Origin of the sequence: Luteimonas arsenica (genome assembly GCF_004352825.1) — a bacterium.
In the GTDB taxonomy this organism is placed as follows: Bacteria; Pseudomonadota; Gammaproteobacteria; order Xanthomonadales; family Xanthomonadaceae; genus Luteimonas; species Luteimonas arsenica.
This window is the reverse complement of record NZ_SJRW01000001.1, coordinates 510,167-566,861: the sequence shown is the minus strand read 5'-3', so window position 1 is coordinate 566,861 and position 56,695 is coordinate 510,167. Positions and strand designations below refer to the sequence as shown.

Below are 56,695 nucleotides of genomic sequence, written 5' to 3'. Positions count from 1 at the left end.
TGCGCGGCAGTTGCACCACCGCGCTCATGCCTCACCCCCGGCGGCGGCTGCGCCGGCGACCGAAGCCCCGGAAGCGGCCGTGGCGGCCTCCGCGCGCGCCAACGCATCGGCGATATCCGCCTGCAGATCCTCACCACATTCGATGCCCACCGACAGGCGCAGCAGGCCGTCGGGGATCCCGGCGCGCTCGCGCGCTTCGGGAGTCATCGCGGCGTGGGTCATGGTCGCCGGATGCGCGACCAGGCTCTCCACGCCGCCCAGCGATTCGGCCAGGGTGAAGAAGCGCAGGCCGTCGACGAAGGCGCGCACCGCCTCCACGCCGCCGCGCAGCTCCACGCTCAGCATCGCGCCGAACCCCGTCTGCTGGCGCACGGCCACCGCGTGACCCGGGTGGGATTCCAGACCCGGCCAGTAGACACGCGCCACCGCCGGGTGCGCGTCGAGCCGGCGGGCGACCGCTTCCGCGTTCTCCTGGTGCACGCGCACGCGGGCGTCGAGCGTGCGCAGCCCGCGCAGGGTGAGGAAGCTGTCGAAGGGCGCACCGGTGATGCCCAGCGCGTTCGCCCACCAGGTGAAGCGCTCGTGCAGCTCCGCCGTGGCCGCCACCACCGCGCCGCCGACGACGTCGCTGTGGCCGTTGATGTACTTGGTGGTGGAATGCAGCACGACGTCGGCGCCGAAGGCGATCGGCTGCTGCAGCGCCGGCGACAGGAAGGTGTTGTCGACCGCGACCAGCGCGCCCGCGCGATGCGCGGCCTCGATCACGAAGCGCAGGTCGGTGATCCGCAGCAGCGGGTTGGAGGGCGTCTCGACCAGCACCAGCTTCGGCGACGTCGCCAGCGCCTCGGCCAGCGCGCGCGGGTCGGTCAGGTCGGCGGTGACCAGTTCGAAGTGGCCCTTGCGCGCCAGGGCGTCGAACAGGCGCCAGCTGCCGCCGTAGGCATCGTGCGGCACCACCAGGCGGTCGCCCGGCTCCAGCAGCGCGTGCAGCAGCAGGGTGATCGCGGCCATGCCGCTGGAGGTCACCACGCCGCCGGTGCCGCCCTCGAGTCCCGCCAGCGCCTCACCCAGCAGGTCGCGGGTGGGATTGCCGCTGCGGGTGTAGTCGTACTCGCGCTTGCCGCCAAGGCCTTCGAAGCTGAAGTTCGACGACAGCACCAGCGGCGGCACCACGGCGCCGAAGGCTTCGTCGCGATCGATGCCGGCGCGCACCGCGCGGGTCGCCGGGCTCTGTCCGTTCGCCAGCGCACTCATGCCGCCACCTCCGCGTCCAGCGCATCCCGGAGGATCCGGTCGAAGCGACCGTCGTCCTTCAGGAAGGCATCGTGGCCGTGCGGCGAGCGCAGCACGCGCAGCCGGGCGGACCCGGAAAGGCCTTCGACCAGGGCCACCGCGTCGGACAGCGGCACCAGCGGGTCGCCTTCCACCGCGACCACGGTGGCCGGAACGCGCACTTCGGCGGGCTCGACGCGGTGCAGATCCAGCGACTCCGACAGCCGCTGCCAGGCCACCACCGGCGTCTTCGCCACGAAGCGGGCACCCGCGGCATCCAGATAGTCCTCGGCGGCGACGCGGACGCGGCCGTTGACGACCTCCGCCGGCGCATCGAAGCGCTCCGCGAAACCGTCGCCGCTGCGGTAGCCGAGCATCGCGAACTGCCGCGCCAGCGACAGGCCCTGGTCCTCGGCGCACTGCAGTTCGCCCAGCGCCACCGCGCGACGCTGCAGCGCGCGCCAGGCCGAGGCCCAGGGATGCGCGCGGTGCGTCGCGCTGACAACCACCACCCGCTCCAGGCGCGCGCCGTGCCGCGCGGCGAACTGCAGCGCGACCGACCCGCCGTAGGAGTAGCCGACGAAGGCCCGCAGCTTCGCGATGCCGAGCGCATCGAGCAGCACCGCCGCGGCATCGGCCTGGTCGGCCGTATCGATCACCGCGTCCAGGCTGCCGTCGGCACCGACGTGGTCAAAGGCCAGCAGGCGCAGCCGCGACGGATCCAGCGCCTTGCCGGCGCCGACCACCGCCCCGGCCCAGCCGCGTTCCGGATGCATTTCGCTGGCGGCGAGATGGCGGTCGGCGGAAATGCCGCCGGACACCAGCACCACCGGTGCGCCTTCGGGCCCGGAGAGTTCGTAGGCCAGGCGCAGCCGGCGCGCACCGGCGTACCGCATCGGCAGCACCACGTCGACGTGGCCGCGCTGGACGACAGGGTTGGCGGCATCGGTGCTCCCGAGGACACCTGCGGCAGGCACGGTGATGGCAGGCACATGCGCGGCTGCGGATTGCGTGACGCAGGTGGCCTGCAGGTCGGTGGCGAGGGCGGTGCGGTCTTCGAGGCTCATGGCGATATCCGGAGGGGGACAAGGCCATCGACGCCCACGGGGCATGCCGGAGTGGTGGTATCGCCGCTCCCGCGGCGATACGCGACGGACCGCCGCATGGGCGATCCGCAACCATCTTCCGGTGGACTCACAGGTCCCCGCAGGACTTGGCACAGCGAACGGGGCTTGCGCCCCATCCAGTTGCCCCGGCGTCGTCGGGCCTGTCCCTCGGCCGGTCTCGATGGATGTCGCGCAGCCTGGCAGGCCGGAATCAGAATGTCAATCGCTTTATCTGCATGAAGCGATGGATAAAATTCCCGCCCTCGCACCCTGCGATCCACTCCCGCCGGCCGGGTTAACGCATAATTCACGCATGTCGAAATCCATTCTTGCGCCGGTCCTGGCGCTCGTGCTCGCCGGCTGCGCGAGCACCTCACCGCCGCTCACCTCCCCACAGGCTCCCGCCGCCAGTCCCCGGACCCTGGTCACCGAGACCTTCGTCTCGCCCGACATGCGCGGCGAGGAACTCGATTCGATCGCCACTTGGGTGGACGCGGACGGCGCAACCCTGCTGCTGGCCACCGGCAAGTCGACCCACCGGCTCGCCCTGTTCGACGGCGACAGCGGCGAGCCGCTGCGCACCGTCGGCGCGCGCGGCAAGATCCCGGGCGAGTTCAACCGGCCCAACGGCCTGGCCGTGTTCGGCAACGTGCTGTTCGTGGTCGAGCGCGACAACCACCGCGTGCAACTGCTGACCCTTCCCGACCTGCAGCCGCTGGCCCTGTTCGGCGCCGACGAACTGCGCAGCCCCTACGGCATCTGGGTGCACGAAACCGCCCCCCGCGAACTGGAAGCCTTCGTCACCGACAGCTTCATGTACGGCGAGCGCTACGACGTGGTGCCACCGGCCGATGAGCTGTCGCAGCGCGTGCGCCGCTACCGCCTGCGCTTCGACGACCAGGGCCACCTCGATGCCGCCTACCAGGGCTCATTCGGCGAGACCGAAGGCCCGGCGCGCCTGAACATGGTCGAGTCGATCGCCGGCGATCCCGCCCACGACCGCCTGCTCGTCGCCGAGGAAGACCGCACCAGCCCGTCGAACCTGCACGTCTACGACTTCAAGGGCGACTGGACCGGCCGCAGCCTGCCCGAAGGCACCTTCACCGGCGAGGCCGAGGGCGTGGTGCTCTGGTCCTGCGGCGCCACCGGCGGCTACTGGCTGGCGGTCGACCAGCAGGCACCGCTGACCTGGTTCCACCTCTTCGATCGCACCAGTCTGGCACCGGTCGGCAGCTTCCACGGCGAAGTCACCGCCAACACCGACGGCATCGCCCTCCATGCCGCGGCCACGCCACGCTTCCCGGGTGGCGTGCTGTACGCCGTACACGACGATCGCGCGGTGTCGGCCTTCGACCTGCGCGAAGTCGTCCGGGTGCTGGACCTGGATCCCGCCTGCGTGCAGTGACCATGCACCACCGGGCCGCCGCCATGGTGTTGCTGGCGTGGCTGGCGGTCGCCGGCGCGGCGGCCGCGGCCGAAGGCGGCCCTGTTCGCGAAGCGCCGGCGCCGCTGGCCCGCCTTGAAATCCTCGACCATGGCCAAGGCCCCGAAGCCTGGGCCGAGAACCTGCTGTCGGGCCCCGTCGAAGTCGTACTGCGCGCCCGCGATGGCGCGCCCCGCGCGCAGCCAGCGCTGCCCGCGCGCGCCACGGTGACTTCGCGCGGCCGCGTGCTGGTGGCGCGGCTGGAACGCGCCGACGCCGCGGTGGTGCTCGAGGTTGTCCCCGGCCACCCGGGCGCGCGCCCGCGCGACGTCGAATACGCCTGGCCGCTGGCCACCCGCGGGCTGAGCATCGCCCAGGGCTGGGGCGGCGCCGCCAGCCACCGCAACGACGAGAACCGCCACGCGGTGGATTTCGCCGTCGAGGAAGGCACGCCCGTGCTGGCCGCCCGCGACGGCGTGGTGATGCAGGCCGAAGCCCGCTTCGCCGGTGGCGGCCTGGGCCCGACCGACGCCATCGACCGCGCCAACTTCGTCCGCATCCTCCACGACGACGGCACCATGGCGCTCTACGCCCACCTCGCGCCCGGCGGCGTCCACATCCGCCCCGGCGACCGCGTGCGCCGCGGCCAGCACATCGCCACCTCCGGCAACACCGGCTACAGCGGCGGCCCGCACCTGCACTTCGCCGTCCAGGCCAACCGCGGCCTGCGCCTGGCCTCGATCCCCTTCAAGATGTTCGGCCCGGGCGGGATCCTTCGCTTCAGCGAAGCTGCGGAGGGGGTGGAATAGGAGCAACAGCTTTGCCACGGATTTACGCGGATGGGCGCGGATTTACACGGATCAGGCGGAAAGGGCAGAAAAAGCGAAGGGCTTTTCAGCCACGGATTTGCGCGGATTGCGCGGATCTGGCCGAGGCCAGTGCCATCACCGCGCTCCGCACCCGCTTTTTTCTTCAGGTGGGCTTTCGGCACCAATCTTGCCTCGGCCAGATCCGCGCAATCCGCGCAAATCCGTGGCAAAAGAGCTTTTTCTCCTGCTTCTGCCCTATCCGCGCAAATCCGTGTCATCCGCGTCATCCGTGGTAAAACGCCCGCCTCCACGCCCGCCGCAGCCCCACGGCCCCCGTATAATTCCCGGCTTCCCAGTAGAGTCCCGGCGCCAGCGCGGCGGGTATCGCCATGCCTGACGTTGCCGCCGAAGCCCGCCGCCGCCGTACGTTCGCGATCATTTCGCATCCCGACGCCGGCAAGACCACGCTCACCGAGAAGCTGCTGCTGTTCGGCGGGGCGATCCAGATGGCCGGCTCGGTCAAGGGCCGCAAGGCCGCGCGGCATGCCACGTCCGACTGGATGAAGCTGGAGCAGGAGCGCGGCATCTCGGTGACCAGCTCGGTGATGCAGTTCCCCTACGAGGGGCGCATCGTCAACCTGCTCGACACCCCCGGCCACGCCGACTTCGGCGAGGACACCTATCGCGTGCTGACCGCGGTGGACTCGGCGCTGATGGTCATCGACGTCGCCAAGGGCGTCGAGGAGCGCACGATCAAGCTGATGGAGGTGTGCCGCATGCGCGACACGCCGATCATGACCTTCATCAACAAGCTCGACCGCGAGGGCAAGGACCCGATCGAGCTGCTGGACGAAGTGGAGACCGTGCTCGGCATCCAGTGCGCGCCGGTGACCTGGCCGATCGGCATGGGCAAGCGCCTGAAGGGCGTGGTGCACCTGGTGACCGGCGAAGTGCACCTGTACGAACAGGGCCGCAACTTCACCCGCCAGGACTCGACCATCTTCGCCTCGATCGACGACCCGCAGCTGGAAGCGCGCATCGGTGCCGACATGCTGGCCGACCTGCGCGACGAACTGGAGCTGGTGCAGGGCGCCAGCCACGCCTTCGACGTCGACGAATACCTGGCCGGTCGGCAGACGCCGGTGTTCTTCGGCTCGGCGGTCAACAACTTCGGCGTGCAGCCCCTGCTCGACTTCTTCGTGCGCCACGCGCCCTCGCCGCAGCCGCGCGAGACCACCGGCCGCGAGGTCGCCGCCGACGAAGCCCGGCTCACCGGCTTCGTGTTCAAGATCCAGGCAAACATGGATCCGCAGCACCGCGACCGCGTCGCCTTCATGCGCGTGTGCTCGGGCCGCTTCGAGGCCGGGATGAAGGCCTTCCACGTGCGCAGCGGCAAGGACATGAAGCTCGCCAACGCCCTGACCTTCATGGCCAGCGACCGCGAGATCGCGGCCGAGGCGTACCCGGGCGACGTGATCGGCATCCACAACCACGGCACCATCTCCATCGGCGACACCTTCACCGAGGGCGAGGCGCTGTCGTTCACCGGCATCCCCAACTTCGCGCCGGAACTCTTCCGCCGCGCGCGCCTGCGCGACCCGCTCAAGCTCAAGCAGCTGCAGAAGGGCCTGGCGCAGCTGAGCGAAGAAGGCGCCACCCAGTTCTTCCGCCCGCTGATGTCCAACGACCTGATCCTGGGCGCGGTTGGCGTGCTGCAGTTCGACGTCGCCGCCTACCGCCTCAAGGAGGAATACGGCGTGGACGCGATCTTCGAGCCCGTCGGCGTCGTGACCACGCGCTGGATCCGCTGCGACAGCGAAAGGAAGCTCGAAGAGTTCCGCGAAAAGAATGCGCCCAACCTCGGCCTCGACGCCGCCGGCGAACTCGTCTACCTCGCCCCCAGCCGCGTCAACCTCCAGCTCGCCCAGGAACGCTGGCCCGACGTCCGCTTCGACGCCACCCGGGAGCATGCGCACGTTCGGGTGGGCTGAGGCGGAAGCTTTTTGGCCACGGATCTGCGCGGATTACGCGGATCTGGCCGAGGCAAGACTGGTGCCGAAAGCCCACCTGAAAGAGAAAGCAGGTGCGGAGCGCGGTGACTGCACTGGCCTCGGCCAGATCCGCGTAATCCGCGCAGATCCGTGGCTGAAAAGCCCTTCGCTTTTTCTGCTCTTTCCGCTTGATCCGTGTAGATCCGCGCCCATCCGCGTAAATCCGTGGCAAAAGCCTTTCCGCAGCCCCCAACCTGCGATACCCCTGCGTATGGCATGATCGGGGGCGATTCCTTCCCCCCGGGATTCCGCCGTGTCCGCGATGAGCCTGCGCGAGAAGCGCGAGGAGCTGGCCAGTGCGTTGACGCACGGCCTGGGTGCGACCGCGGCGCTGGCCGGCGGGGCGGTGCTGATCACGCTGGCCGCGATCTTCGGCAATGGCTGGCAGCTGGGCGCGGCGATCGTGTTCGGGGTTTCGCTGCTGCTGCTCTATCTCGCTTCGACGCTCTACCACGCCTTCCAGCATCCGGTGCTCAAGGGGCGGCTGAAAGTCTTCGACCACTGCGCGATCTACCTGCTGATCGCCGGCACCTACACGCCCTTCACCCTGATCGGGCTGCGCGGGCCGTGGGGTTGGGGCCTGTTCGCCGCGATCTGGACGCTCGCACTGGCCGGCGTGGTCTTCAAGCTGTTCTACACCGGGCGCTTCAAGCGCCTGTCCACGCTGATCTACGTGGCGATGGGCTGGCTGGTGCTGGTGGCGATCAAGCCGGTGCTGGCCGTGCTCGACGCCTGGACCTTCGGCTGGCTGCTTGCCGGCGGCGTGTTGTACACGCTCGGCACGATCTTCTACCACCGCGAATCGATCCCCTATTCGCACGCGATCTGGCACCTGTTCTGCATCGCCGGCAGCGTCTGCCACTACGTCGCGGTCATGGCCCAGGTCACGCTGCCCGCCTGAAAGCCCCCCGCCCCATTCACTCCCGTTTTACCGGCTTCGCGGGATGGTGGTCGTCCATCCCCATCGGACCTGCCGTACATGCCGACGGACAATCCGCCGCCCCACAGGCCACGAAGCCGTGCGCTTGCCGCGGTCCGTGCCCATCCCGGCCGCACCGCAGCCGCGCTGATCGCGGTCGCGCTCCTGGTCGTGGCGCTGCTGTGGGACTGGAACTGGTTCAAGGGTCCGGTCGAACGCATCGTCTCCGCGCGCACCGGCCGCAGCTTCGACATCGCCGGTGACCTCCACGTCGCCCCCGGCCGCACCACGATCATCCGCGCCGACGGGCTGGTGCTCGGCAATGCCGCCTGGTCGGACACGCCGGAGATGGCGCGCGCGGACTCGCTTGAACTGCACGTGCGCCTGCTGCCGCTGCTGGCCGGCCGCATCCACGTGCCGGAGTTGCGCCTGTCGAAGCCCGACCTGCTGCTCGAAACCGGCGATGCCGGCGGCAACTGGCAGTTCGAAGGCATGTCCGGCGATGGTGACGGCCCGCGCATCGACCACTTGCAGGTGGACGAGGGCCGGTTGCGCTTCGTCGATGCCGAAGGCGGGACCGACGTCGACCTCGCCGTGGCCAGCCGCGACGACGCAGACAACACCAGTACGCGCCCGCTCACCCTGCGCGGCAACGGCCACTGGCGCGGCGAGGCCTTCAGGCTCGCCGGCGCGGTCGCCTCGCCGCTGGAGCTGCGCGACAGCGACACGCCCTATGCGATCGACCTGCGCGCCTCGGCCGGCGACACCCGCGCGCGTGCACGCGGCGCGATCACCCGGCTGCTCGGCCTGGACGCGTTCGATGTGCGCATGGCGCTGTCGGGCAAGGATCTCGAAGACCTCTATCCACTGGTCGGCATCGCGCTGCCGCCGACCCCGCCCTACGAACTCGACGGCCGCTTCATCCGCGACGGGAACATCTGGCGCTACGAGGGTTTCGAAGGCAAGGTCGGCGACAGCGACCTCGGCGGCACCGCCAAGGTCACCACCGGCGGCGAGCGCCTGCTGTTCGAGGGCGACCTCCATTCGGACCTGCTCGACTTCGACGACCTTGCCGGCTTCGTCGGCGCCGCGCCCGATTCCGGCCCGGACGAAACCGGCAACGCCGAGCTCGAGGCCCTGGCGGCGAAGCGCGCTGCCGAAGGCCGCCTGCTCCCGGACACGCCCTACGAACTGCAGCGCCTGCGCAGCATGGATGCCGACGTGCGCTGGAAAGCGCGGCGCATCGAGGCCCCGGGCTGGCCGATCGAGGACATGGACGTGCGCTTCCTGCTCGAAGCCGGCCTGCTGCGCCTGGACCCGCTGGACTTCGGCGTCGCCGGCGGCCGCGTGCGCTCGACCATCAGCATGGACGCGCGCCAGGACACCATCCGCACCGATGCCGCGATCCGCGCGCGCAGGCTCGACCTGCCACGCCTGTTCCCCGACGCCGAGCTCACCGCGAACGCCGTGGGGCGCATCGGCGGCGACATCGACATCAGCGCCACCGGCAACTCGATCGCGCGCATGGCCGCCACCGCCGACGGCGAGGCCGCCCTGGGCATGGGCCGCGGCGAGATCAGCAACCTGCTGCTCGAGCTTGCCGGCCTCGACATCTTCGAAGCGCTCAAATTCCTGCTCGGCAAAGACCAGAAGGTCGCGATCCGCTGCGCCTTCGCCGACTTCGCGATTCAGGACGGGGTGATGACCTCGCGCGCGCTGGCCTTCGACACCGCCGACACGATCATCGTCGGCGAAGGCACGGTCGACCTCGGCGAGGAACAGCTGGACCTGCTGCTCAAGCCACGACCGAAGGACCGCAGCATCCTCGCCCTGCGTTCGCCGCTGGTGGTCGACGGCAGCTTTCGCGACCCCGGCTTCCGCCCCGACATGGCCCGCTTGGGCCTGCGCGGCGCGATCGCCCTGGGCCTGGCCAGCATCGCGCCGCCGGCGGCCCTGCTTGCGACCCTTGAACTCGGCCCCGGCGAGGACAGCGACTGCGGCGGCCAATACGCGAAGTGAAGCAGGCCCTCAGGACGTGATGTAGCGCTGCAGCTGCTCCAGTTCGATCTGCTGCTCCTCGATCACCGCCTTCACCAGGTCGCCGATCGAGACCACGCCCGCCACCCGGCCGTCCACGACCACCGGCAGGTGGCGGATGCGCCTTTCTGTCATCAGGTGCATGCAGGCAGGCGCGACCTCGTCGAGCCCCACGGTCACCGCATCCGCGGTCATGATGTCGCGCACCGGCGTGTCCTTCGACGAGCGCCCTTCGAGCACGATCTTCCGCGCGTAATCGCGTTCGGAAACGATGCCGGCCAGGCGCCCCCCGGGTTCGAGCACCACGAGTGCCCCGACCCCCTTCTCGGCCATCAGCCGGATGGCATCGATCACCGCCGCATCCGGGCTGATCGCGAAGACCTCAGGCCCCTTCGACTCCAGCAGCTGCCTCACCGTGCGCATCACAACCTCGCTCGATCGTGGGTGGCATGGCCGAGCATACCCCTTCGGCCGGCGACCAGGTGTCGACCAGGTACAGCGGACGCTGCTTCGACTCCTCGTAGATCCGCCCGAGGTACTCGCCGATCAGCCCCAGCGCCACCAGCTGCACGCCGCCCAGGAACAGGATCACCGACATCATCGTCGGCCAGCCTGCGACCGGGTCACCCCAGAACAACGCCTTCACGATGATCCAGAGGCCATAGGCGAAGGCGACCAGCGCGGTGGCCACGCCGAGGTACGTGGCCAGGCGCAGCGGCGCGGTCGAGAAGCTGGTGATGCCTTCCAGCGCGAAGTTCCACAGCCGCCAGGCGTTGAATTTGCTGTGGCCCGCAAGCCGCGGTTCGCGCCGGTAGGGCACGGCGACGCGGTTGAAGCCGATCCAGCCGAACAGGCCCTTCATGAAACGGTGGCGCTCGCGCAGCTCGCGCAGCGCCGACAGCGCGCGCGGGGACAGCAGCCGGAAATCGCCGGTATCCGCAGGCACCGGGGTTTTCGAAAGGCGCTGGATCACGCGATAGAAGGCATGTGCCGAAGCGCGCTTGAACCAGCCCTCGCCCTCGCGCGCCAGGCGCGTCCCGTGGACGTCGTCATGGCCCTCGCGCCAGCGCGCGACGAACTCCGGGATCAGCTCCGGCGGATCCTGGCCGTCAGCATCCAGGATCAGCGCGGCGCCGGAGACCACCCGGTCCAGGCCCGCGGTCAGCGCCGCCTCCTTGCCGAAGTTGCGCGACAGGCGCAGCAGCGACACCCGCGGGTCGGCGGCGGCCAGCTGCTGCAGCACCGCCCAGGTGCCGTCAGTGCTGCCGTCGTCGACGTAGAGCACGCCACAGGCCAGGCCGTCGCCGGCCTCCAGGCCGTCGAGCACGCCGGACAGGCGGGGATGCAGTTCGGGCAGCGACTGGGCCTCGTTGAAGGCTGCCACCACCACGGTCAGGCGTTCGCGCGTCATGCCGCCATCCTAGCCTGCGCCGGGCTCACTCCAGCGTCTCCAGCCAGCCTTTGCCGCCGAGGTTGCGCATGTTGCGCTCGATCCACTGCGCGCGACGCTGCACATACGGCCCCGGGCGGTGGGCGCTGTAGCGTCGCGGGCTCGGCAGCACCGCGGCCAGCCGCGCGCTCTCGTTGTTCGACAGCGCACTGGCGTCCTTGCCCCAGTAGCTGCGTGCCGCCGCCTGCGCGCCGTAGATGCCGTCGCCGAACTCGGCCACGTTCACATAGACCTCGAGGATCCGCTGCTTCGGCCACAGGGTTTCGATCAACAGCGTGTACCAGGCCTCGGCGCCCTTGCGCACCCAGCTGCGCCCGCCCCAGAGGAACAGGTTCTTCGCCAGCTGCTGGCTGATCGTGCTGGCGCCGCGGGTGCGGCCGCCGCGGGCGTTGTGCTCGCGCGCGCGCTCGATGGCATCCAGGTCGAAGCCGCGGTGGCTGGCGAAGTTCTGGTCTTCGGCCGCGACCGCCGCCAGCGGCAGCGAGGGCGCGATGTGGTCCAGGTCGCGCCAGTCGTAGGCGATGCGGAAGCCGGTGTCGCCCGCGCGCAGGGCCTCGAACTGGCGGATCGCCATGAACGAGGAGAACGGCGGATCGATGAAGCGCAGCGCCAGCACCTGCAGCACGCTCAGCATCGCCAGCAGCAGCGGCAGCTTCCACAGCCAGTGCCATCGGCTGCGGCGGCGCCGGGGCACCGCGGGCGGCGACGCCCCCGCATCCTTGTTCCTGCCCCGTGCCATCCCCATCTCCGGTACTCGCCCCCACGGGCCGACGTGGCGATTATCCAGCCCGCGCCCGCCACCACAACGCACACCGGATCCCGCATGACCGACGCCAGCCACAGCCAGGACCACCTGACCCGCTTCCTGTTGCCGCGCGCCGGCGTGCGCGGGGTGCACGTGCGCCTGGGCGAAACCTGGCGGCACATCGCCGCCAGCGACGATTACCCGCCGGGAGTACGCCAGTTGCTCGGCGAGGCCACGGTGGCCTCGGCACTGTTCACCGGTCACGTCAAGGTGGACGGCCGCCTGTCGGTGCAGCTCAAGGGCGAAGGCACGCTGCGCACCCTCTTCGCCGAATGCACGGCCACCGGCACCCTCCGCGGCATAGCGCGCATCGCAGAAGGCGGCGGCGACGTCGCCGGACCAGGCGAACTGGGCGACGGCGCCCTGCTCGCCATCACCATCGAGAACCCCGGCATCGGTGGCCGTGACGCCCACCGCTACCAGGGCATCGTGCCGCTGGATGCGCCCGGCCTGTCGCAGGCCTTCGAGGCTTATTTCTCGCAGTCCGAGCAGTTGCCCACGCGGATCCTGCTGGCCGCCGGCGACCACTGCGCCACCGGTCTGATGCTGCAGAAGCTCCCCGCCGACGACGGAGACGACGACGGCTGGGACCGCGCCAGCGCGCTGTTCTCTACCCTGGGCAGCGAAGAACTGCTGGCCACCCCCGGCAGCGAACTGCTGCACCGGCTGTTCCACGAAGAATCGCCCGAACGGGTCGGCGGACGACCGCTGGCCTTCGCCTGCTCCTGCTCGCGCGCCCGGGTCGAGGCGATGCTGGCCTCCCTGGGCCGGGACGAGGCCGAGGCCGCCCTGCAGGACGGCACGGCCACGGTCCGCTGCGAGTTCTGCGGCCAGGCCTACGTCTTCGACAGTGCCGACGTGCACGCCCTGTTCACGGGGGCCGGGAGCCCAATGGCCGCCCCGCCGGGACTGCAGTGACGGCGGCATGGGGATTGTTAAAGAAACATAAACCGACTAGAGTTCCACCCACTACCGGGTTGAACTTCCGCCGGCCACACGGGGTCTATCGACGGGCCATGAAGCCGCGTCTCGCACAGTTGTCGCTGTCCCTGCTCCTCGCCTTCGGCGTGGCGACGGGTGCGCACGCGCAGACGCTGCCCGGCAAGCGCGACCAGGCCGTGTTGCCGGTATGGAACCAGTCCAGTGGCAAGATCGAGGCCCTGCTCCTGCTGGAGCCTGCCAGCCCCGGCGCCACGCACGGCTTCGACGGCAACGCCCTCGACGCCGCCTTCGGCATCGATGCCGGCAACTCGCTGGGCGTGTTCTGCGACCGGAAGAGTGGCCTGGCCAGCGCACTGGGCAACCTCGCCAACAACTGCATGCTCGCCAGCTTTGCCGACCAGGCCGGTTCCCGCGCCAGCGGCAGCGCGGCCTTCAAGACGGGCAGCAACACCCGACTCGGCCTGAGCGCGGGCAGTGGCAGCGGGACCCTTCCCGCCTGGCTGGCCAACCCGGGCAACCGTGGCACCGCCGCCACGGTCGACGTCAACGACCTGACCGTCTTCGCCCAGCACAACATCGGCCGCGAAGGCATGGTGTCGATCGCCGGCACCGTGGCCAAGGCCACCCTGGTGACCCCCGCCGAGGCCACCAACCTGGGCATCGGCGACACCTGGACCTCGCGCAGCCTGGCCGTTGGCGGCGGCTACGGCCGCTTCAGCGCCAACATCGTCGGCCACGTCGTCGAAACCCCGGGGCAGCCGAAGTGGGAAGGCCTGGGCCTGGGCCTGACCTGGCGCACCCCCTGGAGCGGCCAGCTCACCGTGGGCGCCGACAATCTCGTCACCAAGGGGCGGAATCCGTTCGCCCCCAGCATCAACGGCCGTGACGACGAAGGGACCGTACCGTACATCCGGTACGAGCAGGACCTCTAAGTCCTTGATTCCCGCAGGCTTCCGTGACGGAAGCCGCAATTGTTAACAACACTTTAATTTTTCGTCCGGCAGGGCTACTATCGGCGACGGCCTTGCCGGGCTTGGCGTCTGCCTTGACTCCACCGGTGGGGTTCCCATGGGATTTACCCAAGACTCACTTGGAGAGAGAGATGACCCTTAAGACCACCAAGCTCCGCGACGCGATCACCTTCGCGCTCGTGTCCGGTGCGACCGTGCTGGCCGGTACCGGCGTCGCGTTCGCGCAGGACAGCTCGGAACAGCAGGCCACCACCCTCGATCGCATCGAGGTGACCGGCTCGCGCATCAAGCGTGCCGAAGTCGAAGGCCCGAACCCGATCACCGTCATCAGCCGTGCCGACATGGACGCTGCCGGCGAGATCTCGGTCGCCGACTTCCTGCGCAACAACGTCTACAACTCGTTCGGTTCGACCCGCGAGTCCTCGGGCTCGGCCACCGGTTCGCAGGCCACCATCAGCCTGCGCGGCCTCGGTTCGTCCTACACCCTGGTGCTGCTGGACGGCCGTCGCATGACGACCTCGGGCGCGCTGGACGGCGCCGCCGCCAACATCAACATGATCCCGACCTCGGCGGTCGAGCGCATCGAGATCCTGCGTGAAGGCGCGGGCGCGGTGTACGGCTCCGACGCGATCGGCGGCGTGGTCAACATCATCCTGCGCAAGGACTACGAAGGCCTGACCGTCATGGCCGGCGTGGAGAGCCCGAAGATCGGTCCGAACGGCAACATCGGCAGCGTGGCGGGCGGCATCAGCTCCGACCGCGGCAACATCACCTTCGTCCTGGACCACCAGGAACGCGAGATGATGTACAACCGCGACATCAAGGGCATCGTCACCGGTGCCGGCCTGGCCTGGGGCCTCAGCGCCTTCAACTCGGCAGCCAACCTGCTGACGGCCGACGGCCTGATCGGTGCCCCGAACTGCGGCTCGTTCGAGAACAGCTACGTCACCGGCACCGGCGCGAACCCGACCTGCGGCTTCGACCACGGCGCGACCTCGGCCAACGAGTCGTCGATGAACCGCAACTCGCTGCTGCTGAACGGCAACTACGACATCACCGATAACACCTCGATGTTCTTCCGCGCACTGGCGTCGAACACCGAGAGCCTGGGCGTGTACGCCTCGGCGCCGGTCGACACCTTCCCGACCATCGCCGCGGACAACCCGTACAACTTCGCCGGCGTCCCCGGCACGCTGTACTACCGCTTCACCCCCCTCGGCACCCGTGACGCGCTCCGTGCGGACCATTTCCGCGAGTACAACGTCGGCCTGCGCGGCATCACCGAGTGGTTCGGCGGTGCCGACTGGCAGCTGTCGACCAGCCACGGTGAGTCCAACCAGTCGTCGGTGAACTACAACTACGGCATCGGCAGCACCCTGCAGGCGCTGATCGACTCCGGCGAGTACAACCCCTTCGATCCCACCCACCCGAGCGTCGCCGCCGCAGCGGGCATGGTCGGTCACACCGTGTACGTGGAGTCCAAGCAGCGCACCTTCACCGTCGACGGCAACATCGGCTTCGACCTGTTCGACATCGGCGACCGTCCGGTGGGCTTCGTGACCGGCTTCGAATACCGTGACGACCGCTTCGAGCAGCTGTACGACGCCCAGAGCGCCGCCGGCAACGTGTTCGGTTCCGCGGGCGCCCCGGGTGGCGGTGAGCGTGCGTACTACGCCGCCTACTTCGAGTCGCTGTTCCCGATCCTCGATACCTTCAGCGTGACGCTGGCTGGCCGTTACGACAGCTACAACGACGTCGGCAGCAAGTTCTCGCCGCGCGTCTCGCTGGAGTTCCGTCCGGTCGACAGCCTGCTGGTCCGTGGTTCGTGGGGTAAGGGCTTCAAGGCCCCGAGCATGGCCGACCTGTACGGCGCTGCGTCCACGACCAACCTGAACAGCCCGCCGGTGCCGTCCGCCGGCCTGGCCGGTGGTGACGCCCTGGCGTGTGCCGCGCTGACCACGGCCCGTGCCAACCTCGGCAACCCCGCGTACAACCCGTACCCGGTCGATCCCTGCGCCACCAATGGCCAGTACCAGTGGCTGGTGACCTCGAACCCGAACCTGGCACCCGAAGAGTCGAAGAACTGGGGCCTGGGCGTGGTGTGGAGCCCGACCGACGCCATGTCGTTCGCGCTCGATTACTACGACATCGAGCTCGAGAACGTGATCTCGAACGTGCCGCGCGCGCTGGCCTTCCAGTTCGGCAACGAGGGCCGCCAGAACTATGGCGTGACCCGTACTGCGGACTTCCTGGCGGCCGACGGCGTGACCATGCTGCCGGGCACCCCCCAGCAGATCCTGCTGCCGATCGACAACGGCGCGCTGCAGACGGTCCGCGGCATCGACCTCGAGGGCAACCTCCGCCTGGAGACGGCCGGCATGGGTACGTTCAACACCCGTCTCGCCATCTCGCACATGCTCGAGTACGACTTCACCCCGATCCTCGCCCCGACCCAGGAGCAGATCGGCGATCCGGGCCAGCCCGAGAACCGTGCTCAGCTCTCGCTGGGCTGGGAGTCGGGTGACTGGTCGGCCGTCGCCATCGGCAACTACATCGGCGACAGCGGTGAGGGCGTCGAGCGGCTGCCGTCGTGGACGACCTGGGACCTCCAGGGCAGCGTGAGCCTGCCGTGGAACGCCAAGGTGGCCCTGGGTGTCCGTAACGTGGGCAACAAGATGCCTCCGTTCAACGACAACCTGTACGGCTTCCCGTACTACGACAACACGCTGTACAACATCTGGGGTCGCACCCCGTACATCCGCTACGAGCAGAACTTCTGATCCAGCGGTTATTGCGTAACATTGGACGGCCCGCATCTGCGGGCCGTCTTTTTTGGAGCCGCCGATGGAGCAGCGGGATCCCCCCTGGGCACCTCACCCCGACCGTGCCCTCGAAGCCCGGCTTGTCCAGGCCGATCCGGCGACGCTTCTGCCGCTGCTTGCCGATCCCCTGTTGCGCCGCGACGCCTATGTCCAACTGCGGGTGCTTGATCGCCTGCGGACCGCCGGATCGACCGACCCCCGACTGACCGGAGCCTGGCTGCAGGCCATGCTGCTCGGCAACCGGCCACAGCGCGCATGGCGCGTCACCGGCGCTTGGCCGGTCGACGCCCGCACACCCGCCGATGCACAGCTGCTGGCCGCCCAGGTGGCACGGGCCGTCGGCCACGGCGACGAGGCCCGTGCGCGCTTCCGGGAGCTGCTGTGCCGCCACCCGTACTGGGTCGACGCATTGCAGAAGTACACCGAGTTCGAACACATCACCGCCGTTCCGGGCGAGACACGCCAGGCGCTGGAACGCATCCTTGCCACCGGCGCCACGGACTACGATCGCGAAAAGGCAGGTTTCGCGCTGTCCCGCGTCGTCGCCACGGACGACCCCCAGCGCGCGTTCGCGCTGGCCGCCGCATCGCAGGCCATGAAGCGCCGCCGCCTCGGCCCCTGGGACGGCGGCGCGCTCTCGGCGCGCCTCGCCGCCGACCTTGCCCTGGCATCGCTTCCCGATCACGGCGACCCCGCTCGCGAAGTGTTCATCGTCGGCCTGCCGCGCAGCGGGACCACCCTGCTCGCCAGCCTGCTGGGCGCGCATCCGTCGATCGCCAACGTCGGCGAACAGGGCCTCCTGCCCGCACTGGCCCACGGCGCGTTCCGCCCTTCCGCGACCGGAACGGGCGACGGCGACGCTGGCGCGCGCGACTGGTACCGGGCCGCGGTCGCGGACCTCGCGGACGGAGCGCCCGTGGTGGTCGACAAGCTGCCGGCCAACGCCGAGCATGCCGGCCTCGCGCTCGCGCGCTTCCCCGATGCACTGGTGGTCCACCTGGTGCGCGACCTCGACGATTGCGCAACCTCGATCCACATGCACGACTTCGAGTCGGGAAGCGAATACGCCTCCGACGGCAGCGACCTCGGCCGCTATGCCGCGGCGATCCGGGGCCATCTCCACCAGCTGCGCGAGCGTGCCGGAGCGCGGGTGCTGCACCTCCGTTTCGAGGACCTGGCGCGCGCGCCCGAAGCCACGTTGCGGCCGCTGCTGGCGCGCCTCGGGCTCGACTGGCATCCGTCAATCCCCGATTTCTGGCGCCACGACGTGCAGACGGCGACCTACAGCGAGGGCCAGGTCCGAGAACCCGTGCACACCCGGTCGATCGGCAGCGCCCGCCGGTTCCTGCCCGCGTCGGCCGCATTCCTCGCCGCGGTGCGCGATGGCGCGGACCGGTGATGGCATCATCACCTCTCCATCGATCCACAGCCGCGGAATCCATGACCCAGAACGATGAAGTCCAGGCCACCGTGCATCCGCTGTACGCGGTCCCGCTGCTGCAGGCACAGATGCCCGACGCCGAAGCACTGAATGCCGGCCTCCGCGAACTGTTCCTGCGCATGGAGGCGGAAGGCGAACGACACCGCGACATCCAGGCGCGCGACACCCAGTACCGGATCTTCGAGAGCAACTTCTACCTGCACAAGCGGCAGGAAGCGCCCGTGCGGACACTGTTCGACCACATCGACAGCCTGCTCGCCAACTTCATCCGCGGCATCAGCGGCTTCGACGACGCGCGGATGGACAACATCGAGATGGACATGCACAGCTGGTTCCACGTCACCCGCAAGGGCGGCTTCCAGTCGGTGCACAACCATCCGAACGCCAGCTGGTCGGCGATCTACTGCGTGGACCCGGGCGACTCCACCGAGGCACAGAGCGGCGCCGTGCGCTTCCATGACCCGCGCGTGGGCAGCGACATGTACCGCGACCCCGCCAACGAGCATCTGCAGATCCCCTATCGCATAGGTGCCTGGAAACTGACGCACGAGGCGGGCCAGCTGATCGCGTTCCCGTCCTACCTGCTGCACGAGGTCTTCCCGTACACCGGCGAGCGCCCGCGCATCGTCGTCGCGCTGAACGCATGGTGCCGCTGGAAGACGCCTCCACTGTGAGCGACGCAGAATCCATTGCCGGCAGCCCTCCCCCCGATGACCCGCAGGGAGCGTGGACGCGCCTGTGGCGCAGCGGCGTGCTGCACTCCTGCGCCACCGCCATCGACGGCAACTACGACGGTCCCGTGCGGGCGTTCTGGCAGTCGCACTTCGCCCGCCTGCCCGACGGTGGCGTGGTGGTCGACGTCGGCACCGGCAACGGTGCGCTGGCACTGCTGGCCATGGACACCGCGCACGCCGGGCGCAAGCGCCTGGAGGTGCACGGCGTCGACCTCGCCGACATCTCGCCCGCCGCGGCCGGCGCCGCCGACGCCAGCGCGTTCGAGGGCATCACTTTCCATCCGCGCACTTCACTGACCGCCCTGCCGTTCGCCGACGGAGGCATCGACCTGCTGGTCTCGCAGTTCGCCTTCGAGTACGCGCCGCGCGAAGCGGCCATCGTCGAGGCACTGCGCGTGCTTGGCCGCCGCGGTGCCGCGGCGATGGTACTCCACTCCAGCGACAGCCTGGTCGCCCGGGTGTCCGCCGAACGCCTGCCATGGTTCGGCCACCTGCTGCATGGCAGCCCGATGCTCGCGAGCGCGGACGCCGTGGTTGATGTGCTGGCCCATGCGCGGACCCAGGCGGAGCGGTCCGCGCTGGCCACGGATCCGCGTGCCGAAGCCACGCGGGCGGCCTTCAATGATGCGGCGGGCGACCTGCTCGAGCGTGCCGCCGAGCCGGGTGCCGGCGAGGTGCTCGGACGTTTCATGCCTGCGCTTTCGCAGGCCGTGCGGTCGGCCTCGGCCGATCCGTTGCGCGCCCGGCAGGCGTTGGAGGCGCTCCGGCAATGGCTGCGCGACGAGGAGGAACGCCTCATGCAGCTGCACGACGCGCTGCTCGGGGCCCCCGAACTGGAAGCACTTGCCGACCGGTTCCGGAGTGCGGGCCACGCCGTCGCCTGCGGCAGCCTGGAGCAGCGACCGGGCGCCAAGCTCGGCTGGACGCTGGAGATCGCTTCCCGTGGATGACGGCTCGGAGGCCCGGCGGCTGCACCGTGCGGGGGACGTCGAGGCGGCCCGGACGCACTACCGGCGGGCGCTGGCCGCCTCGCCCGCCGACCCCACGCTGCGCCGGGATTTCGCGGCGTTGCTGCTGCAGGCCGGACATGGCGAGGAGGCGATCACGCTGCTGCGCGACTTGTCCGCCGCCGATGCGGATGACGCGCAGGCGGCAACGATGCTCGCGCTCGCGCTGCGCGCGCATGGCAACATCGCCGGCGGCCGCGAAGCGGCCTCCCGCGCGCTGGCCGCGGCGCCGCGCGATCCGCTGGCCCTGCTGGCCGCGGGCAGCCTGGCGGTGATGGCCGGCGATCCGGGCGCCGCCGAGCCCCTGCTTCGTACCTGCGTGGCCGCCGAGCCGGACCTGTATGAAGCCTGGCACTGGCTGGGCCAGGCCCTCCACGCCCGCCGGCAATGGGGTGAGGCCGCCGCGGCCTACCGGCGTGCGATGGACGGCCATCCCGGCGAAGCCATGAACGTGGCGATCTGCGCCGAGCGCGCGGGCGACGCCATGGTCGCCCGCGACTTCTACCTCCGCGCTCACGCCGCCGCGCCCGGGCGAGCCGACATCCTGGTGCGCCTCGCCCAGGTCGAGGCCTTGGCCTGCCGCCTCGAAGACAGCCGGGCCCACGCCGCGATGGCCGCGCAGCGCCTCGAGGCCGGTGCCACCCGGGTCGACGACGTGCCCGAGCCCTTCCCGATGTCCTGGCTGGGCCTGGGCGATGCGGCCACGCGCATCGCGCTCGACCGCCAGGCGGCACGCACGCTGGCCCGCGCGCGCGCGCTGCGGCCGCTGCCGCCGCCAACCTCCCGGCCCACGACAGCGCGTGACCGCATCCGCATCGGCTATCTCTCCGCCGACTTCGGCAAACACGCGGTGGGCAGCCTCCTGCGCGGACACTTCGCCGCGCACGACCGGACGCGCTTCGAGGTCCACGGCTATTCGCTGCAGCGGCACGACGACGGAATCGCCGCCGACATCCGCGCCGGCTGCGACGCCTTCAGCGACTGCTCGACGATGGCCAGCGACGCCATCGCGCGCCAGGTGCGCGAGGACGGCATCGACGTGCTCATCGACCTCGGCGGCCCCACCGCAGGTGCCCGCCCCGAGATCCTCGCGCTGCGCCCCTGCGCGGTGCAGCTGGGCTGGCTCGGCTTCATCCACGGCCAGCAGGCGCCGTGGCTGGACGGCATCGTGCTCGACCGCCATGTCCAGCCGCCGGACGCGGCCTGGCCCTGGTCGGACGAAGTGCTGCACCTGGACACGCTGATGTTCCCCTCAGGCCCGATGCCGGCCGGGCGCGCCGACCGCGCTGGCCTGGGCCTGCCTGCCGGCGTACCGCTGCTGGCGAGCTTCAACAACAGCTACAAGCTCGACGATGCACTGGTCGCCGCCTGGGCGCGGATCCTGCGCATGGCGCCGCGCGCGCACCTCCTGGTCTACCTGCCCGAGGTGGCGCGCGAGGGCTTCATGGCGGCCTGGCTGCGCCACGGCGGCGACGCCGCGCGGCTCCATCCCTGCGGCCACCTGCCAGCAGAAAGGCAGGCCGACCGCGCCGCCAGCTGCGACCTGTTCCTGGACGCCTTCCGCTACCAGGCCGGCGCCACCGGCATCGCCGCCGTCGCGGCAGGACTGCCGCTGCTGTCGCGCCGCGGCGGGCACGCGCTGTCCCGGCTGGGCGCGGGGCTCAACGGGTTCCTTGGCCTGGACGGACTGGTCTGCGGGGACGAGGAGGCCTACGTGTCGCGCGCGGCGGAGCTCGCCAACGATCCGGCGGCCCTGGCCGCGCTCCGCGTCCGCACGTCCGCTGCGGTGGCGGAGCGACGCCTCTGCGATCCGCGGCGCGTGGCCTCGTCCATCGAAGCACTGGCCATGCGCCGCCTGACCATGCGTCGGGAGACGTCCGCCGCACCTTGAAAGCCACGGCACTGCGCCTGCATGATGAATGGAACCTGACGCGTCATTCCATGCATGAGCACCCTCGACGCCCGCATCCACGCCGCACGTGCCTATTTGCAACGCAACGACGTGCACGGCGCGATCGCGATACTCGACCTGGCGCTCGATGAGTACGGCCCGGACACGGCACTCCTTGGACTGCGCGGCACCACGCACGCGCGCGCAGGCCGCTTCGATGCGGCCATCGCCGATTTCGACGCGGCGATCGCGCTCAGCCCGCGCAACCCCGCCCTGCTGTTCAACCGCGCACTGGCCTTCAACGCCAGCGAGCGCGCGGAGGAGGCGCTTGCCGACTTCATCGAAGTCGCGCACCTGGATCCGCACGGCGTCGAGCCGGTCGCGAACGCCGGCGTGCTCCTGCAGCGCCTCGACCGCCATGCGGAAGCCATCCCGTACCTGGAACGGGCACGGGCGGCGGCGCCCGGCGATGCGCGCATCCTGCGCAGCCTCGGCAACGCCCTGCACGGCGCCGGGCGCACGGCGGAGGCGCTGCCGCTGCTGGCCGAGTCCGAACGCCGCGCACCCGCCGATCCCGCGGCACTCACCGACCACGCGGTGGCCCTGCTTTCGACCGGCCGCGCCGACGAGGCCCGCCTGCGCTTCGCGCGCGCGCTCGAGCTTGATCCACGCGACCAGACCGCCCTGGCCGGCCTCTACATGGCCGCCAACGATCTGGGCGATGGCGCCACCGTGGACCTGCTGATGGACCACGACCGGCTTCTCTCCGGCGGCCGCGTCGACGGCGTGGACCTGGACGGGCTGCGCGAAGCGACGCTCGCGCACCCGGGGTTGCGCTGGGAACCGGCCGGACGCTCGACCCGGCGCGGCCAGCAGAGCGCGATGCTGGACCTGTCGCCAGGCTCGCCGTTCGCCGGCTACGGCGCCTTCGTCGAGGACTTCGTCGCCCGCCGGATCGCCGGGGTGGCGGACGATCCCGTCCTGCAGGTGCACCCCTGGGGCCGCACCGCGCCGCGCCGCTGGCGGCTGCAGTCCTGGGCGACGGTACTCCACGAGGACGGGCGCCAGGATCCGCACATCCATCCCGCCGGCTGGCTCAGCGGCGTGCTCTACGTCGACGCCGGTGACGCCGCGCCGGGGCCGGAGGACGGCTCGCTGGTGTTCGGCCACCCGCCGCCGGCGACGATGGCTTCAGCGCCACGGGAACACGTGCACGCGCCGCTAACCGGCGAAGCGATGAGCTTCCCTTCCTACTATTTCCACCACACCCGGCCCTACCGCGGCACGCGGCCGCGGATAAGCCTCGCCTTCGACGTGATGCCGCTGGCCTGAAACGCCTGCGCCGGCATCAGCCGGCGCAGGGTGCGTACACGGGGGGCGGGAATCAGGACCCGGCGCGCAACGGCTCCAGGCTCGCGCGCAGCGGCGATGCCGCGGGCACGCCGAGCTCGTCGAGGTAGGCCTCGACCGCGTCGGCCTCGGCCTTCCAGCCTTCGGCGTCCACGTGCAGCAGTTCGGCCATTGCCTCGGCGGACACGTCCGCGCCGTCGAGGTTGAGCGCACCCGTCGCCGGCACGTGGCCGATGGCCGCGGCGTCGGCCGCGGTGCTGCCGTCGACGCGGCCGATGATCCACTCCAGCACGCGCAGGTTGTCGCCGAAGCCGGGCCACATGAAGCGGCCGTCGGCGTCCTTGCGGAACCAGTTGACGTGGAAGACCTTCGGCAGCTTCGCATCCGGCCTGTCAAAGGACAGCCAGTGCGCGAAGTAGTCGGCGAAGCTGTAGCCACAGAAGGGCTTCATCGCCATCGGATCACGGCGCATCACGCCGACCGCGCCGGTGGCCGCCGCGGTGGTCTCCGAGCCCATCGCCGCGCCCACCAGCACGCCGTGCGCCCAGTCGCGCGATTCGAACACCAGCGGCACCAGGCTCGAGCGCCGGCCGCCGAACACGATCGCGCTGATCGGTACGCCCTGCGGATCCTCCGCATGCGGCGAGAAGGTCGGGCACTGCTTGGCGCTCACGGTGAAGCGCGAGTTGGGATGCGCGGCCGGGCCGCGCGCCGGGTCGAAGTCGCGACCCTGCCAGTCCTTCGCCGGCACGCGCTTGTCCAGGCCTTCCCACCAGGGCTGGCCGTCATCGGTGGTCGCGACGTTGGTGAAGATGGTGTCGCGTTCGATGGTGTGCAGCGCATTCGGGTTGGACTTCTCCGAGGTGCCCGGCGCAACGCCGAAGAAGCCCGCCTCGGGGTTGATCGCCCACAGGCGGCCGTCCTCGCCGGGATGCATCCAGCAGATGTCGTCGCCCACCGTCCACACCTTCCAGCCCTGCTCGCGGTAGGACTCCGGCGGGATCAGCATGGCGAGGTTGGTCTTGCCGCAGGCGCTCGGGAAGGCCGCGGCGACGTAGTGCACTTCGCCCTGTGGGTTCTCGATGCCGACGATCAGCATGTGCTCGGCCAGCCAGCCCTCGCTGCGCGCCTGGTGCGAGGCGATGCGGAGCGCATGGCACTTCTTGCCGAGCAGGGCGTTGCCGCCGTAACCGGAGCCGTAGGACTTGATCACCAGCTCCTCGGGGAAATGCATGATGTAGCGGCGGTCCGGGTCGAGCTCGCCGGTGGAATGCAGGCCGCGCACCAGCGGCTTGCCCTCGGCGCCCTCGCGCTCGATGCGCGCCAGCGCGGCCGCGCCCATACGCGTCATCAGGCGCATGTTGGCGACCACGTAGGGCGAGTCGGTGATCTCGACGCCGCAGCGCGCCAGCTTCGAGTCGATCGGGCCCATGCAGTAGGGCACCACGTACAGGGTGCGGCCCTCCATGCAGCCCTCGAACAGGGCGTCGATCTTCGCGTGCGCCTCGGCCGGGGCCATCCAGTGGTTGTTGGGGCCGGCGTCCTCGCGCTTCTCGTGGCAGACGAAGGTCAGGTGCTCGACGCGGGCGACGTCGTCGGGGTGCGAGCGGTGCAGTACGCAGCCGGGATGGGTGTCCTGGTTGAGCTCCAGCAGGGTGCCGTCGGCCAGCATGGCCTGCTGGAGGGCGGCGGCCTCGGCGTCGCTGCCGTCGCACCAGACCACGCGGTCGGGGCGAGTCAGGGCGGCGACGTCGTCGACCCACTGCTGCAGGGACGCAAGCCGGGTGCCGGGCGTCGCATCGGCGCCCTGCTGGGGAACTGCATTCATGTCTCGCGCCTCCGGAGTGCGCTTTTCTAAGGCTGGACACGCAATTCTAGCGACCGCGCGGACGGTCGCCGTGCTGCATCGCAGCATCAAACAGCACTGCGGGCCCCTCAGCGGGGCACGAGCGTATCCATCAGGTGCTCGACGTACTCGTCGAACTCCTCCTGCGGCATGCGCGCCTGGTGCAGCTGCAGGTTGAGCTGCAGGAAGCCGACGTAGGCGGCATAGGTCAGCCGCGCGCGGTGCCGGGCATCGGTGCGCCCGAGTCCGGCCTGGCGGAAGGAGGCGGTGAGGTAGTCCAGGCGCCGCTGCGAAACCCGGTCGATCACCGGCTGCACCGCCGGATGGTCGGGCGCCTTCAGCAAGGCGCTGTAGACCACGTGCGACTTGAACTCGCGCGCGACCATCTGGAACAGCGAGCGCAGGCGCTCGGCGGGATCCGCCACGGCTTCGAGCTTGCCGAAGAGCTCCTGTTCCTCGAAGGCCTCCCAGCGCTCCAGCGCCGCCTGCAGCAGTGCGTCGCGCGAAGGGAAATGCCAGTAGAAGCTGCCCTTGGTGACACCGAGCCGGCGCGCCAGCGGCTCGACCGCGACCGCGGCCACCCCCTGCTCGGCGATGAGGTCGAGCGCGGCCTCGGCCCAGTCGTCGGCGCTGAGCCGGCTGCGTTCGCTCTTCGCGGCGGGTCTGTTCATCCCCGGAGTGTATCCATACGCATGGGTGCGGGACAGTCTCGGCCACGCCTCGGCGCGTTGACAGGCCGCGGCGGGCGTGTCCATACTGCGCCGTATGGGCCAGTCCGGGGACCCGCGCCGCGCGCCGGGTGCACACTGGCCTCCATCAAGCCCAAGGCGAGCGCAAGGCTCGCGGAGACCGTGCCATGAGTATCGTCGCCCCCTTCCTCGTCCTGTTGCTGGCCGGCGCCTTCGCTGCCTACCACCGCATGCGCCTGGCCACCTGGACGGCGATCACCGCCGCCGGCCTGGCCGCCTGCTGGCTGCTGGGCGCCAACCGCGCCGCAACCGTCGTCGCGATCGTGCTGACCGCGCTGGTCGCGGTGCCGCTGCTGCTGCCCTTCATCCGCAAGCCGCTGCTCACCGGTCCGCTGCTGAAGTTCTACCGGAAGATCCTGCCGCCGCTGTCGCAGACCGAGCGCATCGCGCTTGAAGCCGGTTCAGTCGGCTTCGAGGGCGAACTGTTCTCGGGCGCGCCGGACTGGAACCAGCTCATGTCGCAGTCCAGGCCGGTGCTGACCACCGAGGAGCAAGCCTTCCTCGACGGCCCGGTCGAGCAGCTCTGCCGCATGACCAACGACTGGGATATCACCCACGTCCGCGCCGACCTGCCGCCGGAAATGTGGCAGTTCATGAAGGACAACCGCTTCTTCGGCATGATCATTCCGAAGGAGTACGGCGGCCTCGGCTTCAGCGCGCTGGCCCACCACAAGGTGATCCAGAAGCTGGCCTCGGCCTCGAGCGTGGTCAGCTCCACGGTCGGCGTGCCCAACTCGCTCGGCCCGGGCGAGCTGCTGATGCACTACGGCACGAAGGCGCAGAAGGACTACTACCTGCCGCGCCTGGCCGACGGCCGCGAGGTGCCCTGCTTCGGCCTGACCGGGCCCTTCGCAGGCTCCGACGCGACCTCGATCCCCGACTTCGGCATCGTCTGCGAGGGCGAGTGGGACGGCGCCCGGGTGCTGGGCGTGAAGCTCACCTTCGAGAAGCGCTACATCACGCTCGCACCGGTGGCCTCGCTGATCGGCCTGGCCTTCCGCATGTACGACCCCGACGGCCTGCTTGGCGACGTCCGCGACATCGGCATCACCCTGGCCCTGGTGCCGCGCGACGTCGAGGGCATGGACATCGGCCGCCGCCACTTCCCGCTGAACTCGCCGTTCCAGAACGGCCCGATCCACGGCCACGAGGTGTTCGTGCCGCTGAGCCAGATCATCGGCGAGGAGAACGGCTTCGGCGAGGGCTGGCGCATGCTCAGCGAGTGCCTGTCGATCGGCCGCTCGATCACCCTGCCCTCCACCGCCAGCGGCGGCGCCAAGGCCGGCGCGGTCACCACCGGCGCCTACGCGCGCATCCGCAAGCAGTTCGGCCTGTCGATCGGCCGCTTCGAGGGCGTGGAGGAGGCGCTGGCGCGCATGGGAGCCAAGGCCTATGCGATCAGCGCGCTGTCGCAGGCCACCGCGGCCGCGGTCGACCGCGGCGACGTGCCGGCGGTGCCTTCGGCGATTGCCAAGTACCACTGCACCGAGATGGGCCGCGAGGTCGCCAAGGACGTCATGGACGTGATCGGCGGAAAGGGCATCATCCTCGGCCCGCGCAACTTCGCCGGCCGCGCCTGGCAGGCCTCGCCGATCGCGATCACGGTCGAGGGCGCCAACATCATGACCCGCAGCCTGCTGATCTTCGGCCAGGGCGCGATCCTCTGCCATCCCTGGGTGATGAAAGAGATGCGCGCCGCGCAGGATCCGGACGAGCGCGCCGGCCTGGAGGCCTTCGACACCGCCCTGTTTGGACACATCCGTTACGCGATCTCCAACGCGGTGCGTTCGGTGTGGTTCGCCATCACCGGCTCGCGCTTCGGCAAGGCGCCCGGCGACGACTACACCCGCCGCTACTTCCGCCGCCTCAACCGCCACTCCGCCAACCTGGCGCTGATGGCCGACGTGTCGATGCTGATGCTGGGCGGCAAGCTGAAGTTCAAGGAATCGCTGTCCGGACGCCTGGGCGACGTGCTCAGCCACCTGTACATGACCAGCGCCATGCTCAAGCGCTACCACGACGAGGGCGCGCCGGCCGCCGACCAGCCGCTGCTGGCCTGGGCCTACCACGACAGCGTGCACAAGATGGAAACCGCGCTGTCGGCCGCGCTGCGCAACTTCCCGATCCGCCCGGTGGGCTGGCTGATGTGGGCGCTGATCTTCCCGCTCGGCCGCCGCGCGGTGGCCCCCGGCGACCGCCTCGGCCACCGCGTCGCGGCGCTGCTGATGTCGCCCAACGAAGCCCGCGACCGGCTGGCACAGGGCGTGTTCACCACGCCCTGCGAGAACAATCCGGCCGGCCGCATCAACAGCTACCTGGCGGCCGCCGTGGCCGCTGAGCCGGTGGAGCGCAAGTTCCTCAAGGCGCTGAAGAACAAGGGCATCGAGGCGCTCGACTTCGCCAGCCAGCTCGACGAGGGCGTGCGCGAGGGCTGGATCACCGCGGAGGAGCGAGTCCAGCTCGAGGAGCTGCGCGCGATGACGCTCGACACGATCACCGTCGACGACTTCGACGTGCACGAGCTGCGGGCGGCGACCTACTACGACCGCGATCGCCCGGACGGGACGCGCGAGGCGGCCTGATCCGAAGCACATCCCGAGGGCGCCCGACCGGCGCCCTCGTCACGTCCGGAGCCCGCCATGGCCGCGTCCATCCTCGACATCCACCGCCGCGTCACCCGCTGGCCCTGCGGCAGCTGGCTGTTCTCGAAGCTGGTCTGCCTGAATGCGCCCTACTTCGCCAGCATCTCGCCGCGGATCGAGCGCCTGGAACCCGGCCGCTGCGAGGCGACCCTGCGCCACCGCCGCCGCGTCAGCAACCACATCGGCAGCGTGCATGCGATCGCGCTGTGCAATCTGGCCGAGCTTGCCGGCGGGCTTGCGATAGACGCCAGCCTGCCGCCGTCCATGCGCTGGATTCCGAAGGGCATGGAGGTCGAGTACCTGAAGAAGGCCATGGGCATGATGCGCGCGGTGGCGATGCCAGCGGCGGCGGTCGTGGAGGCCGCGGAAGGCTACGCGCTGCCGGTCGCGGTGACGGTCACCGACCCTGCGGGCGAAGCCGTGTTCCGCGCACGTATCTCGATGTGGGTCTCGCCGAAGCCCGTACAACCGTGAGCACGCAGGCGCTGCTCCTGCTGTGCGCCATCCACAGCCTTGGCTTCGCGCTGTTCCACCTGGCGTTCTGGACCCTGTTCAAATGGCCGCGGACGCTGGCCACCACGACGTTGCCCAACCGCGCGATCGTGCAGATCGCGAACGTGCAGCTGGTCTGGGTGTTCCTCCTGGTCGCCGTGCTGTGCCTGCTGCATCCCCAGGCGCTTGCCGGCACGCCCCTGGGCCGCGCGCTCCTGTTCGGCATGTCGGGATTCTGGATGCTGCGCCTGGCCACCCAGTTCGTGTGGTTACGCGTCAACCATCCGATGGTGCATGCGCTCAGCCTCGCCTTCGCGCTGGGCGCGGTCCTGTTCGCGCTTGCGGCGTTCGCCGGATAGAGCCGCCCGCGCGCGCCGGCGGAACCATGGTGCCGCAGCGACGAAGCGGCCTTCAGCCGCTCACGTTGGCTTGGGGGGTGCATGCGCAGGCTCCGCACGCGGGTCCTGCGGGAGCGTGCGCTCGGCGCGCACCACCCGCCATGCGCCGAACGCCATGCCCAGGGCGATGCCCAGTCCGGCCAGGAACACCATGCTCGAGCCCAGCGTGGCCAGCGCCTTGTGCACCCAGACGAAGGTGAGGTCGCCGCCGCGGTAGACCGCGGTGTCGATCACCGCCTTGGCCTTGTAGCGCTCCTCGCGGTCGACGCGCGTGTACAGGGTCTCGCGCGCGGGCTTGGCCAGGGAAAACTCGCTGGCGCGGGTCACGATCTGCACGATCGCCACCAGCATCGGCAGCGGCGAGGCCGACAGCGCGGCGAAGCCCAGCATGATCGCGAACGCCGGCAGCAGCAGCAGCGGCGCGATCCCGTAGCGCTGCAGCAGGAAGCGCGTGAGCAGCAGCTGGATGGCGATGGTCAGCCCGTTGATCGCCCAGTCGAGCATGGAGTAGAAGGCCGCCCGCTCTTCGGCGGTGGCAAAGGCGGCGCGTACGATCCGCGCCTGTTCGTTGTACAGCAGGGTGCCCACGCCGACGCCGAAGAACATCAGCAGTGCCAGCGCGCGCAGCAGCGGCCTCTGCCAGACCAGGCGCAGACCGGCCAGCATCGAGCCACCCATGGCCTGCCCGTCGATGCCCTCGCGTGCGTGCTCGCGGGCCCTCGCCCAGGGCCGCAGCTTCATGATGCAGAGCAGGCAGATGCCGAGGAAGCCGGCCGACACCAGCAGCAGGTTGGCCACGCCCACCGGCTCGACCAGGAAGCGGGTGATCGCCGGACCGACCAGGGCGCCGACCGTGCCGGCGGCACCGATGTAGCCGTAGACCTGTTTGGCATTCGCGTTGTCGAACACGTCGGCCATGAAGCTCCAGAACACGGTCACCGCGAACAGGTTGAACACCGCCACCCAGACGAAGAACGCCGCGCCGCGGCCGGGAATGGCACTGTCGAAGGCCCACCAGAAGCCGAACAGGCAGGCGATGAAGGCCAGGTACACCGCCGGCAGGAACACCCGCCTCGGGAAGCGCGACACCAGCGCGCCGTACAGCGGCTGCAGTACGACCATGGCGATGAAGGTGGCGGTGAACAGCAGCTGCAGGGTGAACTCGCCGAGCTCGATGCCGAAGCGCTCGCCCAGCGCGATCAGGCCGCGCGGGAATACCGCGGCGGCATCCGACGATGCACCCATGGCGTCGCGCACGGGGCGCAGCACGTAGTAGCCGCAGAGCAGGCTGAAGAAGTACAGCATCGCCCACCACAGCGGCGGCGAGGCGGACAATGCGGCCCGGAAGCGCCCCAGGCGCCGGTCGGCGCCCGCCTGCTCGCTGATCATCAAACCGATGCCTTCCGGTTGCCGCCCATCGCTTGCGGCACGTTATCCGATCGAAGGCGGCCGCCGCCACCTCGGCGCGGGGAACGCAGCGTGGCCCGGACGCTCAGGCGGCTTCCAGCCCCGGCGGCAGCGGGCAGTGCAGGACGCCGCAGATGGTGCGCAGCAGCTCGGACTCGGCCACCGAGATGCGGCCATCGTGGCTGGCGGCGGCGGTCACCGCCTCGACCATCAGCTGCTTGGCCAACGGCTCCAGCGCGTCGAGCGCCGGCCAGACCTCGTCGAGCGCGAGCGCGCCATTGGCCGGCGGCGCGTACGGCAGGTGGTCGCGCGGCAGCACCCGCTGCAGGCCGGCCAGGTAGGCGCGCTGCGCGGCGGCGGGATCACCCGGGTTGCCGGCCTGCGCCACCACCGCAAGCAGGGTCGCGAATTCCTGGCGCACGCTGCCCGGCTTTCGGCGGCCGAAGCGGGCGTGCCGGCGCGGATCCAGCGACTCGCGCAACTGCACTTCCAGCAGGCGCGCCAGGCAGTATTCGAACAGCGACACCTTGCCGTCGCCATGGACCACGGCGTGGACGGTGTCGAGGAAGGCTTCCAGCTCCGGCCGAGGGCGCCGGCGCAGCACCGGGAAGGCGAGCGCGGCCAGCGGCAGGCGCTGCATCGGGTGCAGTCCGGCGAGGTCGCCGCCGTGCAAGGCCAGCGCCCCGCGCGCGACCTCTTCGCCCAGGCGGGCGGTGATCTCCGGCAGCTGCCGGCCGCGGATCCCCGCGTCGTCGTCGAGCAGCAGGCCGAGCACCAGCGGCAGCACCGCCTCGCGCGATTGCGCCAGGGTCCGCAGCGAGCCCGGCATGCCGTGGACGATGGCGTCGGCGCGGACGTAGTCGTCGGCCTCCGGGTTGCCGACCTGGGCGGACACCATCGGCGGCGTCACGTCCAGATGCGCATCGCGCGCGGGCAGCGCGCCCGCGTGGCCGTCCAGGCCCATCATCCGGTCCTCCTGCAGGCCCGAGGGCGGGGTCAGCGCCCACTGCCCGCGCAGCCGCTCCAGCTGCTCGCTGCGGAAGCCGGGCTCCAGCGCCTGGATGCGCTCGAGGAGCGGCGGGTGGGTGGCGAACAGGCCGCTGAAGCCGACGCCATCGCCGAACAGCATGTGGCTGGCCTCCTCCGCATCCGCACGATCGCTCAGGCGCGAGCCGTCGGAGAGTCCCGCGATCTTCTTCAGCGCGCCGGCAAGGCCCGCGGTCTGCCGCGTGAACTGCACCGCCGAAGCATCGGCCAGGCGCTCGCGCGAACGGCTGACGCTGGCCTTGATCATGCGGCCGAAGAAGGTGCCGATGCTGCCGACCACCAGCGCCACCAGTGCGGCCATCATGATCGCGGCCGCGTTGCGGTCGCGGCCGCCGCCCAGGTAAAGCACCTTGCGCCCGATCAGGCTGATCATGAGGATCCCGAACAGCACGCCCATCAGGCGGATGTTCAGGCGCATGTCGCCATTGAGCACATGGCTGAATTCGTGGGCGATGACGCCCTGCAGCTCGTCGCGGTTGAGGCGGTCGAGGGCGCCGCGGGTCACCGCGATCGCGGCGTCGCTGGTCGAATAGCCGGCCGCGAAGGCATTGATCGCCGCTTCGTTCTCGAGCACGTAGAGGCTGGGCATCGGCACGCCCGAGGCGATCGAGATCTCCTCGACCACGTTGCGCAGGCGGCGCAGCGAGGCATCGGTGGTGTCCTGCGGTACCGGCGTGCCGCCGAACTGCAGTGCCACGGCGTCACCACCGCCGCGCAGCGACGCCAGCCGGTACAGCGAGCCCAGGCCGATCACCGCCAGCGTGGCCAGGGTCGAAAACGCCAGCAGGCCCCAGTTGGGGCCCGCGACCGCCGCCACCGCGAGGTCGATGGCCAGCACGATGCCGGCCACCGCCAGCGCGAACAGGACGACCAGGCGGGTGGTGCTGCGGCGCGCCTGCGCCTGCTGCTCGAAGAAGTTCAATCGAGCCTCAGAACTGGACCTTGGGCGCCTCGCGGACCTCGGCCTTGTCGGCCGGGATCTCCAGCAGCGCCGCGGCATCGAAGTTGAACATGCCGGCGAGGATGTTCGACGGGAACACTTCGCGCTTGTTGTTGTAGGCCATCACCGAGTCGTTGAAGGCCTGGCGCGCGAAGGCGACGCGGTTCTCGGTCGAGGTCAGCTCTTCGGTGAGCTGCATCATGTTCTGGTTGGCCTTCAGGTCCGGATAGGCCTCGGCGACCATCATCAGGCGGCCCAGGGCGCCGTTGAGCAGGCCCTGCGACTGTGCCAGCTCGGCCATCGCCGCCGGATCGCCGGGGCTGGCCTTGGCCGCGGCCAGACCGGACACCGCCGCGCCGCGGGCGGCGATCACCGCCTCCAGGGTCTCGCGCTCGTGCGTGAGGTAGCCCTTCGCGGTCTCGACCAGGTTGGGGATCAGGTCGAAGCGGCGCTGCAACTGCACGTCGATCTGGGCGAAGGCGTTCTTGAACGCGTTGCGGGCGGTGACCAGGCCGTTGTAGATGCCGACGCCCCAGCCGACCGCGACCACGATCACACCGATAAACACGAGCAGGATCAGCAAGCTGGACATCAAAGCTCCCCTTGTTCATGCAATTGCGGAAACAGGGGCATATGATCGCCCTGCAGTCGCAGCATACGCAGGGGATACGCCCGATGAAAGACGCAGCGCGCACTCCACGCCGCCTCCTGATGGGCGCCGGCCTGCTCGCATGCCTGGTACCGGCGTCCGTCGGTACCGCCGCGCAATCCGACCTCCGCTGGCAGTCGTCGCGCGATGCCACGTCGACACCCGCAACGCCCGTACCGGTGAAGGCCGGCCCGTCGCCGCTGCTCCCGGCGGGCGCCACACCGATGCCGCTGGCCGGCAGCTTCGACGTCGCCCGCTTCGAGGCGATGGCGCAGGCGGTCGTGGCCAACCAGCGCGTGCCCGGCCTGGCGATGGCCATCGTGCACAAGGGCGAGGTGCTCAGCGCCCGCGGCTACGGCATCACCGATGTCAGCGCCGCCGAGCCGGTGGACGCGCACACCGTCTTCCGCCTGGCCTCGCTGTCCAAGCCCTTCGCGGGCACGGTCACCGGCCTGCTGGTGGCCGAGGGTTCGCTGCGCTGGGACAGCAACATCGCCGACTTCATGCCGGCGCTGCGCTTCTCGCGGCCCGACGCCGCCGGCAAGCTGACCGTCGCCGACGTCCTCAGCCACCGCGTGGGCCTGGGCCGCAACACCTACGACCGCGACATCGAACGCAACGCCGACTATCGCAGCCTGGTGCTGCGGCTGGCCGACGCGCCCATGACCTGCGACGTCGGCGACTGCTACAGCTACCAGAACGTGGCCTTCAGCCTGGTTGGCGACGTGGTGTCCGCGGCCTCCGGCCAGTTCTTCAGCGAGGCGGTGAACAGCCGCATCTTCAAGCCGCTGGGCATGGACGATGCCAGCTACGGGCTCGAAGGCATCCAGGCCAGCCCGCGCTGGGCGAAGCCGCACGTGCGCGCCGGCGGCGGCTGGCGCTCGCTGACGCCCAAGCCCACCTACTACCGCGTAGCGCCGGCGGCCGGCGTGAATGCCAGCATCAGCGACATGGCGCAGTGGCTGATCGCACAGTCCGGCCGCCGTCCCGACGTGCTTCCGGCGCCGCTGCTGGCGACCCTGCAGCAGCCGCTGGTGTCGACGCCGGGCGAGATGCGCAGTTCCTCGTGGCGGCGCCAGCGCCTGGGCGATGCCGGCTATGCGCTGGGCTGGCGCGTCTACGACTACTCCGGCCACCGCGTGGTCTTCCACGCCGGTGCCGTGCAGGGCTATCGCGGCCTGATGGCGATGATGCCCGACCGCGACCTCGGCGTGGTCGTGCTGTGGAACGGCGAAAGCAGCCTGCCGACGGGCCTGCTGCCGACCATCCTCGACAGCGCCATCGGCCTGGCGCCGCAGCAGTGGCTTGATGTCGACCTCGAGGAGATCGACGACCGCCTGCTCGCCAACGCCGCCGCGGAACAGGAACAGGCTCCGGCCGCCACGCGCCACACCCCGTCCGCGCGCTCCAGCGCCGGCGGTTCCGGCGGCACCACCGCGTCCAGCGCCAGACCGCACTGACCCCACCGGCCGCGCACGCTGCGGCCCACTACTGCGCCGCAAAGAAAAACCCCTCCCCCGCCTGGGCTGCGGGAGAGGGGTCGGGCTTGCGGCGATCGGGGTTGCTTACATCAGGGGCGCGGGCGCTGCCGGGATGGAAACGACCGGCGCCTTGGCCTTTCGGGGAGCGCGCTTCTTCGCCGCCTTCTTGGCGGTCTTCTTCGCGGCCTTCTTGGCAGGACGCTTCTTGGCGGCCTTCTTCACCGTCTTCCTGGCGGCAGCCTTCTTGGCCGGCGCCTTGCGGGTCGCCTTCTTGGCGGCCTTCTTGGCGGTCTTCTTCGTGGCCTTCTTGGCGGCCTTCTTCACCGTCTTCTTGGCGGCCTTCTTGGCAGGACGCTTCTTGGCGACCTTCTTCGCAGCCTTCTTGGCGGTCTTCTTGGCAGCCTTCTTCGTCGTCTTCTTGGCAGCCTTCCTCACGGTCTTCTTGGCGGCCTTCTTAACCGTCTTCTTCACGGCCTTCTTGGCGACCTTCTTCTTGGCGACCTTCTTCGCGGCCTTGCGCGGTGCAGCCTTGCGCACGGCCTTCTTGGCGGTCTTCCTGGTCGCCTTCTTGGCGACCTTCTTCTTCGCGACTTTCTTCGTGGCCATGTTATGGCTCTCCTCGTCAGTGGGACTTGCAGGTACTTCTGCCCAGTACGAAACACACCGCGGGTATCGGACCCGCGATCAACCGACGACGCGCTGGGCGCGTCGCACCGGATTCCGTGCCCGGGCATTCCTGCCCGGTGTCGCCCAGGGAGCGCACCACGCTCCCACGTGCCGGTCCTTCGACACGAAAAAACCCGCTGCGCACTGCGCCGCGGGTTGCATGCATCCGTGGGCCTGGAGCTTTCGAGGAGAGAGCAACGCCTGAGTCCACCGTATCGACCATTCGGGCGGAGGACTGAGTTGTGTTGCGCGTTGTCGTCCTGGTTGCACTCACTCGCTTCTGTGGCCACGTCTTGTTGTGGCGAAACCTAATCACGGTTTTTTTCGGTGTCAACACCCTTCGTCGCCTGGTCTTCACCCTTTCGCCGACCGTGCCGGCTCGCTGCGCCGCAAACGGGACAGGCAAAGCCAGGGCGCGATCGCGCGAAGCACGCGAAGCGAACATGCACGCATGTTCGAAACCACTTGTTTTAAGCGCTTTTGGCTCACCACATGCGAATGCATCAACACGAGCGTGGTCATTGATGCACGCCACGATCGACAAGCACGCATCCATTCCGGAGCGCGGCCACGTCGTGAAAAAACATCTGCCGACAGCAAGGCCATGAAGCGCTTCGAAGGCCGATTTGCGCGAAAGTGCGCGAAGCTTCGCGACCGTTCCGACACCCCGGAACGAAGAACGCCGGGCAGTGCCCGGCGTCCTCGTCGACGATGCCGCGCATCGCGCGGCGGTCGTTTCCCTCACTCGTCGCCGTCGACCAGCGCGGCATAGGCATCGGGGTCGAGAAGCTCGTTGGCCTGGTCCGGCTCACTCGCCTCGATCACGAACAACCAGCCTTCACCGAAGGCGTCTTCGTTGATCGTCTCCGGCTTGTCGGCAAGCGCCGAATTGACCGCGGTGACCGTGCCCGACATCGGCGCGTAAACGTCGGAGGCGGCCTTGACCGACTCGACCACGGCGCAGGCGGTGCCGGCCTCGACGCTGTCGCCCACGCCGGGCAGGTCGACGTAGACCAGATCGCCGAGCAGGCCCTGTGCATGGTCGGAAATGCCGACGGTGACCTTGCCGTCACCTTCGACGCGGGCCCACTCGTGGGACTTCATGAATTTCAGATCGCCAGGGATGTCGCTCATGTCTGCTGCTCCGGGGACGGCGTGGCTGGAAGGGGTGGGTGGCTAGTGTAGCGAAGGGCCGGGAGGGGAAATCAAATGCCCTCGCGCGGCTGGCCGTCGCGCACGAAGGGGTAGGCGACCACGCGCACCGGGACTTCGCGGCCGCGGATGTCGACGCGCACGTCGCCGGGCTCGCCGGCCGGAAGCCGGGCCAGAGCGATGGACTTGCCGAGGGTCGGCGCGAAGGTGCCCGAGAGGATCTCGCCCTCGCCGCAGGCAGCCAGCACCTTCTGGCCGTGGCGCAGCACGCCCTTGTCGTCCATCACCACGCCGATGATCTGGCGGGCGTCGCCACGGGCCTGCTGCGCCTCGAGCGCGGCGCGGCCGTTGAAGTCGCGGCCCTCGTCCAGAGACACGGTCCAGCCCAACCCGGCTTCCCAGGGCGTGACCGATTCGTCCATGTCCTGGCCGTAGAGCGCCATGCCGGCCTCCAGGCGCAGCGTGTCGCGCGCACCAAGGCCGGCCGGCGCGACGCCGGCGGCAAGCAGCGCGTCCCAGAACGCCACCGCGTCGGCCTCGGGCAGGACGATCTCGAAGCCGTCCTCGCCGGTGTAGCCGGTGCGGGCGATGAACAGCGGCGTGCCGGTGGTCGAACGCGCGTCGCGGGCGGCGAACTTGCCGAGCTTCGCAACCGCGGCGCGGTCGTCGGCGTGCACCAGGCCCTGCACCTTCTCACGCGCCTGCGGGCCCTGGACGGCGATCATGGCCAGGTCGTCGCGCTCGCGGACCTCGACGCCGACGCCTTCGGCCTGGGCGCTGATCCACGCCAGGTCCTTGTCCCGGGTCGATGCGTTGACCACCAGGCGGTAGAAGTCGTCGCCCAGGTAGTAGACGATCAGGTCGTCGATCACGCCGCCATTGGCGTCGAGCATGCAGGTGTACAGGGCCTTGCCCTGGACCTTGAGCTTGTCGATGGAGTTGGCGACGAGCCTGCGCAGGAAGTCGCGCACGCCGGCGCCGTGCAGGTCGACCACGGTCATGTGCGAGACGTCGAACATGCCAGCGTCGCGGCGCACCGCGTGGTGTTCCTCGATCTGCGAGCCGTAGTTGATCGGCATGTCCCAGCCGCCGAAATCGACCATCTTGGCGCCGAGCGCGCGGTGGGATTCGTTGAGGACGGTCTTGCGGGTCATGGGCGCCAGGCTCCTTGCGGGAAAAGCCCATTATCCCCGACCGGCGCACCCCGGCCACCACCCTTCCCCCGCAAGGCGGGGAAGGTGCCCCCAAGGGGCGGATGGGGGCAATCCCGCGGGATCCCCCGGATCCCTCCCTACTCGACCGCCTGCACCTCAAGCACCATCCCGTCGGCGGCGACCACCCGCACCCGCGTCCCGGCCTCGAGCTCGGGACCGCTCACCACCCAGTAGGCATCGCCGATCTTCACCCGGCCCTGGCCACCGGAGATCGCACGATCGAGTTCGACCACGCGGCCGACATGCTGCTCCGCGCGGCGGTTGAGCGTCGGGCGATCGCTGGGCCTTTCGCGGCGACGGCCCCACTTCAGGTAGGCCAGCACCGCGACCACGCTCAGCACGACGAACAGCACCACCTGGGCCAGCAGCGACAGCCCTGGCACCAGCATCACGACCAGCCACACCACCGCCGCGGCGATGCCCATCCACAGCAGGAAGGCGCCCGGGATGAAGGTCTCCGCCGCGATCAGCACCAGGGCGATGGCGGCCCAGGCGATGCTTGCGCTGTTCCAGGCCATGGCTCAGCCCCCCGCCCTGCCGGTGCCGCCGTCGCGCTGTACGTTGCGGGCCTGCTGCTGGTTGCCCAGGGCCTCCTTCGCCAGCTCGGCGATGCCGGCGATCGAGCCGATCACGCCGCTGGCCTCCATCGGCATCAGCACGAACTTCTGGTTGGGGCCGGTCGCCAGCTCCTTGAAGGCCTCGACGTACTTCTGGGCGATGAAATAGTTGATCGCCTGCACGTCGCCGGCGGCGATCGCATCGGACACCATGCGCGTGGCGTTGGCTTCAGCCTCGGCCAGGCGCTCGCGGGCCTCGGCCTCGCGGTAGGCGGCTTCCTTCTCGCCCTCGGCCTCGAGGATCGCGGCCTGCTTGTCGCCCTCCGCGCGCAGGATCTCCGACTGCCGGTGGCCCTCGGCCTCCAGGATCACCGCGCGGCGGTCGCGCTCGGCCTTCATCTGCCGGGCCATCGAATCCACCAGGTCGCGCGGCGGCTGGATGTCGCGGATCTCGATGCGGGTGACCTTGATGCCCCAGGGATGCGTGGCCTGGTCGACCACGTTCAGCAGCTGGGCGTTGATCGACTCGCGGTTGCTGAGCGACTCGTCCAGGTCCATCGAACCGATGACGGTACGGATGTTGGTCTGCACCAGGGCGATCGTCGCGACCTCGAGGTTGGCGACCTCGTAGGCGGCCTTGGCGGCGTCGAGCACCTGGAAGAACACCACGCCGTCGACCTTGACCACGGCGTTGTCCTTGGTGATCACGTCCTGCGAGGGCACGTCGAGCACCTGCTCCATGACGTTGACCTTGCGGCCCACGGCCTGGACCACCGGGATCAGCAGGTGCAGCCCCGGCGACATCGTGTGGGTGTACTTGCCGAAGCGTTCGACGGTCCACTCGTAGCCCTGCGGCACGATGCGGACCATCTTGAAGAAGAAAACGATGAATGCGACCGCGAGCACCGCGGCGATGAAGGTGCCTCCGCCCATCCCATACCCCTCCCTGCAAGTGGTTTGGAGTATAGACGCGGGCCGGGCGGCGACTGTGACCGCCCGGGTCCGGTTTTCCGGCGCTCAGCGCGCGGTCGCGACCGTCTCCGCGGGCACGGCTTCGACCCACTCCGCGAACGCGGCGTCGATCTCGGCGTCGGCCACCGCCTTGCCCTCCTCGACCTCTGCGGCCTGGGTGAACAGGGGAATGATCAGGGCCATGCCGTCGACCTTCGTCTTCAGGTGCAGGCCGTTGCCCTCGGCGAGGAAACCGTCCCAGCGCGCACGCACGCGCTCCCAGTAGCCGGCGGTGGCCTTCCAGTAGTCGTGGGCCGGGGTGAAGTCGACGTCGGTGTCCTTGCGGTAGTCGTTGAAGCCGTACTCGCGGGCGATGGTGCGCTCGGTCGAACCATCGGCGGCACGCACGGCCTTGGTGTTGTCCTGCTCATGGGTCCAGCCGCCGGGCACGATGGTGTGGCGGTTCTCAACGTTCATCGCGTTGTAGTCCTCGCGCCTGGTGTATTCGCGGCGCGGCAGCGGGCGCCAGGTGCGGTCGGAGGTCCAGGTGGCGACGCCGTACTTGTGGTTCCACTTGCCGGTGCCGCAGTAGCGCGGCGCATCGCTGACCTCGTAGACGCACTGGGTCCAGGCGCCGCGGGTCTTGTCCGCGTCGATCGGGCGCACGCGCCAGGTCTGGTCGGCGCTGAACTCGAAGCGCTTGTCGGCCTCGTAGATCCAGTCCTGGCGCCAGTGCTTGGTGACATGCCCGCTCTTGGGATCGACCAGGATGTGCTGGAGCACGATGCGCTGAGGGGTGCCGTCGGCGCGCGCGCTGTCCTCGACCAGGATCACGACTTCGCTGCCACCGCTGCGCATGGCCGGGGCACGCTCGTAGCCGGGCGCGAGCAGCACGGTCTCGTCGAAGGCGAAGTCGACGTCGTATTCGCCGAGCATGCCGAGGATGGCTTCGCGGTCGGCGGCGGGATCGGCCGCGGGCCGTGCCTCCTGGGCGGAGGCGACGCCGGCCAGGCCGGCCAGAAGGAGAAGGAGGGTGGCTTGCGGTTTCATGCTTGCGCTCCGGTGTTGAACCTGAAAAGTGGAATGACATTGCTTCCCGCGGCCGCGGGCAGTTCGTGGACGGCCGCCATGCCGGCGCGGGCGGCGCGTTCGCAGCAGCAGTCGTCGACGGCGGCGATGCCGTCGGCATCGACCGCTTCCTCGCGGGCGATGCGACGCGCGGTGGCCGCGCCCAGCGGCGACAGCGAGGCCAGGCTCGCCGCCAGTGCCCCACCCTGCCCGGCCTGGCCGCTCGGGGCGTCACCGGCCAGGGCATGCAAGCGCAGGATGCTGCCCTGCCAGCGTTCGCCCTGGAGACGCCCGGCGAGGCCGCGCCAGAGGCGTTCGCCGATGCCGCCGGGCCGCGGCGCGGACGTCGCGGCCGGCAGCCTCGCGGCCATTTCCTCCCAGGCCAGGAAGTCGCTGTCGGGCAGCAGGCAGACCCGCCAGCAGCAGCGGCCCTCGCGGTCGAAGAACAGGATCTGCTCGCGCAGGCCGTCGCTGTCCAGCCCGCTGCAGGCACAGGCATGCACGGCCTGCGACCAGCCCGCAAGCTCGCCGCCCTGCTGCGCGCGGTACAGGCACAGCACGGCGCCCAGCGCGGACAGCTCGGAGGGCAGCGGCAGGGCCACGACTACCACTCCACCGAGAAGTTGACGGCGAAGTTGCGGCCCGCCGCGCTGTAGCGGTCGATCGTCGCGCTGCCTCCGGACACCAGCGGCAGCGCGCCGGCATTCCAGTACTTGCGGTCGGCGAGATTGAACACGCCCACGTCGAAGCGCGCGCCCGGCGCGAAGTTCCAGTGCGCGTACAGGTCCAGCACGGCGTAGCCCGGGCTTTCGAAGTAGGTGCTGCCCTCCGGCGCCTCGGGCAGGCGGTCGCGCCTGCCGGCGAAACGGCCGGCGAGCTCGGCGCCCCAGCGTTCGCCACGCCAGGCCAGGCCGAGGCTGGCGGTCAGCGGATCGACGCTCTCCAGCGGCTGCCCGCTGGTCTCGTCCTCGCCGCGCGACCAGGCCGCCGCCGCGCGCAGCGACCAGCCGTCCCAGGCCGGCGACAGCTGGCCGAAGTCCACCCCGGCCTTGAACTCGACGCCGTGGATCTCCGCCTCGGACACGTTGCGCGACTGGAACACCATCAGCCCCGCGTCGTTGAAGCCGACGAAGGCCATCGACTCGATGAAGTCATCGTACCGGTTGTAGTAGCCCGACAGGCTGGCGTAGACGGCGTCGCCGTTGTAGCGCAGGCCGGCCTCGAGGCCGTCGCTGGTCTCCGGCCTGAGGTCGGGGTTGGCGATCGCGGTGTAACCGAACATCACGTTGGTGAAGCCGATGTTGACGTCGCTGTAGGGCGGTGCGCGGAAGCCGCGGGAATAGCCGCCGAACAGGGACCAGGGACCGCTGAAGTGCCAGACCGCGCCGAGCTTCGGCGAAACCTGGGTCTCGGTGAGGTCGCTGGCCACGAAGCCGGGGTTGTCGTCCGCGAAGATCGCGTCGATCTCCGGTTCGAGTTCGTAGTGGTCCACGCGGACCGCGGGGATCAGCCGGAACGCGCCGTCGGCGAAGCTGATCTCGTCCTGCAGGTACAGCGCCGCCGTGGTGGTTCGGCTGTTGGGGAAGTCGCGCACCGGAAAGACGTCGGGCAGCATCACCGGCGTCTCGACGCCGGTCAGCGGGAAGATCCGCAGGCCGTCGCGCTTCTGCCGGGTGCGGGTGCGCGACAAGTCCAGGCCGTAGGCCAGGTCATGGCGCACGCTGCCGGTCTCGATGCCCTTGCGCAGGTTCAGCTGCAGGCCGTACACGCGCTGGTCGAAGTTGAACTCGCGCTCGCGGATGTCCGCAAGCGTCGGCGGGGCCAGGGTGCGCTCCTCGACCGTGTGCTGCGTGGTCTCGCTGTCCTGGCGGTAGACCTGCCAGTCGAGGCTGTCGGCGAAGCCGGCACCCACGGCATCCATCTCGTGGCCGAAGGACAGCCGCGCGCGGGTCTGGTGGTCGCGCGCGGCCACGCGGTCGTTGGTCGCGCCGGTCAGGGCCTGGAAGCCGCGCGAGGTCAGCATTTCGGTATCGGCGCTGTCCTCGTTGCCCTCGACCGTCAGCCGGAAGCGCTGGTCGGCGTCGGGTGCGAACACCAGCTTGGCCAGCAGGCTGCGGCCATCACGGTCCTGGGGGTTGGGCAGGGTGCGCAGGCTGCCTTCGCCGCCGACCTCGCCCTGGTTCTCCGGCTCCGTGCCCTGACGGTGGCCAACGGCCACCAGGCCCGACCAGCGGTCGCCGCCGAAAGCCGCGGTGGCACCGCCGGACAGGCCTTCCCAGTCGCTTTCGTAGCCCATGCGGATGCCGAAGTAAGCATCCTTGCCTTCCGCGAGGTAGTCCGACGGGTCCTTGGTGATGAACGACACCACGCCGCCCAGCGCGTCCGAGCCGTACAGCGAACTGCCCGGCCCGCGCACCACTTCAGCGCGTTTGAGCGTGTCGAGGTCGACGAAGTTGCGGTTGGCGTCCGAGAAACTGCCGATGAGAAAGGCGTCCGACACCGCGATGCCGTCGGTCTGGATGCGCACGCGGTTGCCGCCCAGGCCACGGATGCGGATGTCACCGATGCCGTAGCGGCCGAAGCCGGTGCCGACGGTGATGCCCGGCTCGTAGCGGAACAGGTCGGCCAGGTCGCGCACCATCAGCTCGTCCATGCGCTCGCGGTCGACGACGTCGACGGTGTTGGGCACGTCGGTGACCACGCGCTCGGTGCGGGTGGCGGTGACCACGACATGGTCGAAGTCGACGGCGGCGCCGGCGGAGCTGGAAGCGGGTGCAGGCGAGGACTGGGCGTGCGCGAGCACGGGCAGCAGCAGGCCGATGGCCAGGAACAGCGGGGTGGGTCGCATGATGGACTCGCGTAGTGGCGCGGGCGAGCTGGCATCCGGGAACGACCGGGGCTTGCAGCCTGGCTTGGAGAGGGGGTTCTACTTGGTGAGGATCAGCTTGTCGTTGCGGGTGTGGCGGAGGCGGTAGACCTCGCTGCCATGGCGGATGAGCACTTCCCGCTGGCCGTGGAGCAGGCGGCTGGAGTCCACCTCCTCGCAGCGCTGCAGCGAGGCCGGCTGGCCACTGGCCTGGGACAGGTCGACGACGGTGTCGAAGCTGGACGGGGGGGACTGGGAGGCAAGCATCGCGGACTCCTCATCGATAAGGATTGTCGATGCTAATGATTCTCATTTGCCTGTCAAGGAAAGCTTCTCAACCCGCCGTAGCGGCTTCCGCGCGGCGCCAGACGCCCTCGTCCAGCCGCCCGGCCAGTTCCAGCGCCTGCAGGTTGTCCAGCAGCTGCGCGACCCTGCTCGCCCCGAGGATCACGCTGGAAACGTGCGGGTTGCGCAGGCACCAGGCGATGGCGAGCGCAGCAGGGGCGACATCGAGGTCGCGCGCCAGGGCGGTGAAGCGCCGCGCCCGTGGCAGCCTGTTCTCGCCGTCGGCGCCGACCAGCCGCTCCTGCAGCCAGTCCTCGCGCTCCGCGCGCGAGCCGGCAGGGATGCCCTCGTCGTACTTCCCGGTCAGCAGGCCCGAGGCCAGCGGCGACCAGACCGTGGCCCCCAGTCCCAGCTCCGCGTACAGCGGCGCGTACTCCAGCTCCACGCGCCGGCGGTGCAGCAGGTTGTACTGCGGCTGCTCCATCGTCGGCGCCTGCAGGTGGTTGGCGCGCGCCACCGCGTGCGCCTCGCGCACCAGCGCCGCCGGCCACTCCGAGGTGCCCCAGTACATCACCTTGCCCTGGCGGACCAGGGCGTCCATCGCCGCCACGGTTTCCAGCACCGGCGTTTCGGGGTCCGGGCGGTGGCAGAAGAACAGGTCGAGGTAGTCCACGCGCAACCGCCCGAGCGCAGCGTGGCAGGCGTCGTGCACGTGCTTGCGCGACAGGCCCCGCTGCATCGGCCGCGGCTCGGGGGCGGATCCGAACATGACCTTGCTCGACACCGCGTAGCCGTCGCGCGGAAGGCGCAGGTCGGTGATCACGTCGCCCATCATCCGCTCGGCCGCGCCGTGGGCGTAGTTCTCGGCGTTGTCGAAGAAGTTGATGCCGTGGTCCCAGGCGGCGGCGACCAGGTCGCGCGCCTCGCCACGGGGGATGCCGCCGCCGAAGTTGATCCACGCGCCCAGCGACAGCGCCGACAGCGCCAGGCCAGAGCCCCCGAGCCTGCGGTATTCCATGTCTTTCCTTCCCTCGCCTGCGTTGGTCCGCAGTTTACGCGCGCCGCCGCGCTATCCTCCGCGGTGGGCAAGGGGAACACGCACGATGCGCGCCAGCGAAGGCGGAATCCGGGACACGCTGCAGCGCCTGCTGGCGCCGCCCGACGAAGTCATGCGCGAACTGGGCGGCCGCGGCGAGCGCCTGGTCGCGCGCGCGCGCCTGCTGCTGTGCGTGCTCGCGCTGCCGCTGCCCCTGCTCGCCGCCGCCTCGGGCTGGGGGATGGGCTGGATCTTCGCCAGCCTGGCGGCAATCGTGCTGGCGAACTCGATGGCCCTGCTCTGGCTGGTGCTGGCGCGCAGCTGGCGCCCCTGGCTGCCGTACGCGACTTCGGCCTGGGACATCGCCCTGGTGACGGCGGTGCTGACCGCGTTCGCCCTCCGCGATCCCGGAGCCGTGCCGGGCGCGATGGCCACCTGGTCCTTCTATCTGGTGGTGGTGTGGACGACCGCACTGCGCGGCGACGGCCGCCTGCCGCTGTTCGCCGGCGCACTGGCCACCGCCCTGTACGCGGCTTTGGCGATGCTGCAGGCACATCGCAGCGTGCCGGACGCGCTGCTCGCAGCCGGCACGGACGGCACAGGAACGGGTTCCGAGGCCCTGCGCCTGTTGCTGCTGGCGGTCGCCGCCGTCCTCGCCGCGATCGTGGTCCGCCGCATGCAGACCCTGGTGGAAGTCTCGGGGCACGATGGCCTGACCGGCCTGCCCAACCGCTCCTGGCTGCTGCAGCGCATGCCGCACGTGTTCGCCAGCGCGCGCAATTCGGGCGCTTCGCTGACCCTGGTGCTCCTCGACATTGATCGCTTCAAGCGGGTCAACGACGAAGCCGGCCCCCAGGTCGGCGACCGCGCCCTGCGCCACGTGGCCTCGACGATGAGCGGGATCCTGGTCGAAAACGAATCCCTGGCCCGGATCGGGGGCCAGGAGTTCGTGATGGTGCTGCACTGCCCAGCCGGCAGCGCCTGGGAGCGGCTGGACCGCCTGCGCCGCACCCTGGTGGAACACCCCTTCCTGCCCGAACGCGGCCAGGACGCCTTCGCCTTCACCTTCAGCGCCGGGCTGGCCGCCTGGCCGCAGGACGGCAGCAACACCTCGGGCCTGCTGGGCTGCGCCGACCGGCGGCTCAAGTGCGCCAAGGCGGCCGGCGGCAACCGGATCGTCGCCCGCGATCCCTGAGCGCGGTTGCCCACCCCGGCAGCCTGCACTACGCTGCCCCGTCGCCGCCGACCTGCGGCAGTCCCTGGGGAACGGGTTCAGGATGGAAGCATTGACGCGGATCGGTTTCGGCCTCTTCGGCCTGGCCGTGCTCATCGGGATCACCTGGCTGTTCTCCAGCAACAAGGGACGGGTCGACTGGAAGCTGGTCGTCACCGGCATCACCCTGCAGATCGCATTCGCGGCCCTGGTGCTGCTGGTGCCGGGCGGGCGCGAGGTCTTCGACTGGCTGGGCCACCTGTTCGTTCGCGTACTGGCCTTCGTCAACGCCGGCTCCGAATTCATCTTCGGAAGCCTGATGAACGTCGAAACTTACGGCTTCATCTTCGCCTTCCAGGTGCTGCCGACGATCATCTTCTTCGCCTCGCTGATGGCGGTGCTCTACCACCTGGGCGTGATGCAGTTCGTGGTGCGGATCATGGCGCTGGCGATCACGAAGGTGATGCGCGTGTCCGGCGCCGAGACCACCAGCGTCTGCGCCAGCGTGTTCATCGGCCAGACCGAGGCGCCGCTGACGGTGCGCCCCTACATCTCACGCATGACCGAATCCGAACTGATCACGATGATGATCGGCGGCATGGCGCACATCGCCGGCGGCGTGCTCGCGGCCTACGTCGGCATGCTCGGCGCAGGCGACCCCGAGCAGCAGGCCTTCTACGCCAAGCACCTGCTCGCGGCCTCGATCATGGCCGCGCCGGCGACGCTGGTGATCGCCAAGATCCTGATCCCCGAGACCGGCGAGCCGCTGACCCGCGGCACGGTGAAGATGGAGGTCGAGAAGACCACCAGCAACGTGATCGACGCCGCCGCGGCCGGTGCCGGCGACGGCCTCAAGCTGGCGCTGAACATCGGCGCGATGCTGCTGGCCTTCATCGCCCTGATCGCGATGATCAACGCGCCGCTGACGTGGCTGGGCGAGGTCACCGGCCTGGCCGCCGCGATCGGCAAACCCACCGACCTGTCGACCCTCTTCGGCTACGTGCTGGCGCCGGTGGCCTGGCTGATCGGCGTGCCCTGGGCGGACGCCGGCACGGTCGGCTCGCTGATCGGTCAGAAGGTCGTGATCAACGAGTTCGTCGCCTACCTGCAGCTGGCCGACATCGTCAACGGCCGCGTCGAGGGCGTGAGCCTGGGCGACGAGGGCCGCCTGATCGCGACCTACGCGCTGTGCGGCTTCGCCAACTTCAGCTCGATCGCGATCCAGATCGGCGGCATCGGCGGGCTGGCGCCCGACCGCCGCCAGGACCTGGCGCGCTTCGGCCTGCGCGCGGTGCTCGGCGGCACGATCGCGACCCTGATGACCGCCACCATCGCCGGCGTGCTGACCCACATCGGCGCCTGAGGAGGCGGTGATGCCCCGCGTCGTCGTCGCCGGCTCGTTCAACGTCGACCACGTCTGGCACTGCACGGCGCTGCCGCGCCCGGGCGAGACCCTGGCCGGCGAATACGCCACCGGGCCCGGCGGCAAGGGCTTCAACCAGGCCGTGGCCGCGGCCTCGGCGGGCGCCGCCACCACCTTCATCTGCGCCCTGGGCGACGACGACGGCGGACGGCTGGCACGGAGGCTGGCGACCGCGCACGGCATCGACCTGCGCGCCCAGGACAGCGAAGCCGCCACCGGCACCGCCGGCATCTATGTCGACGACGGTGGCGGCAACAGCATCGTCATCGGCCCCGGGGCGAACGCGGCGCTGTCGCCGGACTTCGTGGCCGCGCAGGGTGAGGCGATCGCCGCGGCCAGGGTGGTGCTGGCGCAGCTGGAATCCCCGGTGGACGCCATCGTCGAGGCGCTGCGCCGGGCCCGTGCCCACGGCGCGCGCACCGTGCTCAACCCGGCGCCGGCCAACGCCCCCTGCACCCGCGAACTGCTGGCAGTGGCAGACGTGCTGACGCCCAACGAGACCGAGTTCGCCGGCCTGCTTGCGCGCCACTGCGGCGGCGGCACCGAACCCGGCTCGCTCGCGCGCATGGACGAGGAGCACCTGCACCGCCTCTGCCGCACCCTGCTGCCTCGCGGCACCGTGGTCCTGACCCTGGGTGCCGCGGGCTGCTTCGTCTCGCACCGCGAGGACAGCCTGCACGGCGACGAAAGCCCGCACTACCGCTGTCCGGCGGCCGAAGCGAAGGTGGTCGACACCACCGGCGCCGGCGACGCGTTCAACGGCGCGCTGGCGGCTTCGCTGGCAATGGCGCCGGCACACCCCTTCGCCAGCCACGTGCGTTTCGCCACGCGCTATGCGGCGATGTCGACCGAGCGTCCGGGTGCGGCGGATTCGATGCCGGGCGCCGGGGAGTTCGCTGCACGCTACCCGGCGGACTGAGCACCAGCGGAACGCCCGCGGGGGCCAGGATTCACCGCAGGCTCATCGCCATCGCGGCAGCGTGGCCGCGGATCCTCCGACGGAGACCCTCCCGGTGAAGACCACCCTGATCGCCGCCGCGGTGATGCTGCTGGCGGCCTGTGCCAACGACACCGCGCCCACGCCCGATGCCGCGCCGGTGGAGCCACCCGCGCCTGCCGCAGAGCCCGCACCGATGGGCTGGCGCGCGGTGGTCCTACCCGCGCACGAACTCATGGTCGACGAGGCACTCGTCCTCGCCACCGCCGCGGCCAAGGGCGATGACGAAGCCTCGCTCGATGCACGCGCCCTGCTCGAGCGCGCGCGCGAACCCCTGCAGCTCGGCGAGATCGGCGGCGACTGGCGCGTGCGCTCGATCCAGGTCGACCGCCAGCAGGGCTACGCCTACCCCTGGTTCGACGCCCACATCGCCCATGACGGCACCGGCAACGGCAGCCACCGCTTCGCCAAGACCAGCGGCTCGCAGCGCCGCAGCGGGCGCCTGTACCCGATGGACGGCCCCGGACTGGTGTTCCTCGGCGCGCGCACGGTCAACGACGAGTCGCCGCGCACCTACACCCGGATCGCGACGCCCGCGGCCGAGGCGCCCGGCGAGCACGACAGCGCCGGCCTGCTGCTGCGGATCGGCGCGAACGAGCTGTTGATGGTGCTCGACGCCGACGGCGAGCGCTTCGAGCTCTATCACCTCAGGCGCTGAGCCCCCCATCCGCCCGCGGCCGGCATCGCGGCCGCGGGATCGGCGACAATGGCGCCATGCGCATCGGCCCCCACGCCATCGCCCCGAACGTGGTCCTCGCGCCCATGGCCGGGGTCACCGACAAGCCGTTCCGGCTGCTGTGCAAGCGCCTGGGCGCCGGGCTGGCGATGTCGGAGATGACGATCTCCGACCGCCGCTTCTGGGGCACGGAGAAGTCGCTGCGGCGGATGGACCACGCCGGCGAACCCGACCCGGTCGGCGTGCAGATCGCCGGCACCGAGCCGGCGCAGCTGGCCGAGGCCGCGCGCCACAACGTCGACCAGGGCGCGCGCATCATCGATATCAACATGGGCTGCCCGGCGAAGAAGGTCTGCAACGCCTGGGCCGGCTCGGCGCTGATGCGCGACGAGGCGCTGGTGGCGCGGATCCTGTCCGCGGTGGTCGAGGCGGTGGACGTGCCGGTGACCCTGAAGATCCGCACCGGCTGGGCCGCCGGTCAGCGCAACGCGGTGGCGATCGCGCGCATCGCCGAGGACAGCGGCATCCAGGCGCTGGCCGTGCACGGCCGCACGCGCGACCAGCACTACACCGGGGTCGCCGAGTACGACACCATCGCCGAGGTGAAGTCGCGGCTGCGCATCCCGGTGCTCGCCAACGGCGACATCGACTCGCCCGACAAGGCCGCCGCCGTGCTGCGCCACACCGGCGCCGACGCGGTGATGATCGGCCGCGCGGCGCAGGGGCGGCCGTGGATCTTCCGCGAGATCGCGCACTTCCTGGCCACCGGCGAGCGCCTGCCGCCGCCGTCGTTGATCGAGGTGCGCGACATCCTGCTCGGCCACCTCGAGGCGCTGCACGCCTTCTACGGCGAGCCTTCCGGCGTGCGCATCGCGCGCAAGCACCTGGGCTGGTACGCGAAGGACCGCCCGGAGAACGCGGCCTTCCGCGCCGTGGTCAACCGTGCGGAGACCGCGCGCGAGCAGCTGGAACTGACCCGCGACTACTTCGACGCGCTGGCCGCTGACACCGCTCCACGGCTGCCGTCGGCGGCCTGAGCACGACCCGCAACGCAGGAACCCCCGGCCGGGGCCCGGGGTCCGCTACGGCGAGCGTCGCGCGGCCGCCTGCTCAGGCGACGACCCGGAAGCGCTCGGCGTCGTCGATGAAGGTCTTCTCGGCGAAGGGCGCCTCGTTGGAGCCGAACGGCATCTGCGCGCGCAGCTTCCAGCTTTCCGGGATGCTCCATTCGCGGGCCGCAGCCTCGTCCACCACCGGGTTGTAGTGCTGCAGGCTGGCACCGATGCCGGCCTCGGCCAGCGCGGTCCAGGTCGCGACCTGGGCCATGCCGGTGGAGTGCTCCGACCACACCGGGAAGTTGTCCGCGTACAGCGCGAACTGCTCCTGCAGGCCCTTCACCACGTCCTGGTCCTCGTAGAACAGCACCGTGCCGACGCCGGCGGCGAACGAGGCCAGCTTCTGCTCGGTCGCGCCGAAGGCCTCGGCCGGCACCAGCGGACGCAGCGACTCGCGGACCAGCTCCCAGAAGCGCTCGCTCTGCGCACCGAACAGGATCACCGCGCGCGAGGACTGCGAGTTGAACGAGGACGGGCTCCAGCGGATGGCCTCCTTGATCAGGGCCTCGATCTCGGCCGGGGACTGGCTCAGGTTCCTGCCAAGGCTGTACTGGCTGCGGCGCTTGCGCAGGGACTGGATGACGGGGTTGTTCATGGGGCTCTCCGGGTTCAGAAGCGGACGGGCCCCATGATATTGACTGCATCGATGATGCAAATACTCATTAAGATCACTGATTGTTTCATTAAAGAAACAATATACAGCCATGCATTCCCGAACCCGCCTGCCCGGCCGGCTTCAGCACGACTGGGACCGGCAGCCGTCCGGCCCCAGTTCGACCCCCGGGTCGAAGATGCGCGCCCAGACCATCGGCAACTGGCTGCGCATGTCGGCCCAGTCCAGCGACAGCTGCCTGGGCGCCACCCCGCGCCACTGCGCGCTCCCGTCGCGCTCGGCCACGACAAAGTTGAAGCTGTAGTCCGGCTCGCTGCCCATGCGCAGGTCACTGACCACCAGCTCGCCGTCGATCTCGCTGGCGCGCATGAAGCCGTGGTTGAACCAGGCCAGGCGGGCGACGGCGGGCACATCCGCGGCCGCGGCCAGCGCCTCGACGTCGGAGGCATGCGGCTCGAAGCGCATCGGCCCCTCGTCGGCCGCCACCGAGCGGAAGCCCTCGACATAGCCGTCCGGCGTCATCGCCACCACCCGCCACAGCAGGGTGTTGAACGGCATCGGCACCGAGAAGCGCGGGGCATCGTCGAGGCCCATCGCCGCGAGTGCCTGCCCGGCGTCGCGATCTACCATGGACTTCGCCGCCAGTGACCAGCCCAGGTATGCCGTGCTCAGCACCAGGCCCGCGGCCAGTGCGCGCTGCGCGGCCACGCGCTCGCGCAGGAAGAAGGCCGCGATGCAGGCCAGCAGCAGCCAGACCGTGTACAGCGGGTCGATGATGAAGACGCTCGACCACATCACCGGCTTCGACGGCAGCGGCCACAGCAGCTGGGTGCCGTAGACGGTGAAGGCGTCGAGCAGCGGATGGGTCAGCAGCGCGAGCTGGATCGCCCAGAACCAGCGCTTCGGTGACTCCGCCACGCGCCCGCCGCGGCGCCGGAAGAAGGCCCAGAGCAGCCAGCCCACCAGTGGCAGCACGATCAGCGAGTGGCTGAAGCCGCGGTGCAGGGTCATCAGCGCGACCGGGTCGTCGGTGAACAGCGCGATGGGGAGCGAGTCGAGGTCGGGCAGCGTGCCGAGCGCGGCGCCGGCCAGCAGTGCCGCACGGCGATGCTTCGGCGGCGCGATGGCAGCGGCGACGGCGCCGCCGAGGACGATCTGGGTCAGGGAATCCATCGCGCAATGCTACCGGCTGCCCGCCTCGACCGCGGGCTTCAGGCCGCTTGCGGCAGGTGCGGCTGCGGGAGCGCTTCGGCGCTGCCGGCAGGCGCCAGCTCCGCCAGCACCTCTCCGCGGTGCGACAGCAGGCGCAGCGTGCCGTCGGGCTCTTCCACCAGCGCGGTCAGGCTCTCCACCCAGTCGCCGTCATTGGCATAGATCAGGCCGTCGCGCTGGATCAGCGCGGCGCGGTGGATGTGGCCGCAGACGATGCCGTCCAGGCCGCGGCGGCGGACGTCGTCGAAGCCCGCCTGCACGAAGCGCTCGATGTAGCGCTCGGCGGCGCTGCTGCGGCGCTTGAGGAACTCCGACAGCGACCAGTAGCGCATGCCGGCCAGGCGCCTGGCGCGGTTGAGCAGCTGGTTGCCGGTGAGGATCCGGTAATACAGCCAGTCGCCGAACTTCTCCTGCAGGTTGCCGAAGTGGGTGATGCCGTCGTAGTCGTCGCCGTGCACCACCAGCAGCCGACGCCCGTCGGCGGTGGCGTGGATCGCGCGACGCCGCACCTGCATCTCCGGCAGCACCAGCCCGCACAGTCGCCGCACCGGGCGGTCGTGGTTGCCCGGAACGTAGACGATGCGCGTGCCTGCGCGGCTGAGCGCGTGCAGCGCCTCGATCACGCGGTCGTGCGCCCGTCCCCAGCGCGCCCGCCGCTGCGCCAGGTACCAGAGATCGATGATGTCGCCGACCAGGTACAGGCGCTCGCAGCGCAGGCCTTCCAGGAAGGTCGCCAGCTCGGCCGCGTGGCAGTGGCGCGAACCGAGATGGACGTCGGACAGGAACACCGCGCGGCGCGGCGGCGGCGGGGGAACGCTGGTGACGCTCTTCATGCCTGCTCTCCTTCGCGGCGCAGCCAGCGCCGTGCCTTCTGCGGACGGATGCGGTGCAGATCGACCTCGACCAGGCCGTCGATCGAATCGCTGAACGCGGGATCGACACCAAAGGCGAGGAAGCGCGCGCCGCCGGGCTCGCACAGCTCGGTGTACTGGCGGTACAGCGTGGGCACGCTGGCGCCGTGCGCGGCGAGGTTGGCCTTGAGCACGCCGTAGGCGGTGACGGCGTCGAGCGCGCCGAAGCACGGCGGCGCGGCGAAGTATTCGAAGGGGCGGCCCGGCGTGGCCAGCAGCGCCTCGCCGGCGCCGTGGTAGCGCTGGTAGTAGGCGACCAGCTGCTCGCGCGCCTCGCGCGGCAGCGCACCGCTGATCGACACCGCGCCGAACAGGTAGCGCAGCCGCGGGCGCGCGGCCAGGTAGGCGCCGATGCCCTGCCACAGATAGTCCAGGCTGCGTCCGCCGCGGTAGTCGGGCGCGACGAAGCTGCGCCCGAGCTCCAGGCCCTCGGCGATGCGCGGGATGGCGTCGTCGGCGTAGCGGAACAGCGAGGCGGTGTAGAGCCCGTCCAGCCCGCGCCGCGCCAGCGCCTCGCTGCCGCGCGCCACCCGGTAGGCGCCAGCGATGCGCGAGGCGGATTCGTCCCAGAGCAGGATGTGGTCGTAGTGCGCGTCGTAGGCGTCGAGGTCGCGGGCCTGGCGGGTGCCCTCGCCCACGCTGCGGAAGGCGATCTCGCGCTGGCGGCCCAGCTCGCGCAGCAGCGGCGCCTCCAGCGCGCGCGGGCCCTCGAAGCGGGCGAGCAGGATCTGCTTGCCGTCGCCGGTCTCGCCCAGGCGCTCGCAGCCGGCGATCGCCGCGCGCACCTGCGCCGCCGGCAGCGCCGGCGCGATCGGCGCCATCCCGGCCACGCGCGCCTCGCTGCGGCGGCCGATGGCGTACAGCGTGCGCCGCACCTCGCGCAGGACTTCGGCAGTGTCGGCATCGGGCGCGATCACCTTCGGCCAGCCCACGCGCAGGCGCAGCGGCCGCTGGCGGCGCGCGAACATCTCGCGCGCCAGCAGCGCGGTGGCCGCCGGCTTGTACAGCGCCGAGATCCCGTAGAACAGCGGCGAATTGCCCGCCTCCACCCGCACCGGCAGCACCGGCGCCGAGGTCGCGCGGGCGAAGCGCAGGCAGCCGCGGCGCCAGCGGCCGTCGCGCACGCCGCCCGGGCCCAGGCGCGAGACTTCGCCGGCCGGAAAGATGATCACGCAGCGCTCCTCGCGCAGGGCGCGTTCGATCGCCTCCAGGCTGTCCGCGCCCACGCGTCCACCGAGGATGCGCACCGGCAACATCAGTTCGCCCAGCGGCTCGACCAGCGACAGCAGGTCGTTGGCGACGATGCACGCGTCCCGACGCACCCGGCCGATGCAGTCCAGCAGCGCCAGCGCATCGAGCGCGCCGGAGGGATGGTTGGCGACCACCAGCAGGCGGCCGCGCGCCGGGATCCGCTGCAGCTCCTCGGGATCGACCTCGTAGCGCAGCTGCAGGAAGTCGCGGGCGGCGGCGACGAACTCGAAGCCGCGCAGATGGCCGTGCGAGGCGAGGAAGTCCTCGATGCGGTCGAAGCGTGACCAGCGGCCGATGCCACGCAGCAGCGGCCGCGCCAGCCGTGCCCGCCGGCCCCGGAACCAATGCGGCCAGCGCTGGTGCAGGTGTTCTTCAAGCCGCGGCATCTGTGTTCCGGACGCTCCCCTTCGCCTGGACCGGAAGCTTGCGGCGGCGGCGCGACAGCCCGGTGTCGGATTTGCGGCGACGGCGTGACAGCCGCCCGGCCGGCCATCGGCCGCGCTCGCCGTCACTCGCCTGAACGGCCCGCCGGCTGCACAATGCGCCGGGGGACGCGCCCGTGTATCATGCGCGCCCATCTTTCCATCCGAATCAAGGGATATAAGGCCGATGTCCAGCACCCTGTTCACCTCCGAATCGGTTTCCGAAGGCCATCCGGACAAGATCGCCGACCAGATCTCCGACGCCGTGCTCGACGCCATCCTGAGCCAGGACAAGGGTGCGCGCGTGGCCTGCGAGACCATGGTCAAGACCGGCGTGGCGATCGTCGCCGGCGAGATCACCACCAGCGCCTGGATCGACCTGGAAGCGCTGACCCGCAAGGTGATCCTGGACATCGGCTACGACTCCAGTGACGTCGGCTTCGACGGCGCCACCTGCGGCGTGCTGAACCTGATCGGCAAGCAGTCGCCGCACATCGCCCAGGGCGTGGACCGCAAGAAGCCCGAGGAGATGGGCGCCGGAGACCAGGGCCTGATGTTCGGCTACGCCACCAACGAGACCGACAGCTACATGCCGGCCGCGATCCACCTGTCCCACCGCCTGGTGGAGCAGCAGGCCAAGGTGCGCAAGAAGAAGAAGTCGCCGCTGCCGTGGCTGCGTCCGGACGCCAAGAGCCAGGTCACCCTGCGCTACGAGGACGGCGTGGCCACCGCCATCGACGCCGTGGTCCTGTCCACGCAGCACGCTCCGGGCGTGAAGCAGAAGGACCTGATCGAGGCCGTGCGCGAGGAGATCCTCAAGCCCGTGCTGCCGGCCAAGTGGCTGCACAAGGGCACCAAGTTCCACATCAACCCGACCGGCAAGTTCGAGATCGGCGGCCCCGTGGGCGACTGCGGCCTGACCGGCCGCAAGATCATCGTCGACACCTACGGCGGCTGGGCCCGCCACGGCGGCGGCGCGTTCTCGGGCAAGGATCCGTCGAAGGTCGACCGTTCGGCCGCCTACGCCGCGCGCTATGTCGCCAAGAACGTGGTCGCCGCCGGCCTGGCCGACCGCTGCGAGGTGCAGGTGAGCTACGCCATCGGCGTGGCCGAGCCGACCTCGATCTCGGTGACCACCTTCGGCACCGGCAAGGTGTCCGACGAGGTGATCGAGAAGCTGATCCGCAAGCACTTCGACCTGCGCCCGTACGGGATCATCAGGATGCTGGACCTGGTGCACCCGATCTACCAGCGCACCGCCAGCTACGGCCACTTCGGCCGCAAGCCGCAGGAGATCAGCTACACCGACGCCGCCGGCAAGCAGCACACCGCCACCGCGTTCTCCTGGGAGAAGACGGACAAGGCCGAAGAGCTGCGCAAGGCCGCGAAGCTGTAGGAGCGCCCTCGGGCGCGATGGCGCGATCCATCCCTGCCGACATGAAACGGGCCGCGGAAGCGGCCCGTTTCATTTTCACCCGACGGCCGGCATCGCCAGCCGGTCTTCCGCATCGAATCCAGGGGCGGTGCGCATCAACGCTTCGCGCCCCTACACGATCCATCAGGGATGGCGCGGCGTCTCCTTGACGTGCTTCTCCAACCACGCATCGGTCTCGGCCAGCATGTGCAGGATCGACTCGCGCGCGCGATAGCCGTGCGACTCGTTGGGCAGCATCACCAGGCGCGCGGTGCCGCCCAGGCCCTTCATCGCCGCGAACAGGCGCTCGCTCTGCATCGGGAAGGTGCCGGAGTTGTTGTCCTCTTCGCCGTGGATGATGAGCAGCGGCTCGTTGATCTTCCCGGCGTGGACGAAGGGCGACATCGCCTGGTAGGTGTCGGTGGCCTGCCAGTAGTTGCGCTCCTCGGCCTGGAAGCCGAAGGGCGTCAGCGAGCGGTTGTAGGCGCCGCTGCGCGCGATGCCGGCGCGGAACAGGTCGGAGTGCGCGAGCAGGTTGGCGGTCATGAAGGCGCCGTAGGAGTGGCCGCCGATGGCGATGCGGTCGCGGTCGGCGACGCCGCGCTCCACCACCTCGTCCACCGCCGCCTGCGCGCTGGCCACCAGCTGCTTCACGTAGCTGTCGTTGGGCTCGGCGTCGCCCTCGCCCACGATCGGCATGGTCGGACCGTCGAGCACCGCGTAGCCGCGCGCGAGGTAGGCCAGCGGGCCCCAGTAGCTGATGCGGTTGAAGCGGTGCGGCGAGCCGCGCACCTGGCTGGCGGCGTCGGCGGATTTGAACTCGCGCGGGTAGGCCCACATCAGCATCGGCAGCGGGCCGTCGCGCTCGGCGTCATAGCCCGCGGGCAGGTAGAGGTCGGCGGTCAGCTCGATGCCGTCGTCGCGGGTGTAGCGGATCTGCTCCTTGCTGACGCCGCGCAGCTCGGGGGTCGG

General features: G+C 70.3%; 49 protein-coding genes and 1 riboswitch (2 of these 50 cut by a window edge). Of the genes, 23 read left to right on the top strand and 26 right to left on the bottom strand.

Going from position 1 to position 56,695, the window contains the following annotated elements; translation table 11 throughout:
- The 3 genes in view from E2170_RS02555 to metX are tightly spaced (each overlapping or abutting the next) and all read right to left on the bottom strand, a layout consistent with a single transcriptional unit that may run on beyond the window.
- On the bottom strand, positions 1-28 hold the 5' end (the start) of the coding sequence (locus E2170_RS02555) for a homoserine dehydrogenase (protein WP_132999077.1). The gene continues 1,061 nt to the left of window position 1, outside the view; only the first 28 of its 1,089 coding nucleotides appear in the window; it begins with the start codon at positions 26-28; its stop codon lies beyond the left edge, outside the window.
- Entirely contained in the window at positions 25-1,254 is a 1,230-nt protein-coding gene (locus E2170_RS02550; RefSeq protein WP_132999076.1) for an O-succinylhomoserine (thiol)-lyase, read from the bottom strand. The genes E2170_RS02555 and E2170_RS02550 overlap by 4 nt, the downstream gene beginning before the upstream one ends.
- Entirely contained in the window at positions 1,251-2,339 is a 1,089-nt protein-coding gene (gene metX / locus E2170_RS02545) for a homoserine O-succinyltransferase MetX (protein WP_132999075.1), read from the bottom strand. Before metX ends, E2170_RS02550 begins: the two co-directional genes overlap by 4 nt.
- 108 nt (positions 2,340-2,447) lie before the next feature.
- Positions 2,448-2,566: riboswitch (SAM riboswitch) on the bottom strand.
- A 125-nt stretch (positions 2,567-2,691) separates the two neighbouring features.
- Here metX and E2170_RS02540 point away from each other — a divergent pair.
- The 5 genes from E2170_RS02540 (at position 2,692) to E2170_RS02520 (ending at position 9,599) form a co-directional block, all read left to right on the top strand.
- Positions 2,692-3,783 carry an NHL repeat-containing protein gene (locus E2170_RS02540; RefSeq protein WP_132999074.1) on the top strand — a complete coding sequence of 364 codons (1,092 nt, stop codon included), beginning with the start codon at positions 2,692-2,694 and terminating at the stop codon, positions 3,781-3,783.
- A 2-nt stretch (positions 3,784-3,785) separates the two neighbouring features.
- Positions 3,786-4,610 carry a M23 family metallopeptidase gene (locus E2170_RS02535; RefSeq protein WP_132999073.1) on the top strand — a complete coding sequence of 275 codons (825 nt, stop codon included), beginning with the start codon at positions 3,786-3,788 and terminating at the stop codon, positions 4,608-4,610.
- Between the two features lie 389 nt (positions 4,611-4,999).
- Positions 5,000-6,601, top strand: coding sequence for a peptide chain release factor 3 (locus E2170_RS02530; RefSeq protein WP_132999072.1), 1,602 nt, complete (start codon positions 5,000-5,002; stop codon positions 6,599-6,601).
- A 322-nt stretch (positions 6,602-6,923) separates the two neighbouring features.
- A complete protein-coding gene (gene trhA, locus E2170_RS02525; protein WP_132999971.1) occupies positions 6,924-7,562 on the top strand; it encodes a PAQR family membrane homeostasis protein TrhA in 639 nt (212 codons plus the stop codon).
- 78 nt (positions 7,563-7,640) lie between these two features.
- A complete protein-coding gene (locus tag E2170_RS02520; protein WP_132999071.1) occupies positions 7,641-9,599 on the top strand; it encodes an AsmA family protein in 1,959 nt (652 codons plus the stop codon).
- 9 nt (positions 9,600-9,608) lie between these two features.
- Here the strand turns inward: E2170_RS02520 and E2170_RS02515 are convergent, their stop codons facing one another.
- From E2170_RS02515 to mtgA, 3 genes are read right to left on the bottom strand one after another with little or no spacing between them, the layout of a single operon-like run.
- Positions 9,609-10,040, bottom strand: coding sequence for a CBS domain-containing protein (locus E2170_RS02515; RefSeq protein ID WP_132999070.1), 432 nt, complete (start codon positions 10,038-10,040; stop codon positions 9,609-9,611).
- A complete protein-coding gene (locus E2170_RS02510; RefSeq protein ID WP_132999069.1) occupies positions 10,000-11,028 on the bottom strand; it encodes a glycosyltransferase family 2 protein in 1,029 nt (342 codons plus the stop codon). Before E2170_RS02510 ends, E2170_RS02515 begins: the two co-directional genes overlap by 41 nt.
- Before the next feature lie 25 nt (positions 11,029-11,053).
- Entirely contained in the window at positions 11,054-11,806 is a 753-nt protein-coding gene (gene mtgA, locus E2170_RS02505) for a monofunctional biosynthetic peptidoglycan transglycosylase (RefSeq protein WP_425477818.1), read from the bottom strand.
- Between the two features lie 84 nt (positions 11,807-11,890).
- Between mtgA and hslO the strand changes: the two genes are divergently transcribed.
- The 8 genes from hslO (at position 11,891) to E2170_RS02465 (ending at position 23,012) form a co-directional block, all read left to right on the top strand.
- Positions 11,891-12,790: an Hsp33 family molecular chaperone HslO gene (gene hslO, locus E2170_RS02500; RefSeq protein ID WP_132999067.1), complete on the top strand. Its 900-nt coding sequence runs from the start codon at positions 11,891-11,893 to the stop codon at positions 12,788-12,790.
- A 98-nt stretch (positions 12,791-12,888) separates the two neighbouring features.
- Positions 12,889-13,746, top strand: a complete 858-nt coding sequence (locus E2170_RS02495; protein WP_132999066.1) for an XOO1806 family protein — start codon at positions 12,889-12,891, stop codon at positions 13,744-13,746.
- Positions 13,747-13,916: 170 nt separating this feature from the next.
- The gene (locus E2170_RS02490) at positions 13,917-16,565 is read left to right on the top strand and encodes a TonB-dependent receptor plug domain-containing protein (protein WP_132999065.1); all 2,649 of its coding nucleotides are present in this window, start codon (positions 13,917-13,919) and stop codon (positions 16,563-16,565) included.
- Between the two features lie 64 nt (positions 16,566-16,629).
- Positions 16,630-18,006, top strand: a complete 1,377-nt coding sequence (locus E2170_RS02485; protein WP_132999064.1) for a sulfotransferase — start codon at positions 16,630-16,632, stop codon at positions 18,004-18,006.
- Between the two features lie 41 nt (positions 18,007-18,047).
- The gene (locus E2170_RS02480; RefSeq protein WP_165942135.1) at positions 18,048-18,722 is read left to right on the top strand and encodes a TIGR02466 family protein; all 675 of its coding nucleotides are present in this window, start codon (positions 18,048-18,050) and stop codon (positions 18,720-18,722) included.
- Positions 18,719-19,732, top strand: a complete 1,014-nt coding sequence (locus E2170_RS02475; protein WP_165942134.1) for a methyltransferase domain-containing protein — start codon at positions 18,719-18,721, stop codon at positions 19,730-19,732. Before E2170_RS02480 ends, E2170_RS02475 begins: the two co-directional genes overlap by 4 nt.
- On the top strand, positions 19,725-21,680 hold the full coding sequence (locus tag E2170_RS02470; protein WP_165942133.1) for an O-linked N-acetylglucosamine transferase, SPINDLY family protein: 1,956 nt from the start codon (positions 19,725-19,727) through the stop codon (positions 21,678-21,680). The genes E2170_RS02475 and E2170_RS02470 overlap by 8 nt, the downstream gene beginning before the upstream one ends.
- Before the next feature lie 54 nt (positions 21,681-21,734).
- On the top strand, positions 21,735-23,012 hold the full coding sequence (locus E2170_RS02465) for a tetratricopeptide repeat protein (protein ID WP_132999060.1): 1,278 nt from the start codon (positions 21,735-21,737) through the stop codon (positions 23,010-23,012).
- Between the two features lie 52 nt (positions 23,013-23,064).
- Here E2170_RS02465 and E2170_RS02460 read toward each other — a convergent pair whose 3' ends face one another.
- On the bottom strand, positions 23,065-24,858 hold the full coding sequence (locus E2170_RS02460; protein WP_132999059.1) for a phosphoenolpyruvate carboxykinase (GTP): 1,794 nt from the start codon (positions 24,856-24,858) through the stop codon (positions 23,065-23,067).
- 107 nt (positions 24,859-24,965) lie between these two features.
- A complete protein-coding gene (locus E2170_RS02455; protein WP_132999058.1) occupies positions 24,966-25,547 on the bottom strand; it encodes a TetR/AcrR family transcriptional regulator in 582 nt (193 codons plus the stop codon).
- 185 nt (positions 25,548-25,732) lie between these two features.
- Here E2170_RS02455 and E2170_RS02450 point away from each other — a divergent pair, with 185 nt between their 5' ends.
- From E2170_RS02450 to E2170_RS02440, 3 genes are read left to right on the top strand one after another with little or no spacing between them, the layout of a single operon-like run.
- Entirely contained in the window at positions 25,733-28,207 is a 2,475-nt protein-coding gene (locus E2170_RS02450; protein WP_132999057.1) for an acyl-CoA dehydrogenase, read from the top strand.
- A gap of 57 nt (positions 28,208-28,264) precedes the next feature.
- Positions 28,265-28,741, top strand: a complete 477-nt coding sequence (locus E2170_RS02445) for a hotdog fold domain-containing protein (RefSeq protein ID WP_132999056.1) — start codon at positions 28,265-28,267, stop codon at positions 28,739-28,741.
- On the top strand, positions 28,738-29,118 hold the full coding sequence (locus E2170_RS02440; protein ID WP_132999055.1) for a hypothetical protein: 381 nt from the start codon (positions 28,738-28,740) through the stop codon (positions 29,116-29,118). The genes E2170_RS02445 and E2170_RS02440 overlap by 4 nt, the downstream gene beginning before the upstream one ends.
- Positions 29,119-29,178: 60 nt before the next feature.
- On the opposite strand, the gene E2170_RS02435 is transcribed toward E2170_RS02440, so the two are convergent.
- The 3 genes from E2170_RS02435 to E2170_RS02425 form a co-directional block, all read right to left on the bottom strand.
- The gene (locus E2170_RS02435) at positions 29,179-30,546 is read right to left on the bottom strand and encodes an NTP/NDP exchange transporter (RefSeq protein WP_132999054.1); all 1,368 of its coding nucleotides are present in this window, start codon (positions 30,544-30,546) and stop codon (positions 29,179-29,181) included.
- Positions 30,547-30,649: 103 nt separating this feature from the next.
- Complete coding sequence (locus E2170_RS02430) at positions 30,650-32,533, bottom strand: M48 family metallopeptidase (RefSeq protein WP_132999053.1); 1,884 nt, start codon at positions 32,531-32,533, stop codon at positions 30,650-30,652.
- A 7-nt stretch (positions 32,534-32,540) separates the two neighbouring features.
- Positions 32,541-33,131: a LemA family protein gene (locus E2170_RS02425; RefSeq protein ID WP_425477835.1), complete on the bottom strand. Its 591-nt coding sequence runs from the start codon at positions 33,129-33,131 to the stop codon at positions 32,541-32,543.
- A 95-nt stretch (positions 33,132-33,226) separates the two neighbouring features.
- Here E2170_RS02425 and E2170_RS02420 point away from each other — a divergent pair, with 95 nt between their 5' ends.
- Positions 33,227-34,660 (top strand): serine hydrolase domain-containing protein, encoded by a 1,434-nt coding sequence (locus E2170_RS02420; RefSeq protein WP_132999051.1) that lies wholly within the window; start codon positions 33,227-33,229, stop codon positions 34,658-34,660.
- A gap of 105 nt (positions 34,661-34,765) precedes the next feature.
- Here E2170_RS02420 and E2170_RS02415 read toward each other — a convergent pair whose 3' ends face one another.
- The 10 genes from E2170_RS02415 to E2170_RS02370 all read right to left on the bottom strand — a co-directional run bounded on the left by E2170_RS02415 (position 34,766) and on the right by E2170_RS02370 (position 44,458).
- Positions 34,766-35,287, bottom strand: coding sequence for a histone (locus tag E2170_RS02415; protein WP_132999050.1), 522 nt, complete (start codon positions 35,285-35,287; stop codon positions 34,766-34,768).
- A gap of 801 nt (positions 35,288-36,088) precedes the next feature.
- A complete protein-coding gene (gene gcvH, locus E2170_RS02410) occupies positions 36,089-36,481 on the bottom strand; it encodes a glycine cleavage system protein GcvH (protein WP_132999049.1) in 393 nt (130 codons plus the stop codon).
- A gap of 71 nt (positions 36,482-36,552) precedes the next feature.
- Positions 36,553-37,653 carry a glycine cleavage system aminomethyltransferase GcvT gene (gcvT, locus tag E2170_RS02405; RefSeq protein ID WP_132999048.1) on the bottom strand — a complete coding sequence of 367 codons (1,101 nt, stop codon included), beginning with the start codon at positions 37,651-37,653 and terminating at the stop codon, positions 36,553-36,555.
- A gap of 137 nt (positions 37,654-37,790) precedes the next feature.
- Complete coding sequence (locus tag E2170_RS02400) at positions 37,791-38,231, bottom strand: NfeD family protein (protein WP_132999047.1); 441 nt, start codon at positions 38,229-38,231, stop codon at positions 37,791-37,793.
- Positions 38,232-38,234: 3 nt separating this feature from the next.
- Positions 38,235-39,203 carry an SPFH domain-containing protein gene (locus tag E2170_RS02395; protein ID WP_132999046.1) on the bottom strand — a complete coding sequence of 323 codons (969 nt, stop codon included), beginning with the start codon at positions 39,201-39,203 and terminating at the stop codon, positions 38,235-38,237.
- An 84-nt stretch (positions 39,204-39,287) separates the two neighbouring features.
- Positions 39,288-40,271: a DUF6607 family protein gene (locus tag E2170_RS02390; RefSeq protein WP_132999045.1), complete on the bottom strand. Its 984-nt coding sequence runs from the start codon at positions 40,269-40,271 to the stop codon at positions 39,288-39,290.
- Positions 40,268-40,891 carry a Hemin transport protein gene (locus E2170_RS02385; RefSeq protein ID WP_243708029.1) on the bottom strand — a complete coding sequence of 208 codons (624 nt, stop codon included), beginning with the start codon at positions 40,889-40,891 and terminating at the stop codon, positions 40,268-40,270. The genes E2170_RS02390 and E2170_RS02385 overlap by 4 nt, the downstream gene beginning before the upstream one ends.
- A 2-nt stretch (positions 40,892-40,893) precedes the next feature.
- A complete protein-coding gene (locus tag E2170_RS02380; RefSeq protein ID WP_243708028.1) occupies positions 40,894-43,137 on the bottom strand; it encodes a TonB-dependent hemoglobin/transferrin/lactoferrin family receptor in 2,244 nt (747 codons plus the stop codon).
- A 78-nt stretch (positions 43,138-43,215) separates the two neighbouring features.
- The gene (locus E2170_RS02375) at positions 43,216-43,422 is read right to left on the bottom strand and encodes a hemin uptake protein HemP (RefSeq protein WP_132999043.1); all 207 of its coding nucleotides are present in this window, start codon (positions 43,420-43,422) and stop codon (positions 43,216-43,218) included.
- Positions 43,423-43,489: 67 nt separating this feature from the next.
- Complete coding sequence (locus tag E2170_RS02370) at positions 43,490-44,458, bottom strand: aldo/keto reductase (RefSeq protein WP_132999042.1); 969 nt, start codon at positions 44,456-44,458, stop codon at positions 43,490-43,492.
- A gap of 85 nt (positions 44,459-44,543) precedes the next feature.
- Between E2170_RS02370 and E2170_RS02365 the strand changes: the two genes are divergently transcribed.
- From E2170_RS02365 to dusB, 5 genes are all read left to right on the top strand, one after another.
- Positions 44,544-45,671: a GGDEF domain-containing protein gene (locus E2170_RS02365; protein WP_165942132.1), complete on the top strand. Its 1,128-nt coding sequence runs from the start codon at positions 44,544-44,546 to the stop codon at positions 45,669-45,671.
- Between the two features lie 82 nt (positions 45,672-45,753).
- The gene (locus E2170_RS02360; RefSeq protein ID WP_132999040.1) at positions 45,754-47,052 is read left to right on the top strand and encodes a NupC/NupG family nucleoside CNT transporter; all 1,299 of its coding nucleotides are present in this window, start codon (positions 45,754-45,756) and stop codon (positions 47,050-47,052) included.
- A gap of 10 nt (positions 47,053-47,062) precedes the next feature.
- On the top strand, positions 47,063-48,031 hold the full coding sequence (locus E2170_RS02355; RefSeq protein ID WP_132999039.1) for a ribokinase: 969 nt from the start codon (positions 47,063-47,065) through the stop codon (positions 48,029-48,031).
- Between the two features lie 94 nt (positions 48,032-48,125).
- A complete protein-coding gene (locus tag E2170_RS02350; RefSeq protein ID WP_165942131.1) occupies positions 48,126-48,767 on the top strand; it encodes a DUF4893 domain-containing protein in 642 nt (213 codons plus the stop codon).
- A gap of 56 nt (positions 48,768-48,823) precedes the next feature.
- Positions 48,824-49,822, top strand: coding sequence for a tRNA dihydrouridine synthase DusB (dusB, locus tag E2170_RS02345; RefSeq protein WP_132999037.1), 999 nt, complete (start codon positions 48,824-48,826; stop codon positions 49,820-49,822).
- A gap of 73 nt (positions 49,823-49,895) precedes the next feature.
- Here the strand turns inward: dusB and E2170_RS02340 are convergent, their stop codons facing one another.
- From E2170_RS02340 to olsF, 4 genes are all read right to left on the bottom strand, one after another.
- On the bottom strand, positions 49,896-50,495 hold the full coding sequence (locus E2170_RS02340; RefSeq protein ID WP_132999036.1) for a nitroreductase family protein: 600 nt from the start codon (positions 50,493-50,495) through the stop codon (positions 49,896-49,898).
- Between the two features lie 141 nt (positions 50,496-50,636).
- Positions 50,637-51,686, bottom strand: coding sequence for a metal-dependent hydrolase (locus E2170_RS02335; RefSeq protein WP_132999035.1), 1,050 nt, complete (start codon positions 51,684-51,686; stop codon positions 50,637-50,639).
- A gap of 38 nt (positions 51,687-51,724) precedes the next feature.
- Positions 51,725-52,558, bottom strand: a complete 834-nt coding sequence (locus E2170_RS02330) for a UDP-2,3-diacylglucosamine diphosphatase (protein WP_132999034.1) — start codon at positions 52,556-52,558, stop codon at positions 51,725-51,727.
- Positions 52,555-54,273, bottom strand: coding sequence for a bifunctional ornithine lipid synthase OlsF (olsF, locus tag E2170_RS02325; protein ID WP_132999033.1), 1,719 nt, complete (start codon positions 54,271-54,273; stop codon positions 52,555-52,557). The genes E2170_RS02330 and olsF overlap by 4 nt, the downstream gene beginning before the upstream one ends.
- Before the next feature lie 223 nt (positions 54,274-54,496).
- On the opposite strand from olsF, the gene metK reads away from it, so the two are divergent.
- The gene (metK, locus tag E2170_RS02320) at positions 54,497-55,705 is read left to right on the top strand and encodes a methionine adenosyltransferase (RefSeq protein ID WP_132999032.1); all 1,209 of its coding nucleotides are present in this window, start codon (positions 54,497-54,499) and stop codon (positions 55,703-55,705) included.
- 162 nt (positions 55,706-55,867) lie between these two features.
- Here the strand turns inward: metK and E2170_RS02315 are convergent, their stop codons facing one another.
- Positions 55,868-56,695: the 3' end of a prolyl oligopeptidase family serine peptidase gene (locus E2170_RS02315; RefSeq protein ID WP_132999031.1), read on the bottom strand. Its footprint extends 1,662 nt past the window's final position; 828 of the gene's 2,490 nt are visible here — the last part of the coding sequence; its start codon lies beyond the right edge, outside the window; its stop codon occupies positions 55,868-55,870.

What these genes read in the sequence shown, in the direction of transcription:
- E2170_RS02550 (WP_132999076.1), bottom strand. Translation starts at nt 1,254, where the DNA reads ATGAGTGCGCTGGCGAACGGACAGAGCCCGGCGACCCGCGCGGTGCGC.
- E2170_RS02520 (WP_132999071.1), top strand. Translation starts at nt 7,641, where the DNA reads ATGCCGACGGACAATCCGCCGCCCCACAGGCCACGAAGCCGTGCGCTT.
- E2170_RS02330 (WP_132999034.1), bottom strand. Translation starts at nt 52,558, where the DNA reads ATGAAGAGCGTCACCAGCGTTCCCCCGCCGCCGCCGCGCCGCGCGGTG.
- E2170_RS02460 (WP_132999059.1), bottom strand. Translation starts at nt 24,858, where the DNA reads ATGAATGCAGTTCCCCAGCAGGGCGCCGATGCGACGCCCGGCACCCGG.
- olsF (WP_132999033.1), bottom strand. Translation starts at nt 54,273, where the DNA reads ATGCCGCGGCTTGAAGAACACCTGCACCAGCGCTGGCCGCATTGGTTC.
- E2170_RS02485 (WP_132999064.1), top strand. Translation starts at nt 16,630, where the DNA reads ATGGAGCAGCGGGATCCCCCCTGGGCACCTCACCCCGACCGTGCCCTC.
- E2170_RS02510 (WP_132999069.1), bottom strand. Translation starts at nt 11,028, where the DNA reads ATGACGCGCGAACGCCTGACCGTGGTGGTGGCAGCCTTCAACGAGGCC.
- E2170_RS02415 (WP_132999050.1), bottom strand. Translation starts at nt 35,287, where the DNA reads ATGGCCACGAAGAAAGTCGCGAAGAAGAAGGTCGCCAAGAAGGCGACC.
- E2170_RS02355 (WP_132999039.1), top strand. Translation starts at nt 47,063, where the DNA reads ATGCCCCGCGTCGTCGTCGCCGGCTCGTTCAACGTCGACCACGTCTGG.
- E2170_RS02435 (WP_132999054.1), bottom strand. Translation starts at nt 30,546, where the DNA reads ATGATCAGCGAGCAGGCGGGCGCCGACCGGCGCCTGGGGCGCTTCCGG.
- E2170_RS02380 (WP_243708028.1), bottom strand. Translation starts at nt 43,137, where the DNA reads ATGCGACCCACCCCGCTGTTCCTGGCCATCGGCCTGCTGCTGCCCGTG.
- E2170_RS02495 (WP_132999066.1), top strand. Translation starts at nt 12,889, where the DNA reads ATGAAGCCGCGTCTCGCACAGTTGTCGCTGTCCCTGCTCCTCGCCTTC.
- E2170_RS02360 (WP_132999040.1), top strand. Translation starts at nt 45,754, where the DNA reads ATGGAAGCATTGACGCGGATCGGTTTCGGCCTCTTCGGCCTGGCCGTG.
- mtgA (WP_425477818.1), bottom strand. Translation starts at nt 11,806, where the DNA reads ATGGCACGGGGCAGGAACAAGGATGCGGGGGCGTCGCCGCCCGCGGTG.
- E2170_RS02375 (WP_132999043.1), bottom strand. Translation starts at nt 43,422, where the DNA reads ATGCTTGCCTCCCAGTCCCCCCCGTCCAGCTTCGACACCGTCGTCGAC.
- metK (WP_132999032.1), top strand. Translation starts at nt 54,497, where the DNA reads ATGTCCAGCACCCTGTTCACCTCCGAATCGGTTTCCGAAGGCCATCCG.
- E2170_RS02395 (WP_132999046.1), bottom strand. Translation starts at nt 39,203, where the DNA reads ATGGGCGGAGGCACCTTCATCGCCGCGGTGCTCGCGGTCGCATTCATC.
- E2170_RS02420 (WP_132999051.1), top strand. Translation starts at nt 33,227, where the DNA reads ATGAAAGACGCAGCGCGCACTCCACGCCGCCTCCTGATGGGCGCCGGC.
- E2170_RS02490 (WP_132999065.1), top strand. Translation starts at nt 13,917, where the DNA reads ATGACCCTTAAGACCACCAAGCTCCGCGACGCGATCACCTTCGCGCTC.
- E2170_RS02390 (WP_132999045.1), bottom strand. Translation starts at nt 40,271, where the DNA reads ATGAAACCGCAAGCCACCCTCCTTCTCCTTCTGGCCGGCCTGGCCGGC.
- E2170_RS02340 (WP_132999036.1), bottom strand. Translation starts at nt 50,495, where the DNA reads ATGAACAACCCCGTCATCCAGTCCCTGCGCAAGCGCCGCAGCCAGTAC.
- metX (WP_132999075.1), bottom strand. Translation starts at nt 2,339, where the DNA reads ATGAGCCTCGAAGACCGCACCGCCCTCGCCACCGACCTGCAGGCCACC.
- gcvH (WP_132999049.1), bottom strand. Translation starts at nt 36,481, where the DNA reads ATGAGCGACATCCCTGGCGATCTGAAATTCATGAAGTCCCACGAGTGG.
- E2170_RS02465 (WP_132999060.1), top strand. Translation starts at nt 21,735, where the DNA reads ATGAGCACCCTCGACGCCCGCATCCACGCCGCACGTGCCTATTTGCAA.
- E2170_RS02365 (WP_165942132.1), top strand. Translation starts at nt 44,544, where the DNA reads ATGCGCGCCAGCGAAGGCGGAATCCGGGACACGCTGCAGCGCCTGCTG.
- E2170_RS02540 (WP_132999074.1), top strand. Translation starts at nt 2,692, where the DNA reads ATGTCGAAATCCATTCTTGCGCCGGTCCTGGCGCTCGTGCTCGCCGGC.
- E2170_RS02515 (WP_132999070.1), bottom strand. Translation starts at nt 10,040, where the DNA reads ATGCGCACGGTGAGGCAGCTGCTGGAGTCGAAGGGGCCTGAGGTCTTC.
- trhA (WP_132999971.1), top strand. Translation starts at nt 6,924, where the DNA reads ATGAGCCTGCGCGAGAAGCGCGAGGAGCTGGCCAGTGCGTTGACGCAC.
- E2170_RS02400 (WP_132999047.1), bottom strand. Translation starts at nt 38,231, where the DNA reads ATGGCCTGGAACAGCGCAAGCATCGCCTGGGCCGCCATCGCCCTGGTG.
- E2170_RS02530 (WP_132999072.1), top strand. Translation starts at nt 5,000, where the DNA reads ATGCCTGACGTTGCCGCCGAAGCCCGCCGCCGCCGTACGTTCGCGATC.
- E2170_RS02335 (WP_132999035.1), bottom strand. Translation starts at nt 51,686, where the DNA reads ATGGATTCCCTGACCCAGATCGTCCTCGGCGGCGCCGTCGCCGCTGCC.
- gcvT (WP_132999048.1), bottom strand. Translation starts at nt 37,653, where the DNA reads ATGACCCGCAAGACCGTCCTCAACGAATCCCACCGCGCGCTCGGCGCC.
- E2170_RS02535 (WP_132999073.1), top strand. Translation starts at nt 3,786, where the DNA reads ATGCACCACCGGGCCGCCGCCATGGTGTTGCTGGCGTGGCTGGCGGTC.
- E2170_RS02370 (WP_132999042.1), bottom strand. Translation starts at nt 44,458, where the DNA reads ATGGAATACCGCAGGCTCGGGGGCTCTGGCCTGGCGCTGTCGGCGCTG.
- E2170_RS02455 (WP_132999058.1), bottom strand. Translation starts at nt 25,547, where the DNA reads ATGAACAGACCCGCCGCGAAGAGCGAACGCAGCCGGCTCAGCGCCGAC.
- E2170_RS02445 (WP_132999056.1), top strand. Translation starts at nt 28,265, where the DNA reads ATGGCCGCGTCCATCCTCGACATCCACCGCCGCGTCACCCGCTGGCCC.
- hslO (WP_132999067.1), top strand. Translation starts at nt 11,891, where the DNA reads ATGACCGACGCCAGCCACAGCCAGGACCACCTGACCCGCTTCCTGTTG.
- dusB (WP_132999037.1), top strand. Translation starts at nt 48,824, where the DNA reads ATGCGCATCGGCCCCCACGCCATCGCCCCGAACGTGGTCCTCGCGCCC.
- E2170_RS02480 (WP_165942135.1), top strand. Translation starts at nt 18,048, where the DNA reads ATGACCCAGAACGATGAAGTCCAGGCCACCGTGCATCCGCTGTACGCG.
- E2170_RS02450 (WP_132999057.1), top strand. Translation starts at nt 25,733, where the DNA reads ATGAGTATCGTCGCCCCCTTCCTCGTCCTGTTGCTGGCCGGCGCCTTC.